This window comes from Roseinatronobacter ekhonensis (assembly GCF_900499075.1).
Taxonomy (GTDB): domain Bacteria; phylum Pseudomonadota; class Alphaproteobacteria; order Rhodobacterales; family Rhodobacteraceae; genus Roseinatronobacter; species Roseinatronobacter ekhonensis.
Genome location: NZ_UIHC01000021.1, coordinates 1 through 54373, shown reverse-complemented (window position 1 = coordinate 54373; position 54373 = coordinate 1). Strand labels below are relative to the sequence as shown.

The 54373-nt window shown below is 61.4% G+C and carries 56 protein-coding genes and 2 tRNA genes; 33 read left to right on the top strand and 25 right to left on the bottom strand.

What is annotated here, in order from left to right; genetic code table 11:
* On the top strand, nt 1–556 hold a 556-nt coding region (locus ROE7235_RS20130), incomplete at its 5' end, for a hypothetical protein (RefSeq protein ID WP_220669560.1).
* 202 nt (nt 557–758) lie between these two features.
* Here ROE7235_RS20130 and ROE7235_RS11140 read toward each other — a convergent pair.
* The 6 genes from ROE7235_RS11140 to ROE7235_RS11115 form a co-directional block, all read right to left on the bottom strand.
* Nucleotides 759–834: transfer RNA gene (locus ROE7235_RS11140), tRNA-Thr, on the bottom strand.
* A gap of 195 nt (nt 835–1029) precedes the next feature.
* Nucleotides 1030–2739, bottom strand: a complete 1710-nt coding sequence (locus ROE7235_RS11135) for an acyl-CoA synthetase (RefSeq protein ID WP_121095614.1) — start codon at nt 2737–2739, stop codon at nt 1030–1032.
* Nucleotides 2740–2741: 2 nt separating this feature from the next.
* Complete coding sequence (locus ROE7235_RS11130) at nt 2742–3545, bottom strand: enoyl-CoA hydratase (protein WP_121095612.1); 804 nt, start codon at nt 3543–3545, stop codon at nt 2742–2744.
* Between the two features lie 24 nt (nt 3546–3569).
* Complete coding sequence (locus ROE7235_RS11125; RefSeq protein WP_121095610.1) at nt 3570–4019, bottom strand: OsmC family protein; 450 nt, start codon at nt 4017–4019, stop codon at nt 3570–3572.
* Between the two features lie 11 nt (nt 4020–4030).
* A complete protein-coding gene (locus ROE7235_RS11120; RefSeq protein WP_121095635.1) occupies nt 4031–5203 on the bottom strand; it encodes a glycine cleavage T C-terminal barrel domain-containing protein in 1173 nt (390 codons plus the stop codon).
* A gap of 187 nt (nt 5204–5390) precedes the next feature.
* A complete protein-coding gene (locus ROE7235_RS11115; protein WP_121095608.1) occupies nt 5391–5885 on the bottom strand; it encodes an Lrp/AsnC family transcriptional regulator in 495 nt (164 codons plus the stop codon).
* A 257-nt stretch (nt 5886–6142) separates the two neighbouring features.
* On the opposite strand from ROE7235_RS11115, the gene ROE7235_RS11110 reads away from it, so the two are divergent.
* Nucleotides 6143–6508, top strand: coding sequence for a hypothetical protein (locus ROE7235_RS11110; protein ID WP_121095606.1), 366 nt, complete (start codon nt 6143–6145; stop codon nt 6506–6508).
* Between the two features lie 90 nt (nt 6509–6598).
* Here ROE7235_RS11110 and ROE7235_RS11105 read toward each other — a convergent pair whose 3' ends face one another.
* A complete protein-coding gene (locus tag ROE7235_RS11105) occupies nt 6599–7726 on the bottom strand; it encodes an S-(hydroxymethyl)glutathione dehydrogenase/class III alcohol dehydrogenase (protein WP_121095604.1) in 1128 nt (375 codons plus the stop codon).
* An 89-nt stretch (nt 7727–7815) separates the two neighbouring features.
* On the opposite strand from ROE7235_RS11105, the gene ROE7235_RS11100 reads away from it, so the two are divergent.
* From ROE7235_RS11100 to ROE7235_RS11090, 3 genes are all read left to right on the top strand, one after another.
* Entirely contained in the window at nt 7816–8574 is a 759-nt protein-coding gene (locus ROE7235_RS11100; RefSeq protein WP_121095602.1) for an IclR family transcriptional regulator, read from the top strand.
* A gap of 82 nt (nt 8575–8656) precedes the next feature.
* Entirely contained in the window at nt 8657–10057 is a 1401-nt protein-coding gene (locus tag ROE7235_RS11095) for a selenium-binding protein SBP56-related protein (protein WP_121095600.1), read from the top strand.
* Complete coding sequence (locus ROE7235_RS11090; RefSeq protein ID WP_121095598.1) at nt 10058–10729, top strand: hypothetical protein; 672 nt, start codon at nt 10058–10060, stop codon at nt 10727–10729.
* 94 nt (nt 10730–10823) lie between these two features.
* Here ROE7235_RS11090 and ROE7235_RS11085 read toward each other — a convergent pair whose 3' ends face one another.
* On the bottom strand, nt 10824–12269 hold the full coding sequence (locus ROE7235_RS11085) for an aldehyde dehydrogenase family protein (protein ID WP_121095596.1): 1446 nt from the start codon (nt 12267–12269) through the stop codon (nt 10824–10826).
* Between the two features lie 161 nt (nt 12270–12430).
* Between ROE7235_RS11085 and ROE7235_RS11080 the strand changes: the two genes are divergently transcribed.
* Nucleotides 12431–13087 carry a redoxin domain-containing protein gene (locus ROE7235_RS11080; protein WP_121095595.1) on the top strand — a complete coding sequence of 219 codons (657 nt, stop codon included), beginning with the start codon at nt 12431–12433 and terminating at the stop codon, nt 13085–13087.
* Between the two features lie 9 nt (nt 13088–13096).
* Here ROE7235_RS11080 and ROE7235_RS11075 read toward each other — a convergent pair whose 3' ends face one another.
* Both ROE7235_RS11075 and ROE7235_RS11070 read right to left on the bottom strand, forming a co-directional pair.
* Complete coding sequence (locus ROE7235_RS11075) at nt 13097–13801, bottom strand: winged helix-turn-helix domain-containing protein (RefSeq protein WP_121095593.1); 705 nt, start codon at nt 13799–13801, stop codon at nt 13097–13099.
* On the bottom strand, nt 13773–14066 hold the full coding sequence (locus tag ROE7235_RS11070) for a hypothetical protein (RefSeq protein WP_147434203.1): 294 nt from the start codon (nt 14064–14066) through the stop codon (nt 13773–13775). Before ROE7235_RS11070 ends, ROE7235_RS11075 begins: the two co-directional genes overlap by 29 nt.
* A gap of 145 nt (nt 14067–14211) precedes the next feature.
* Between ROE7235_RS11070 and ROE7235_RS11065 the strand changes: the two genes are divergently transcribed.
* The 3 genes from ROE7235_RS11065 (at nt 14212) to ROE7235_RS11055 (ending at nt 16495) form a co-directional block, all read left to right on the top strand.
* Entirely contained in the window at nt 14212–14610 is a 399-nt protein-coding gene (locus ROE7235_RS11065; RefSeq protein ID WP_121095589.1) for a hypothetical protein, read from the top strand.
* 39 nt (nt 14611–14649) lie between these two features.
* Nucleotides 14650–15285 carry a ribonuclease HII gene (gene rnhB / locus ROE7235_RS11060; RefSeq protein WP_121095587.1) on the top strand — a complete coding sequence of 212 codons (636 nt, stop codon included), beginning with the start codon at nt 14650–14652 and terminating at the stop codon, nt 15283–15285.
* Nucleotides 15286–15391: 106 nt separating this feature from the next.
* On the top strand, nt 15392–16495 hold the full coding sequence (locus ROE7235_RS11055; RefSeq protein WP_121095633.1) for a site-specific DNA-methyltransferase: 1104 nt from the start codon (nt 15392–15394) through the stop codon (nt 16493–16495).
* Between the two features lie 142 nt (nt 16496–16637).
* Here the strand turns inward: ROE7235_RS11055 and ROE7235_RS11050 are convergent, their stop codons facing one another.
* The 3 genes from ROE7235_RS11050 to ROE7235_RS11040 form a co-directional block, all read right to left on the bottom strand.
* Nucleotides 16638–16976 carry a carboxymuconolactone decarboxylase family protein gene (locus ROE7235_RS11050; RefSeq protein WP_121095585.1) on the bottom strand — a complete coding sequence of 113 codons (339 nt, stop codon included), beginning with the start codon at nt 16974–16976 and terminating at the stop codon, nt 16638–16640.
* A 68-nt stretch (nt 16977–17044) separates the two neighbouring features.
* A complete protein-coding gene (locus tag ROE7235_RS11045) occupies nt 17045–17683 on the bottom strand; it encodes a ChrR family anti-sigma-E factor (protein ID WP_121095583.1) in 639 nt (212 codons plus the stop codon).
* Nucleotides 17684–17696: 13 nt separating this feature from the next.
* Nucleotides 17697–18248 carry a sigma-70 family RNA polymerase sigma factor gene (locus ROE7235_RS11040; protein ID WP_370743656.1) on the bottom strand — a complete coding sequence of 184 codons (552 nt, stop codon included), beginning with the start codon at nt 18246–18248 and terminating at the stop codon, nt 17697–17699.
* A 246-nt stretch (nt 18249–18494) separates the two neighbouring features.
* Here ROE7235_RS11040 and ROE7235_RS11035 point away from each other — a divergent pair, with 246 nt between their 5' ends.
* The 8 genes from ROE7235_RS11035 (at nt 18495) to ROE7235_RS11000 (ending at nt 27989) form a co-directional block, all read left to right on the top strand.
* Complete coding sequence (locus tag ROE7235_RS11035) at nt 18495–19796, top strand: NAD(P)/FAD-dependent oxidoreductase (RefSeq protein ID WP_121095581.1); 1302 nt, start codon at nt 18495–18497, stop codon at nt 19794–19796.
* Nucleotides 19793–20563: a DUF1365 domain-containing protein gene (locus tag ROE7235_RS11030; protein ID WP_121095580.1), complete on the top strand. Its 771-nt coding sequence runs from the start codon at nt 19793–19795 to the stop codon at nt 20561–20563. The genes ROE7235_RS11035 and ROE7235_RS11030 overlap by 4 nt, the downstream gene beginning before the upstream one ends.
* 68 nt (nt 20564–20631) lie before the next feature.
* On the top strand, nt 20632–21813 hold the full coding sequence (locus ROE7235_RS11025) for an MFS transporter (protein ID WP_183073481.1): 1182 nt from the start codon (nt 20632–20634) through the stop codon (nt 21811–21813).
* Nucleotides 21814–21815: 2 nt separating this feature from the next.
* A complete protein-coding gene (locus ROE7235_RS11020; protein ID WP_121095627.1) occupies nt 21816–22376 on the top strand; it encodes a DUF3833 domain-containing protein in 561 nt (186 codons plus the stop codon).
* The gene (locus ROE7235_RS11015) at nt 22373–23107 is read left to right on the top strand and encodes an SDR family NAD(P)-dependent oxidoreductase (protein ID WP_121095578.1); all 735 of its coding nucleotides are present in this window, start codon (nt 22373–22375) and stop codon (nt 23105–23107) included. The genes ROE7235_RS11020 and ROE7235_RS11015 overlap by 4 nt, the downstream gene beginning before the upstream one ends.
* A gap of 107 nt (nt 23108–23214) precedes the next feature.
* Entirely contained in the window at nt 23215–25194 is a 1980-nt protein-coding gene (locus ROE7235_RS11010; RefSeq protein ID WP_121095576.1) for an ethylmalonyl-CoA mutase, read from the top strand.
* Between the two features lie 58 nt (nt 25195–25252).
* The gene (gene xth / locus ROE7235_RS11005; RefSeq protein ID WP_121095574.1) at nt 25253–26062 is read left to right on the top strand and encodes an exodeoxyribonuclease III; all 810 of its coding nucleotides are present in this window, start codon (nt 25253–25255) and stop codon (nt 26060–26062) included.
* A 106-nt stretch (nt 26063–26168) separates the two neighbouring features.
* The gene (locus tag ROE7235_RS11000; protein ID WP_121095572.1) at nt 26169–27989 is read left to right on the top strand and encodes an autotransporter outer membrane beta-barrel domain-containing protein; all 1821 of its coding nucleotides are present in this window, start codon (nt 26169–26171) and stop codon (nt 27987–27989) included.
* Nucleotides 27990–28092: 103 nt separating this feature from the next.
* Here ROE7235_RS11000 and ROE7235_RS10995 read toward each other — a convergent pair whose 3' ends face one another.
* Nucleotides 28093–29349, bottom strand: coding sequence for a surface lipoprotein assembly modifier (locus ROE7235_RS10995; RefSeq protein ID WP_147434202.1), 1257 nt, complete (start codon nt 29347–29349; stop codon nt 28093–28095).
* Between the two features lie 159 nt (nt 29350–29508).
* Between ROE7235_RS10995 and ROE7235_RS10990 the strand changes: the two genes are divergently transcribed.
* Nucleotides 29509–29838: a PilZ domain-containing protein gene (locus tag ROE7235_RS10990; protein WP_183073477.1), complete on the top strand. Its 330-nt coding sequence runs from the start codon at nt 29509–29511 to the stop codon at nt 29836–29838.
* Here ROE7235_RS10990 and ROE7235_RS10985 read toward each other — a convergent pair.
* Nucleotides 29814–30743 carry a LysR family transcriptional regulator gene (locus ROE7235_RS10985; RefSeq protein ID WP_121095625.1) on the bottom strand — a complete coding sequence of 310 codons (930 nt, stop codon included), beginning with the start codon at nt 30741–30743 and terminating at the stop codon, nt 29814–29816. The two genes, ROE7235_RS10990 and ROE7235_RS10985, sit on opposite strands and share 25 nt — an antisense overlap.
* 104 nt (nt 30744–30847) lie before the next feature.
* Here ROE7235_RS10985 and ROE7235_RS10980 point away from each other — a divergent pair, with 104 nt between their 5' ends.
* Nucleotides 30848–32347 carry a CoA-acylating methylmalonate-semialdehyde dehydrogenase gene (locus ROE7235_RS10980; RefSeq protein ID WP_121095623.1) on the top strand — a complete coding sequence of 500 codons (1500 nt, stop codon included), beginning with the start codon at nt 30848–30850 and terminating at the stop codon, nt 32345–32347.
* A 66-nt stretch (nt 32348–32413) separates the two neighbouring features.
* On the opposite strand, the gene ROE7235_RS10975 is transcribed toward ROE7235_RS10980, so the two are convergent.
* A complete protein-coding gene (locus ROE7235_RS10975; protein WP_121095566.1) occupies nt 32414–33058 on the bottom strand; it encodes an alternative oxidase in 645 nt (214 codons plus the stop codon).
* A 92-nt stretch (nt 33059–33150) separates the two neighbouring features.
* Here ROE7235_RS10975 and ROE7235_RS10970 point away from each other — a divergent pair, with 92 nt between their 5' ends.
* From ROE7235_RS10970 to ROE7235_RS10950, 5 genes are all read left to right on the top strand, one after another.
* A complete protein-coding gene (locus ROE7235_RS10970) occupies nt 33151–34200 on the top strand; it encodes an enoyl-CoA hydratase/isomerase family protein (protein WP_121095564.1) in 1050 nt (349 codons plus the stop codon).
* A complete protein-coding gene (mmsB, locus tag ROE7235_RS10965; protein ID WP_121095562.1) occupies nt 34197–35069 on the top strand; it encodes a 3-hydroxyisobutyrate dehydrogenase in 873 nt (290 codons plus the stop codon). Before ROE7235_RS10970 ends, mmsB begins: the two co-directional genes overlap by 4 nt.
* Complete coding sequence (locus ROE7235_RS10960; protein WP_121095560.1) at nt 35069–35704, top strand: Crp/Fnr family transcriptional regulator; 636 nt, start codon at nt 35069–35071, stop codon at nt 35702–35704. The genes mmsB and ROE7235_RS10960 overlap by 1 nt, the downstream gene beginning before the upstream one ends.
* Before the next feature lie 72 nt (nt 35705–35776).
* The gene (locus tag ROE7235_RS10955) at nt 35777–35980 is read left to right on the top strand and encodes a YgaP family membrane protein (RefSeq protein WP_121095558.1); all 204 of its coding nucleotides are present in this window, start codon (nt 35777–35779) and stop codon (nt 35978–35980) included.
* 97 nt (nt 35981–36077) lie between these two features.
* Nucleotides 36078–36152: transfer RNA gene (locus tag ROE7235_RS10950), tRNA-Gln, on the top strand.
* A 118-nt stretch (nt 36153–36270) separates the two neighbouring features.
* Here the strand turns inward: ROE7235_RS10950 and ROE7235_RS20940 are convergent.
* Together ROE7235_RS20940 and ROE7235_RS10940 are read right to left on the bottom strand one after the other, a co-directional pair.
* Nucleotides 36271–36408, bottom strand: a complete 138-nt coding sequence (locus ROE7235_RS20940) for an HNH endonuclease (protein WP_121095621.1) — start codon at nt 36406–36408, stop codon at nt 36271–36273.
* A gap of 192 nt (nt 36409–36600) precedes the next feature.
* Nucleotides 36601–37224, bottom strand: a complete 624-nt coding sequence (locus tag ROE7235_RS10940; protein WP_121095556.1) for a class I SAM-dependent methyltransferase — start codon at nt 37222–37224, stop codon at nt 36601–36603.
* 959 nt (nt 37225–38183) lie between these two features.
* Between ROE7235_RS10940 and ROE7235_RS10930 the strand changes: the two genes are divergently transcribed.
* The 6 genes from ROE7235_RS10930 to ROE7235_RS10905 all read left to right on the top strand — a co-directional run bounded on the left by ROE7235_RS10930 (nt 38184) and on the right by ROE7235_RS10905 (nt 44312).
* Nucleotides 38184–38786 carry an SAM-dependent methyltransferase gene (locus ROE7235_RS10930; protein ID WP_121095619.1) on the top strand — a complete coding sequence of 201 codons (603 nt, stop codon included), beginning with the start codon at nt 38184–38186 and terminating at the stop codon, nt 38784–38786.
* Between the two features lie 67 nt (nt 38787–38853).
* Nucleotides 38854–40287, top strand: a complete 1434-nt coding sequence (locus ROE7235_RS10925; RefSeq protein WP_121095554.1) for an FAD-linked oxidase C-terminal domain-containing protein — start codon at nt 38854–38856, stop codon at nt 40285–40287.
* 94 nt (nt 40288–40381) lie between these two features.
* Nucleotides 40382–41482, top strand: a complete 1101-nt coding sequence (locus ROE7235_RS10920) for an FAD-binding protein (protein WP_121095552.1) — start codon at nt 40382–40384, stop codon at nt 41480–41482.
* Nucleotides 41483–41488: 6 nt separating this feature from the next.
* A complete protein-coding gene (gene glcF / locus ROE7235_RS10915) occupies nt 41489–42778 on the top strand; it encodes a glycolate oxidase subunit GlcF (protein WP_121095550.1) in 1290 nt (429 codons plus the stop codon).
* A 70-nt stretch (nt 42779–42848) separates the two neighbouring features.
* A complete protein-coding gene (locus ROE7235_RS10910; protein WP_121095548.1) occupies nt 42849–43685 on the top strand; it encodes a trypsin-like serine peptidase in 837 nt (278 codons plus the stop codon).
* Nucleotides 43686–43838: 153 nt separating this feature from the next.
* Nucleotides 43839–44312: an Hsp20 family protein gene (locus tag ROE7235_RS10905; RefSeq protein ID WP_121095617.1), complete on the top strand. Its 474-nt coding sequence runs from the start codon at nt 43839–43841 to the stop codon at nt 44310–44312.
* Between the two features lie 76 nt (nt 44313–44388).
* Here the strand turns inward: ROE7235_RS10905 and gap are convergent, their stop codons facing one another.
* The 7 genes from gap to ROE7235_RS10870 form a co-directional block, all read right to left on the bottom strand.
* Entirely contained in the window at nt 44389–45390 is a 1002-nt protein-coding gene (gene gap, locus ROE7235_RS10900) for a type I glyceraldehyde-3-phosphate dehydrogenase (RefSeq protein WP_121095546.1), read from the bottom strand.
* A gap of 78 nt (nt 45391–45468) precedes the next feature.
* Nucleotides 45469–45888 carry a rhodanese-like domain-containing protein gene (locus ROE7235_RS10895; protein WP_183073475.1) on the bottom strand — a complete coding sequence of 140 codons (420 nt, stop codon included), beginning with the start codon at nt 45886–45888 and terminating at the stop codon, nt 45469–45471.
* A gap of 13 nt (nt 45889–45901) precedes the next feature.
* The gene (locus ROE7235_RS10890; protein WP_121095542.1) at nt 45902–46843 is read right to left on the bottom strand and encodes an alpha/beta fold hydrolase; all 942 of its coding nucleotides are present in this window, start codon (nt 46841–46843) and stop codon (nt 45902–45904) included.
* Complete coding sequence (gene metA, locus ROE7235_RS10885; RefSeq protein WP_121095540.1) at nt 46818–47735, bottom strand: homoserine O-acetyltransferase MetA; 918 nt, start codon at nt 47733–47735, stop codon at nt 46818–46820. Before metA ends, ROE7235_RS10890 begins: the two co-directional genes overlap by 26 nt.
* A gap of 5 nt (nt 47736–47740) precedes the next feature.
* Nucleotides 47741–48595 carry an ATPase gene (locus ROE7235_RS10880; RefSeq protein WP_121095538.1) on the bottom strand — a complete coding sequence of 285 codons (855 nt, stop codon included), beginning with the start codon at nt 48593–48595 and terminating at the stop codon, nt 47741–47743.
* A gap of 126 nt (nt 48596–48721) precedes the next feature.
* Nucleotides 48722–49810, bottom strand: coding sequence for an OmpP1/FadL family transporter (locus tag ROE7235_RS10875; RefSeq protein ID WP_121095536.1), 1089 nt, complete (start codon nt 49808–49810; stop codon nt 48722–48724).
* Between the two features lie 189 nt (nt 49811–49999).
* Complete coding sequence (locus ROE7235_RS10870; protein ID WP_121095616.1) at nt 50000–52456, bottom strand: penicillin acylase family protein; 2457 nt, start codon at nt 52454–52456, stop codon at nt 50000–50002.
* Between the two features lie 104 nt (nt 52457–52560).
* Here ROE7235_RS10870 and ROE7235_RS10865 point away from each other — a divergent pair, with 104 nt between their 5' ends.
* The 3 genes from ROE7235_RS10865 to ROE7235_RS10855 are packed head-to-tail and all read left to right on the top strand — an operon-like array spanning nt 52561 to nt 54258.
* Nucleotides 52561–53439, top strand: a complete 879-nt coding sequence (locus ROE7235_RS10865) for an NAD(P)-dependent oxidoreductase (protein WP_121095534.1) — start codon at nt 52561–52563, stop codon at nt 53437–53439.
* Nucleotides 53439–53966 carry a gamma carbonic anhydrase family protein gene (locus tag ROE7235_RS10860; RefSeq protein ID WP_121095532.1) on the top strand — a complete coding sequence of 176 codons (528 nt, stop codon included), beginning with the start codon at nt 53439–53441 and terminating at the stop codon, nt 53964–53966. Before ROE7235_RS10865 ends, ROE7235_RS10860 begins: the two co-directional genes overlap by 1 nt.
* A 37-nt stretch (nt 53967–54003) precedes the next feature.
* On the top strand, nt 54004–54258 hold the full coding sequence (locus ROE7235_RS10855) for a hypothetical protein (RefSeq protein ID WP_147434201.1): 255 nt from the start codon (nt 54004–54006) through the stop codon (nt 54256–54258).
* Nucleotides 54259–54373: the final 115 nt, after the last annotated feature.

The window sequence follows — 54373 nt, the reverse complement described above, 5'->3', positions numbered from 1 at the left end:
CTGCGGCCTGCGCGCCTTGGCACACGTCAGCTATCTGGAGAGCACCCGCGCCAAGGCGCAGCTAAACCGCGACCAAGCTGATCAATTTTACACCGGGAACTTGGCCAATTTTGCTCCGGGATTGACATTCGACCATGCTGCCAGCTTCGTGGCGCCGGGTGGGTTTCTGTTTGTGGGGCTTTATCATTCCTATGGTCGTCGTCCCTTTTTGCAAATGTACCGTGAGCTCGTCGCACGCGACGGGGAAGAGGCTGCCTTTGCAGAGTTCCGGCGCTGTGCCGAGTTGCTTGATGATCCGACGCACAGCTTGTCATGGTTCCGCGATCAGGTTTTGCACCCTCATGAAACACAGCACAGCCTGGCAGAGGTCTGGACTTGGTTGGATGCCGCCGGATTGTCGCTCGTATCCACAAGCCTCAACACATATGGCGACATATCTGATCGCGCGGCACTGGTTCGGCAAGAGCAAGGACAAGAAGCCCTGTCATGGCAACGCAACCGCGATGAACGGAGTTATTTCCCGGGCTTTTTTACCGTGCTGGCCTGCCGCGCGTAGCTTTGGCGATATGCCGGCGACATTCAGCAACATAAATTGACGGCTTGCACGGATCTTGGTTGCTCAACGCGTTGCGACCGCCGCCTTGATGGGGTGCGGTAAGTGAACCCCAGCAATGCACGAATCCCGCGGTCAGGCAATCGCCAAACGGGCACCGCTCGGGTTTGAAACAAGCCACAAACTCAGGTGGATCATTGGGTTTTGGTGCCTCAAGAGGGACTCGAACCCCCGACCTTGTCCTTACGAAGGACCTGCTCTACCAGCTGAGCTATTGAGGCACTCGAGCGGTCGTTTATACGCAACTGCCGGGTCCTTCAAGACAGATTCAGAACGGAATGTTGCACTCTGAGCCCTATGGGCCGAGTTTGCTTTGATCTATCACAGAGTCGGTGTTGTGGTTTGCGGTGTCGTGCGGCTCTGAACCCCGATCATGCCTTCGGCGCAGGGCCGCGCGGTGCAAGATTGCCATACAGTCATCCGCGCTTTGCTGCGCCATCAGGGTTTGGCCGACTGGTCGTTTTCGCGCTGTTGCCCAAGACCGGCGGCTCTTGGCAGGGTTCCGACACCCGTGCGCGCAACAGGAACTTCTGGATTTTTCCGGTCGAGGTGCGGGGGATTTCGCCAAAGATGATCCTGCCGGGCACTTTATAGGGCGCAAGATGCTCTCTGCACCATGTTCGTAGTTGGTGCTCATCCACTGTTTGGCCGCTGTTCAATTCCACAAAGGCGCAGGGCGTTTCACCCCATTTTTCATGCGGCATGGCAACCACAGCGGCCACGGCCACCGAGGGGTGGCGATACAGTGCTTCCTCCACTTCGATGGAGGAAATATTCTCTCCGCCCGAGATGATGATGTCTTTCGACCGGTCCTTGAGCTGGATGTAGCCATCGGGATGCACGACGCCCAGATCGCCCGAATGAAACCACCCACCGGCCAGTGCTTTTTGCGTGGCGCTCGGGTTGCGGAAATACCCTTTCATGACCACGTTGCCGCGGAACATGACCTCGCCCATGGTTTGCCCGTCGCGCGGGACAGGCTGCATTGTGTCGGGGTCCAGCACGGATAGGTCTTCCAGCGGCAGATAGCGCACGCCTTGTCGGGCCTTCAGCCGGGCCTGTTCGTTGCTGGGCAGGTCGCACCAGTCCTCATGCCATTCATTGACGACGGCCGGGCCATAGGTTTCGGTCAGCCCATACAGATGGGTGACGTCGAAACCGGCGGCATCCATGCTGGCCAACAGGCTTTCGGGCGGTGGGGCGGCGGCGGTAAAAAACTGCACCCGCCGGTTCAAGGCGCGTTTTTCGACCTCGGGCGCGGATTGTATCAGGGACATCACGATGGGCGCACCGCACAGATGGGTCACGCCTTCTTCTGCCAACGCGTGCCAGATCGGCCCGGAGCGCACCTGACGCAGGCAGACATGGGTTCCCACGATCGCCGACAGCGTCCACGGAAAGCACCAGCCATTGCAATGAAACATGGGCAGGGTCCACAGATACACACTGTGCTTTGCCATAGAGGTGGTCAGCGCATTGCCCTGTGCCAGCAAATACGCCCCGCGATGGTGCGAAACCACGCCTTTGGGGTCACCGGTGGTGCCCGAGGTGTAGTTGATAGAGATTGCGTCCCATTCATCCCGCGGCATGTGCCACGCAAACGCCGCGTCGCCTGTTGCAAGAAGTGCCTCGTAGTCTTCGGCCCCGTCAATGGCACCTGGCCCGTCATATTCGGGATCATCATACAGGATGACCAAGGGCGTTACCGTGGCCAGCGACAGTGCTTCGGCCATCAAAGGTGCGAATTCACGGTCCACGACGACCAGTTTCGACATGGCGTGATCAAGCTGAAACGCGATGACCGCCGCATCCAGCCGGGTGTTGATGGAATGCAGCACAGCGCCGCACATGGGCACACCGTAGTGACATTCCAGCATGGCGGGGGTGTTGGCGAGCATAACCGAGACGGTATCCCCGCGCCCCATGCCGCGGTCTGCAAGCGCAGAGGCCAATTGCCGCGCGCGGGCGTAGAAATCGGCATAGCTGCGGCGCAAGGCCCCGTGCACGATGGCAACATGATCGGGAAAGACGCTCGCCGCGCGTTCCAGAAAACCCAGTGGCGTCAGAGGTTGGTAATTTGCCGGTGTCCGGTCCAGACCTTGATCGTAGGGGGTGTCGTTGCCCACGGCTATCTGTCCTGCCAGTTTGGCGCACGTTTTGCGATAAACGCGCCGATGCCTTCTTCCGCGTCATGGGCCAGCATATTGTCAACCATGATTTGGCTGGCGTAGTCATACGCGTCGCCAAGGGGCATCTCGCGCTGGGCATAATAGGCGCGTTTTCCCGTGGCCAGGGTCATGCTGGATTTGGACGCGATCTTGCGGGCCATGGCCATGGTGGTTTCTGTCAGCGCGTCCTCTGGGACCGCGTAGTTCACAAGCGCCATTTCGGCGGCCCGCGCGGCAGGAACCATATCGCCGGTCAGCAGCATTTCCATGGCATGCTTGTCGGCGGTATTGCGCGAGAGCGCGACCATCGGTGTAGAGCAGAACAGCCCGATATGCACGCCGGGTGTGCTGAATTTGGCGGTTTCCGCCGCAAGCGCCAGATCGCAACTGGCCACCAACTGGCAACCCGCAGCCGTGGCGATGCCCGTGACCTCGGCAATCACCGGTTTGGGGCAGGTCACGATGCCCTGCATCAGTCCCGAACATTGCGCCATGACCTTGGTGAAATAGCCGTGCCCGCGATCAGGGGCCGCGCGCCCGGCGGTCATTTCCTTCAGGTCATGGCCGGCGCAGAACGCAGGGCCGTTGGCGGCCAGCACGATCACCCGCACCGATGTGTCAGTGCCCGCCGCGGCAATGGCGCCGCCCAGTTCGGACATCATCGCCTCCGACAGTGCATTGCGGCGGGCGACGTCATTCAGGGTCAGACGCAATACCCCGTCTTCTGACAAATCGCGCAGAAGGATGGATGTGTCGGTGCTCATGGCGGGCTGCTCCTTTTTAGGGGCCTAATTGACATTGATCTCCACGCTATCCGCCAGCGTGTTTGCGATAAAGCAATAGCGGTGCGCGCGGTGCTGCATTTCTGCCAGCGCGCTATCCGCGACGGCAAAGCCCGTATCGAAACGCACCACCGGGTTCAGGTCAATGCGCGTCACCGACATCTGGCCCTTCGCGTTCTTGCCCAAGCGGGCTTCGGCGTAGTCGTGATAGCTGGCCACCGGCCAGCCCGCCTTGGCACATAGCGCAAGAAAGGTCATCATGTGGCAACTCGAAAGCGCCGCTGCGAGCGCCTGCTCGGGGTTGGTATGCGCGGGGTTGCCGCCCCAATCGGGGGCGGCGTCCACCTGCATCTCGTGGGTGCTGTTATAGTGCACGGCATGCGCGTTCGAGTAGGTCCCGGTTTCCAAAGCCGGTTCTGCCCTTTGCCAGTGCAACTCGATCGCGAGGTCGGACATTGCGCTTGATCCTATGCTCTGAATTGGGCAGTTTGCGGCGCGCTGGCAGCGGCGAGGCTTTTGCGCGGATCAAAGAACGGACGCTCGACCACGGTTGCGACGGTCTCGCCCGTTTGCATCAGAACTTGCAACTCAGTCCCAAGCTCGGCAGCGTCGACCGAGACCATAGCCAAAGCGATGTTCTTCTTCAGGCGCGGCGAATAGACCGCCGATGTTACCTTGCCGACCGCCTCGCCATTGTGGTGCACGGTCCAGAACGCGGTGTTCGGCCCCTGCATGGGTTCGCCGTCTATGATCAGACCAACCTGCTTGCGCGCCACGCCGTTGTCACGGATGCGTTGCAGCGCGAACTTGCCGATAAACTCGGCCTCCATGTCCAAGTTCACCAGACGGCCCAGCCCCAGCTCGAACGGGTTGGTGTGGATGTCGGCATCGGCATGATAGGACAGCATACCCCCTTCAATCCGGCGGATCGTCGAGGTATGTCCGGGCTTCAGCCCCATCGGCAGGCCCACGGCCATGATCCGTTCCCATAGCGCGTCGCCATAGGCTGCATCGCGCAGGTAGATTTCATAGCCCAACTCGCTCGACCATCCGGTGCGCGACACGATCAGCGGAATGCCGTCCAGTTCCATCTCGCGGAACCAGTAGTAGCGCAGGTCCATGATCTCTTCGCCGAACAGCGCCCGCATGATCTCGCCCGATTTCGGCCCTTGCAGTTGAAGCGGCGAAACATCGGGTTCGGAAATCGACACCTGCATCCCGGAATGCACCGCGACCCCTTGCGCCCAAAGCAGGATATCGCTGTCCGCCAGCGACAACCAAAAATGGTTCTCGCCCAGTTTCAGCAGGATGGGATCATTCAGGATACCGCCCTCTGCATTGGTGATCAGGACGTATTTGCACTGGCCCACGGACATCTTTGACAGATCGCGCGGTGTCAGCATTTGGGTGAAGCGCGCGGCATCGGGGCCGGTGATCTCGACCTGACGCTCGACGCCCACGTCGCACAGGATCGCGTCGTTCGTAAGGTTCCAGAAATTCTGTTCCGGGTCGCCGAAATCGCGCGGGATATACATGTGGTTGTACACCGAAAACCCCTGCGCCCCCCAACGCAATGTGGCTTCGAAATACGGCGATTTGCGAATCTGGGTGCCAAAGCCAAAGTCCTGAGACTGCATCATAACGTCCTCCCTGTTTCGCGCCTCGGGGGTCGCCCCGTGGAGCGTGTCGATGATCGGGAAATAATGCGTTTGCGCTGTCTGCGTGGTCCGAATTCTGGCCTGCCGACAGACCATTTGGGCTTATATTTCAAGTTTTTACGCCCACACGGGCCCGTTTTCCCAATAGCGACACGGGGGTGTCGCAAACCTACCGTCGGCTTTGCGCGGCCAGCTTGGCAAGGTTGGGTTGCTCGGCTTTGATCAGTCGGGTCGCAAAATAGGTCATGTAGCGATCTATCGACAGGTCTGCCGCCAGAAGATCGTCCATCAGGGCCTGAAATGCCGAAAGTCCGGGCGTGACAACGGTCATGATGTAGTCAATCCCGCCGCCGGTGGACACGCAGTTAATGATCTCGTCGACAGTCTTGATATGATTTTCGAACCGGTCGAAATCTGCCTTGCGGTGATGGGTCAGCGATATTGTGACGACGACGCGGGTCGCGTCTATGACACGCTCCAGCGCGATATCGGCATGGTAGCCACGAATATAGCCGGCCGCGCGCAGACGGGTCAGACGCGCCCAGCAGGGCGTTGCAGACAGGTTGACCAGCTCCGCCAAGCGGGCCTTGCTAAGCTGCCCATGCTTTTGAACGGCGCTGAGGATGCGGATATCTGTCGCATCAAGCCCTGCTCGTTCTCGCATATCCTACCGCTCCGTCGAGTGACCGATACGCGTGTCGCTTGAAAAGGACGAAGTGCGTTCGGGGCAAAGATTATGTCAGCATATGGTGGGCGCAAGTCGGGTTTGCGACGCATTGAGGTGTGTCAGCGTCAAAACCGGCAACCGGTCGCAGGCAATGCGCGTCGACACGCCCGCTCCCAACGGGCTAGCCACGTTGCCCGCAGGTTGGCTGGACGTCGATGTTGCGACTCGGAGCGCAGAGATGTTAGCCGCACTGAATGGCGAAAAACTCTGACGATAACGACCTCATGCTCCTTGTCGCAACAGGCGCGGCGCTGGTCGCGACGGGCACGGCGCTAGCGTCGCTGCGCCCCGTGTTCGGGTTGGCGCTGATCCTTGTGGCAGTGGGACTTTTGCTATTTACCGTCATGCGCTTGGCACAACGTCAAAAGGGGCGACAGGAAGCGGATCAGGACATGACGACCGGTCTGTGGCTGGCCGCTGTCTTGATCGGAATGATGCTGTCTGGGGGCGGTGCGGCGCTGTCTGTCGTGCAATTCCCCATGATTGGGCTGGGCATTGCAATCGCGGGCGGTTTGCTCTGCGGGGTGTCGGCTTGGCGGCTTATCGTTGCTCAGCGTTGAGCGATACCAAGTCGCTCAGGCCCTTGATATTGCACACCACGCTGCTGTCGGCGTTGTTGGCGGGGCGTATGTGGGCCCGGCCTTTTGCGCTCAAAACTCCACCACCGCGCGGATGGATTTGCCTTGGTGCATCAGCTCGAACCCCTCGTTGATCTGGTCGAGCGTCAGTTTATGCGTGATCATCGGGTCGATCTCGATCTTGCCCGACATGTACCAGTCGACGAATTTCGGCACGTCCGACCGCCCCTTGGCCCCGCCGAACGCCGTGCCTTTCCAGACGCGGCCCGTGACAAGCTGGAAGGGGCGGGTGCTGATTTCGGCGCCGGCGGGGGCCACCCCGATGATGACGGACACGCCCCAGCCGCGGTGCGAGCATTCCAGCGCGTCGCGCATCACGCCGACATTGCCGGTCGCGTCGAAGCTGTAATCCACGCCGCCGATCGCGTCGTCGCCGCGCTGCGTCAGCCGCGTGATCTCGGCGGTCACGCTCTCGACCTTGGACGGGTTGACGAAATGCGTCATCCCGAATTTGCGCGCCATGTCCTCTTTGCCGTCATTCAGGTCGACCCCGATGATCATGTCCGCGCCTGCCATGCGCAGTCCCTGGATGACGTTCAGGCCAATGCCGCCCAGCCCGAACACCGCCGCCGTCGACCCAATTTCCACGCCCGCCGTGTTGATGACCGCGCCAATGCCGGTGGTCACGCCGCAGCCAATGTAGCAAATCTTGTCGAAGGGCGCGTCGTCGCGCACGCGGGCCAGCGCGATTTCCGGCAAAACCGTGTGGTTGGCAAAGGTCGAGCAGCCCATGTAATGGTAAATCGGCGTGCCATCGAGCATGGAAAACCGCGTCGTGCCATCGGGCATCAGCCCCTTGCCCTGGGTGCCGCGAATGGCGGTGCACAGGTTGGTTTTGCCCGACCGGCAGGAATAGCACTCGCGGCATTCGGGCGTGTAAAGCGGGATGACATGGTCGCCCGGTTTCAGCGTGGTCACACCGGCGCCCACCTCCAACACAATGCCCGCCCCCTCATGGCCCAGAATGCTTGGAAACAGCCCCTCGGGGTCCGCGCCAGAGCGCGTGAATTCATCCGTGTGACAAATGCCCGTGGCCTTGATCTCGACCAACACCTCGCCGGCCTTGGGCCCGTCAAGGTTCACCTCCATGATTTCCAACGGCTTTCCGGCCTCTAGGGCAACTGCGGCGCGCGTGCGCATGGGGAATCCTCCAAGTTAAATCTTGCGTTCTGCGTTTACCGTATCATATTTCAAGACACAGTCTCATAAATCAAGCCGATTCGGTTGACATGCACCTCGAACGACTCATCACCGTCATGGAGATTATCGCCGTTGCCGGGCGTCCCGTCTCTGCGGTCGAGGTGCAAAAGGCGACCGGACTGCCGAAACCAACCTGCTACCGATTGCTTCAGACGCTTCAGGACCAAGGGTTGGTCGAAGCGCCGTCCGGCGACGGTCGTGTGGTCATCGGCGAGCGGTTGATCCGGATCGCGCTCTTGGGCAAATCCGATGTCGATGTGCGCCGCGCCGCAGCCCCGCTTTTGAAGGCTGCCGCGGTGCAATTCAATGAAACCGTATTCCTGTCGCGGTTCCGCAATTCTCAGGTGGAGATCATCCATGTCGAGACGCCTGATGATCCGGCCCGCGCCTATATCCATCCTGGTCTGGGCGTGCGGCCGATGCATGCCTGTTCCTGTTCAAAGGCCATTGCCGCCTTTGCCGAGCCAGAGTTTCAGGCCTGTATCATCGGCGGCACGCTGAAAGCCTATACCGAACATACCAAGACAACAGAGGCCGACCTGCGTGCGGATTTCAAACGGATCGTTGCGCGCGGCTTTGCCGATTGCGACCAGGAAATCGACCTTGGCATCGCCAGCGTGGCTGCGCCCGTGTCCATAGGCAATATCGGCGCGACATTCAGCGTCGGGGCGGTCGGACCGATCCGACGTTTCGGACAGGACCAGCGCCAAGCGATTGGCGGAAAACTGATAGAACTGGCAACCCGCGTCAGCGGCGCCATTCAACTGTGCAACGTGGCCGAGGTTTGAGGAGGCAGCGGCCACACTGCGAGGGAAGGAACGACACGCGGCTGGGTCCGTGAAGGGCCATTTCATTCAAGGGAGGACGACAATGACGTTAAGACCAGATCCGACATTTCATGCCACCGCGCAGCTTGCCATGCAGGCGCCGGTGGAAAACTATGGCTTCGTGGTCATGCTAAGCCCCGATGCGTCGCAGCCCGATGGGATTGCCGTTGTGGACCTGAACCCGAAATCCGACGGCTATGGCACGATTGTTCACCAGCTTCTGATGCCCAACACGGGCGACGAATTCCACCATTTCGGCTGGAATGCCTGTTCGTCGTCGTTGTCTCCGCTGACGGGCCACGCGTTTCTGGAACGGCGCTATCTGATTGTGCCCGGCATCCGGTCGTCGCGGATATATGTGATCGACACCAAAGACCCGCTGGACCTGAAGATCCACAAGACAATCGAACCCGAAGAGGTGTTTGCCAAGACAGGCTATTCGCGCCCCCATACCATTCACTGCGGGCCGGAAGGGATCTACGTCTCGACCCTTGGGGGCGGTGGCGAAGATGGGACCGATGGCCCTCCCGGCATCTTCATCATGGATTGCGAGACGTTCGAGATTATCGGCCAGTATGAGATGGATCGCGGCAAGCAGGACAAGCATTACGATTTCTGGTGGAACCTGCCGCAGGATTACATGGTCAGTTCCGAATGGGGCCTGCCGCCGCAATATGAGAACGGGGTTGTGCCCGAAGACCTGCTGTCGAACAAATACGGCCACTCCATCCATTTCTGGGATTTGCGCCGCCGGAAGAACATCCAGACCATGGATTTCGGTGAAAACTACCAGATGGCGCTGGAAATCCGGCCCGCGCATGATCCCAAGAAATCCTACGGGTTCTGCGGTGTGGTGGTGGACACGACCAATCTGCAAGGCGCGATCTTTACATGGTGGCGCGGCGAGGATGGGACGTGGCAATCAAAGAAAACCATCACCATCGACCCGCGCCCAGAAGACCCCGAAAACCTGCCGCCGCTGTTGCAGGGCTTTGGGGCCGTCCCACCGCTGGTGACGGATATCGACCTGAGCCTTGACGACAAATACCTGTATGTTGCCTGCTGGGGCTTGGGTGAGATGCACCAGTATGACGTGTCCGACCCGATGAACCCCAAGCTGACCGGCAAGGTCGAGTTGGGCGGTATCGCGCGCGGCACGAAACACCCCGGCGGCGGCGATTTCGCCTTCGGGCCCCAGATGGTCGAGATCAGCCGCGACGGCAAACGCGTCTACTGGACCAACTCGCTTTATTCCACGTGGGACACGCAGTTCTACCCCGGACAGGATGGCGGGCAGATGGTCATGGCGCATGTGGGTGAAAATGGCGGGCTGACGCTGGACCGCGATTTCTACATCGATTTCCCAAAAGGCCACCGCGCGCACCAGATCCGGCTGGAAGGGGGCGACTGCTCGACCGACAGCTTCTGCTATCCCAACGTCTGAATGGAACTGGATGCAAACACGCTGGCGGCCCTTTGGGGGGCCGTCATCTTTTCGGGTGTCTATCATGGTGTGAATCCCGGAATGGGTTGGCCGCTGGCAGTGTCGGCCGGCCTGATGGAGGGGCGGCACCGTGCGATGGCCAAGGCGATCGCCGCGCTCGCGCTCGGGCACCTATTGGCGATGCTGGCGATCCTGTTGCCATTCTCCATGATGACAGCCCTGATCCGCTGGGAAACCGAATTGCGGATCGGCGCGGGCCTGCTCGTGGTTGCGGCCGGTGTCTATCTGGTGATCAACCGCAGGCACCCGCGCTTTCTGGCGCGTGTGGCACCATCCCGGCTGGTGCTGTGGTCATTTCTGGCAGCTATGGCACATGGCGCAGGGCTCATGCTGGTGCCGATCTATCTGGGCATTTGCGATGCCGATCTTGCCGATGCCGGACACGAGGCAGCGCGCGATCTTATGGGGCAGAACATCACGGTGGCCTTCGCCGTCGCCCTTGCGCATACGTTGGCAATGACAGTTGCGGGCGGGGCAATCGCCGCAGTCATCTATTTCTATGTCGGGCTGAAATTCCTGTCGCGGACATGGTTCAACCTTGATCTGGTATGGGCTCTTAGCCTGATCATTGTCGGAGCGTTCGGGATATATATGGCGTTATACGGCCATTGACCGCGCCGCCGCAGGGCAGCGCGGATATTGGCAAAGATCAGACAGCCCGTAAACATGACCATGAGGCGCAGGTTTTAGGGGAAAATGGTTGGGTTTACGGTTGCCCGACATCCCAGCCAGAGACCGCCTTGACCTCTAGAAAATCCTCTATCCCCCAGATGCCGCCTTCGCGCCCGTTGCCCGACTGCTTCATGCCGCCGAATGGCGCGCCCGCACCGCGTGACTTTCCGTTCATTTCTACCATGCCGGAGCGCAGGCGCCGCGCTATACGGTTGCGCCGCGCGCCATCAGAGCTTTGCACATAGTTGGTCAGGCCATAAGGCGTGTCATTGGCCAGCGCGATGGCCTCGTCCTCACCCTCGAAGGGCATGATGGACAAAACAGGGCCAAAGATTTCCTCGCGGGCGATGGTCATGTCGGGGGTGACATCGCAAAAAACGGTGGGCCGGGTGAAATAGCCCCGGTTCATACCGTCGGGCCGACCCAGCCCGCCGGCGACCAGCCGTGCACCTTCCTGAAGGCCGGTTTCGATCAACCCCTGCACCTTGTCGAACTGCGCCGCACTGACCAACGGCCCGATATGGCGGCCCGCTTGGCTGGCTGGGCCGACCTGCGTGGCCTGCGCAAGGGCCGTTGCCTGTTCGACGGTCTGCTCGTAAATGCTGCGTTCCACCAGCATCCGTGTCGGTGCGTTGCACGATTGGCCGGTGTTTTGAAAGCAATGCAGCACACCGCGCTTGACCGCTTTTTCATCGGCATCGGCAAAGACGATATTCGCACCTTTGCCGCCCAGTTCCAGATGCACACGTTTCAGGGTCTCTGCCGCGTTTTTGGAAATAGCAATGCCCGCGCGGGTAGAGCCCGTGAAGCTAACCATATCCACATCCGCATGGCTTGAGAGCTGCGTGCCCACGCCCGGCCCGTCGCCATGCACCATGTTGAACACGCCTTCGGGCAGGTGGGCGGCGTCCATGATTTCCGCCCAGATATGCGCTGAAAGCGGTGCGATTTCTGACGGTTTCAACACCATCGTGCAGCCCGCCAGCAATGCCGGAATAACCTTGAGCGTGATCTGGTTCATCGGCCAGTTCCACGGCGTAATCAGCGCGCAAACGCCCACGGCTTCACGAATGATGCGTGTGTCGGGGGCATGGTCGCCCAAGGGTGCGTCGAATTCGACCTGTTCGAACGCGCGGATGAAATTGCGGATATGGAACTCGCCCGCGCCATATTGCGAGCTGCGTGCAAGGTCGATGGGCGCGCCCATCTCAAGGCTCATGGCTTGGGCCAGATCGTCGGCGCGCGCCTGATATTGCGCAAGGACACGCTTTACCGCTTCCAGCCGAGCGGCCGGGTCTGCGTGCATCCAGCCGGGCAGGGCGCGTTTCGCAGCGGCCACGGCGGCATCAGTATCCGCTTGCGCGCCAAGTGTGATGATGCCGCAAACCTCTTCGGACGACGGGTCGATCACCTCCATCTCGGTGTCCGATTCAGGGGCGACCCATGCGCCGCCGATATAGAATTGTCGTTTGTCCTGCATCCGATCCTCCTGTAGGTGCGGGCACTGTCGCATCAAGGCTCTGCACTCGCAAGGGCAGGGCGAAATGTCGCATTCAAAATGCGATGTTTGAATGTGATAGTTGGAATCGTTCTAAATGGGGCGAGATGGCTCGCCACGCCCTCAACCACACCGGAGATCATATGTCCCTGCGTATCAACGATACCGTCCCGAATTTCACCGCAGACAGCACCGAAGGCACGCTGACCTTCCATGACTGGATCGGTGACAGCTATGCGATCCTGTTCAGCCATCCAAAAGACTTCACCCCGGTCTGCACGACCGAATTTGGCGAAGCCGCCGCGATGGCGGGCGAGTTCGCCAAGCGCAACTGCAAGATCGCGGGTGTTTCCATCGATCCGGTTGAAGAACACTTGCAGTGGAAGGCCGATGTCGAAAAAGTATCAGGAAACCCGCTGAACTTTCCCATCTTTGCCGATGAAAAGTTGGAAATTGCCAAGCTATTCGACATGCTGCCCGCCGACGCCTACCTGCCCGACGGTCGCACTGCCGCCGATACCGCGACGGTGCGCACGACGTTCATCATCGGGCCGGACAAGAAACTGGAACTGGCGCTGATTTACCCCATGTCGGTTGGTCGCAACTTTGCCGAGATCCTGCGCGCGCTGGATGCGATTATCGCGACCAAGGGCCAGCCGTTGGCTACCCCTGCCAACTGGGAAGCAGGCGACGACATGATCGTCGGTCTGGGGCTGGATACAGACGCCGCGCGCGAAAAATTCGGCGAGGTCGAGGTCGTCCTGCCCTATCTGCGCAAGGTGAAAGCGCCGGCGAACTAGGCTGTCTGCCTAACGCAGATCAATCACGCGCGCGTCAATGGCTAGCATATAGCCTTGACGCGCGACATTCTTCACCAGAACCTCGCTGACCAACTGGTTGCCAAGGCTGTCGCGTAGCCGCTTTATGCGGGTCGCCCCGGCTGCCTCGTCGCAGTCGGCCTCGGACCGGCCAGAAATGACGGCTTCTATCGCGGACCCGGTCAGCATGTCGTCATCCAGCCGCGCTTCGGCCAGCACGGCGAGCGTTTCGACCGCCGCCGGGGTCAGGCGAAATTCCATGTCGTTTATGCCCACGGTATTGGTGGCGCGGTCGATCAACAGCGAAGATACCTGCAACCCCTGCTTTTCCACCGTTGCCAGGCGCCGGTTCAGCACCACCAACGTCACCACCATGAACAGCGATGTCACCAAAAGCCCCGTGGCGAAAACCAGCAGCACGAAAATCACGATCCGGTAGCTGACCAGTGTTTCGGAAAACGCGGTGCCCGACTGCGCCAGAATTTCCAGTAGCTTGATCTCTGCCCCCGTGGTCAGGTCGGCGTTTTCCACAAAGACCCGTTCCACCCGCGCATTGAAGGCATTGGCATCGGGCAGGTTCAGAAACAGCAGCACCGCCGTCAGCGCCAGCACGCCCACAATCGCCCCGATCCCAAGGATGAGGGCACGGCTGCCGCGCCGCGTCAGGTCAGCGGCGGAGATGGATGGCCCCGGCATTGGCACTCCTCGCATCGAACTGGGCTTGGGTCAGGAAGGATTCTATCTGCAACAAGGTCCAGCCGGACCGTGCAATGACCGGTGCCGCGTAGCGTGTTGCCGCGCCGATGGAGCCGCAGGCCGACGCGGGCAATTCGATCAGCCCGTATTGCAGTCGCAACGGGTTGTCCTGCTTGGCCTTGTAGTCCGCGAAGCACTGCGCAGAGGCTTGCGTCGCAAGCGCCATAGCAATCAGGAACGCGGTGTGTGCAAGAATGTGTTTCATGTCAGAAACGCTGACACCAAGCGCTTCGATATGCAATATCCCACAGGGTCTGGGCCGATGTCATCGGATAACACGGCCCGGTTATTGCTTGTCCAAGCATGCACAGCCCAGGGTTTGTCATGGAAATCTTGAAAGGAACCCTGCCATGACCCTGCCAACACGTCTTACCTCTGTCTTTGCGGCTTTGGTGCTTGCCATGGGGCTGTTCGCGACCACTGCTGCGCCGGCCCGTGCCTCTGACGATGCGGCAAAGCTTTTGTTCGGCGCCGCCGCACTCGCCATCATCGCCGGGGCGGTGCATGCCGAGCGGGACGGTCGCAGGCATTACGACCCACGCCCCAAACGGACACACCGCGCCACGGTCCTGCCGCATCGCTGCCAGATCACGGTTCGTGCAAACGGACACCTGCGCAACGCATATCAGGGCCGTTGCCTGCACCGTGCAGGGCTGCGCGGCCTGCCGCAGCGTTGCGTGGTCGGAGAGTGGAAAGGCGCGGTCTATGGCGCACGCTGCCTGCGCCGGAGCGGCTATATCACGGGCTGAGCGCTTGCTTTCGGACCGGTCGCGCGCGCATGATGCCGTATGTCGATACGGCCAACTATCCCCGATTTCAGCTATGAGCGTCTTGCCATCGGGCAAGGCGCTTGCCGCGTTGTGGGGGTGGACGAGGTCGGACGCGGCCCGCTGTGTGGCCCTGTCACAGCGGCGGCGGTCTGGCTGGACCCGGACCATCTGCCCGCCGGTTTGCGCGACTCCAAGAAGCTGAGCGCAAAGGCCCGACTTGTCTTTTCCGAACATATCCAGACCCATGCCGATATAGGGATAGGCCACGCGAGCCCTGCGGAGATAGACAAACTCAATATTCTGCAAGCGACCTTCCTTGCGATGCATCGGGCGGTTTCTGCCCTTCGGGTCGCGCCGGACCATTTGTTGATCGACGGGAACCGATTGCCCAAAAACCTTGCTTGCCCCGCGCAAGCCGTGGTCAAAGGCGACGGGCGCAGCATGTCGGTTGCGGCCGCTTCCATTATTGCCAAGACCGCGCGCGATGCGATCATGGCCGAACTGGCGCAGCACTACCCCGGCTATGGCTGGGAACGGAACGCCGGTTATCCGACCAAGTGTCACCTAAATGCCATAGCCAACCTTGGCCCAACCCCTGAGCATAGACGATCATTCAAGCCGATACGCAAAATCTTGTGTCCTGAATCTACTTGAAGAAAGTTTTTTAAAGCCCTGATTCAAATAGAAATTGACGAAACGGCCAGCATGACTCATGTTCGCTCTCAACAACACGCGCCAAAGCGTGGGAGCAGAGGCAAAGATGGCAGTCAAAGACGCGGCAAAGGGTGCGACCATGCTCCCAATAGACCATATACTGGACGGCGATTGCATAGAGGTGATGAACGGCCTGCCCGAGGCAAGTGTCGATCTCATCTTTGCGGACCCACCCTATAACCTGCAATTGCGCGGTGATCTGCACCGCCCGGATAACAGTCGCGTCGATGCGGTTGATGATGCATGGGACCAGTTCGACAGCTTCAAGGCCTATGACCAGTTCACGCGCCAATGGCTGGCCGCTGCACGCCGACTGCTCAAACCCAACGGCGCGATCTGGGTTATCGGATCCTATCACAATATTTTCAGGGTCGGCGCAGCGCTCCAGGATCAGGGCTATTGGCTGCTGAACGACGTGGTCTGGCGCAAATCCAACCCCATGCCCAATTTTCGCGGCAAACGTCTGACCAACGCGCATGAGACGATGATCTGGGCCTCGAAATCCGAGGGTGCGAAATATACCTTCAACTATGAGGCGCTCAAGGAACTGAACGAAGGCGTGCAGATGCGGTCGGACTGGGTGCTGCCGATTTGTTCGGGCCATGAACGCCTGAAAGACGACAACGGCGAGAAGGCCCATCCCACGCAAAAGCCCGAATCCTTGCTGCACCGCGTGCTGGTCGGCACGACCAATCCCGGCGATGTGGTGTTGGACCCGTTCTTTGGCACGGGCACCACGGGTGCCGTCGCCAAGCTGCTGGGCCGCCGCTATATCGGGATAGAGCGCGAAGAAAGTTATCGGAAGGTCGCTGCCAAACGGTTGGGCCAGGTGCGCCCGCTGGATGGTGCGGCGCTTGTGACCACGCTGTCCAAACGGGCGCAGCCGCGGGTGGCCTTTGGCCAGCTTGTCGAACGCGGCCTGTTGCGTCCCGGCGAGGTCTTGGTAAATTCACGCGGGCAGGCGGCCAAGTTGCGCGTCGACGGCTCGCTGGTCAGTGCCGAACATCGCGGGTCTATCCATCAGGTCGGTGCCGCGCTTGAAGGCGCGCCATCCTGTAACGGCTGGACCTATTGGCAGTTCAAGCGTGACGGCAAACTTATTCCAATCGACATCTTGCGCCAGCAAATCCGGGCCGAGATGCACGATTGACCCCAGTTACCGCCGGTGCCCTGTGTTACCCGCCGGGGCGCCCACTTACCCCGCCAGAAATGGCGGGGTTTTTTTTGTGTGAACCGGGTCAACAATTTGTCGGGCACCGGCGCAGCACACGGCGCTGGGTCACACGGTCTGGTCAGGCTGCGGTCAATTGGTCCCAACATTCCAGCGCCTTGCCTGCATACATCACAGCCGGGCCGCCGCCCATCTGGATGCACATTGCCAACACATCGCCCAGTTCCTCGCGGGTTGCACCCGCCTTCATCAGGGCTTCGACATGAAAGGCGATGCAAGGTTCGCAGCGCACGGCGACGGCAATGCCAAGCGCGACGAATTCTTTTTCCTTCACACCAATCGCAGGGCTTTCCTTTGCGGCATTCGACAGCGCGCCAAAGCCTTTCATCGTGTCGGGAATGGTCTTGAACAACGCACGGCTCTGATCGCGCGTTGCGTCGATGAAATCGGGGTAATTCATGGGGCAATCCTGTGTTGAGTGTCGCCCCAATCCTTACAGTGTGAACCTTGGTCCGGCCTTGACCTGCGTCAAATCCGCAGGAAGGGTTGCGCCAGTCGCGGCAGTATCGCGCGGAATTTCAGCGGCGCGTCTGTCGCAGCAAGGCAGATGCAATCCGCCCCCGGCTCCGCGATCGGCGTGTGCTGGGTATCTTGTGTCGCGATCTCGACATCTCCGCGTGCGAAGCGGGCCTCTTCGTCGCGAAACGCGCCTTGCAGCACAAGCGTCAATTCCAGCCCTTGGTGTCCGTGATCGGGCACTGCCGCGCCAGCGGGAATATGCAACAAGCGCGCGCTTGCCTTGTCAGATGTGCGCAGGATCGCCTGCCGCACGCCGCCTCCCACGGGGCGCCATTGCACGGCGTCCAGCCCGCCGCCTATCGCGTCAACCAGTGGCGATGGCAGGACCGGGTCGCGCGGTTTTGGTGCCGGTTTCGCCGTTGCCGCGCCAGATTTGATCCGCGCCATCACGTTGGCAAGCGAGTCTTCGGCAAGGTCGGCCTCGTCGTCTTCCATCAATGCGCCGCCCAAAGCATCGAACCCGGCCAGCCGCGCCCGGCAGTCATCACAAACCGAGATATGTGTCGCAACCACAAGGTTGAACGCCTCCGGCAGCGAACCTGCCGAATAGGCCATCAACAAATTGTCGTTCAGGTGGTGGGTAATCATCGTCGTTGCTTTCTTAACTCAAGGAGTGGCGCAGCCTTTCCAGCGCCAATCTGATCCGCGATTTTATTGTGCCAAGGGGCAAACCTGTCGCATCCGCAATTTCGCTATGCGACAGGTCGTTGAAATAGGCCCGTTCGATCATGCTGCGCTGCGCTTCGGGAAGCTCGCGCAGCGCATTGGCAAGCTTTTCCGTTTCCTGTTGCAACGAGAGCGCGTCTTCCTGATCGGGTTCCGCTTCGGGCCCCCATGGCAGGTCTTCGGGGTCGGGCCGGTTGTCGCGACGCAGCATGTCGATGCGCCGGTTCCGCGCGATGGTGAATATCCATGTCGCGGCAGAGGCCCGCGCCGGGTTGAACTGGCCGGCCTTGCGCCAGACCGTGACCATCACATCTTGTGTGCATTCTTCCGCACTGGCAGCATCCGCCCCCGATTTCATCAGATAGGCTTTAACGCGGGGACCGAAATGGCCGAACAGCTCCGCGAAAGCGTCGCGATCTTGCGCATCGGCAACGCGGCGTAGCGCGGCACCCCAATCTTTGTCTTTGTCGCTGCTCACACGTTTCAGCCCCTGTCGCACGGCCCAAGCGAACCGCTTTTGCCGCATCATATGGGGCAAGGCGGGCGCGTGTCGAGGCACCGTGAGAGGCTGGAAACTGTCAAACATACCTGACATACGGTATTGGCGCACAGCCGGATCAAAAAATATGCACAGATATGAGATGTTTTTCCCTTTGATCCGGCAGTTCATACCCCGCGTAAAACACACAATGCCCACATCGCGGCTTTCAGACTGTCAAGTAACGGAGACACTATGCCCTTTGAAATGATTGACATGCCCGCGCGGCGGATTGCGATAATCGGCGGGGGCATTTCGGGGCTGGCGGGCGCCTACCTTATGTCGCAGCGCCATCGCGTTACGTTGTTCGAAGCTGAACCCCGCTTGGGCGGCCATGCGCGCACAGTGATTGCCGGAAAGCGCGGCGATCAGCCGGTGGATACCGGATTTATCGTATTCAACCATGTGAATTATCCCAACCTGACCGCGCTGTTCGAAAAGCTTGATGTGCCGACCGCGCCGTCAAATATGAGCTTTTGCGCGTCGTTCGATGCCGGACGTTACGAATACGGGCTTGGCTCTCTGGATCAGGTGTTCGCCACCCGCCGTGCGGCACTGGACCCGCGCCACCTGCGCATGGTGCGCGATATTCTGCATTTCAACAAGAATGGCCATCGCGTGGCTTTGGCCAATCCCGGCCTGACCATCGGCGGATTGCTGGACAAGCTCGGCACAAGCGCGTGGTTCCGCGACCGCTATATCCTGCCGTTTTCTGGCGCGATCTGGTCAACACCGACCGTGAAGATCCTAGATTTCCCCGCCACCGCAATGATGGAGTTCTTCCGCAACCATGCGCTGCTAAGTGCCAATGGCCAGCACCAATGGCACACGGTGCGCGGCGGTTCGATTGAATATGTTTCCCGGTTGAGTGCTTATCTGGAGCGCGCAGGCGTCAACCTGCGGGCGGGCACCCCCGTCGAGCAGGTCACGCGCGGTGTCGATGGCGTGCAGATAAAGGCGCGGGGGGCAGAGGCCGAACGTTTTGACGAGGTGATCTTTGCCACCCATTCCGACATCACCTTGCGCCTACTGGCGGACCCGACAGAGGCCGAGCGCCGCGCACTGGGCGCCGTGCGCTACCAGACAAATGACGCCGTGTTGCATTGCGATGCCGATTTCATGCCCAAGCGGCGCAAGACATGGTCAAGCTGGGCCTATACCGAACGCGGGCCGGAAGATCGCGCGCGCATCTCGCTCAGTTACTGGATGAACTCGCTTCAGCCCATCCCGCAGGATGACCCGATTTTCGTGACACTTAACGCCAACCATCCGGTCCGAGAGGAGTGCATTTACGACACTTACAGCTTTGACCACCCGGTCTACGACGCCGCCGCGCTGGACGCGCAAGGCGCCGTGCGCGACATGAACGGACGCAACCGCACATGGTTCACCGGGGCGTGGTTGCATAGTGGTTTTCACGAGGACGGGTTCAAAAGCGCGGTCGATGTGGCCCGCGCGATGGAAGCGCGCGCGCGTAAACTGGCGGCTGTGGCATGAGCACGGTCGAGCATATCGCAGGCCAGACCTTTCACGGGCGGCGTGGGCCGGTAAACAACCGGTTTACCTACGCGGTCGATTACGTGCTGTTTGACGCAGAGGCCAAATTACAAACGCCCCGTCTGCTGTCACGCGACAAGCGCAACATTGCCAGCCTGTCGGACCGTGATCATGGCGGTATGCCGGGGCAGGGGCGCGGGGCTGTTTGGGTGCGCGAGGTGCTGGCCGAACACCAGTTAGAGGGCGTGACCGATGGCCGCCTGATGCTGCTGACCCAACCGCGCGTCTTGGGGCATTTGTTCAACCCCGTCAGTTTTTGGCTATGCCATGACAAAGCGGGAGCGTTGCGCGCCATGGTGGCAGAGGTGAACAACACTTACGGCGACCGCCATTCCTACCTGTGCGTGAAACCCGACCGCTCGGCGATTTTGCCCAGCGATGAATTGCAGGCGCGCAAGATATTCTATGTCTCACCCTTCCAGCCGGTCGAAGGCGATTACAGCTTCCACGTAGAGATGACGCCGGACAAGGTGAACATCCGCATCGGCTACCGTCAGGATACAGAGGCCGAGAATGCGGGGCTGGTCGCCACGCTGACCGGCGCGCGTAAACCCTTGGGCAACGCCGCGATCCTGCGTGCGATGGTCGCGCGCATGGGGTCACGCCGCGTGCTGGCGCTGATCCACTGGCAGGCACTGAAACTGTGGTGGAAAGGCGCGCGCTTTCGCAACCGCCCCGTGCCGCCGGTGGAAGAGGTTAGCCAGTGAGCGATGCCGCCGCGATAGCACAAGCCCCCCGTTTGTGGGGATACTCGCTTTATGGCGGGTTGCTGGCGATGGCGGGGCTGCCGATCTATATTCACGCCCCCTATTTCTACGTCGATGAATACGCGGTCTCTTTGGCGGCGCTGGGCACCGTTTTGTTCGTGCTGCGCGGGTTGGACTTCGTGCAAGATCCGGCGCTCGGGTGGCTGGCGGCGCGGCTTGGGGCATGGCGCGGGCAGGCGACGGCAACGGCAGTGGTTGCGCTGTCGGGCGCGATGGTCATGCTGTTCGCGGTCGAGCCCATGTTCTGGCCGCTGGCATGGTTTGCGATTGCGATCACAGTGCTGTTCACCGCCTATTCCTTTCTGACCATCTGTTTTTACGCCACAGGTGCCGCGCGCGGCGCTGGCATGGGGCAGGGCGGGCATGTCCGGCTGGCCGCATGGCGTGAAAGCGGGGCGCTGGCGGGCGTGTGCGTTGCCGCAGCCGCGCCGGTCGCGCTGGAAAACATCCTCCCCGCGCCGTTCACCGGGTTTGCCTTCGGCTTTGTGGTCGTGGCCCTTGTCGCGGCGCTGGCCATGCGCGCCGAATGGCCGCGCTTTCGCCCCGACCTGTCGGCGGTTGGCCCCACTGTCCGCGACGTGTTGAAAGATGCCACCGCCCGCCGCCTGCTGACGATTGCGCTGGTGAACGCTACACCCGTGGCCATCACCTCGACCCTGTTTCTGTTTTACGCCGAAGCCGTGCTGCGCACCGACGGGGCAGAGGGGCCGCTGTTGGTGCTGCTGTTTCTGGCCGCCGCCGCAAGCGCGCCGGTCTGGGCGCAGGTCGCCAAACGCTTCGGCGCAAAAACTGCGCTCTTGATCGGGATGGCGCTGGCCATGGCCAGTTTCGCGTTTGTGCTGACGCTGGGGCCGGGCGACCTGACGGCCTTCGCCGTTATCTGTATTCTGTCGGGCTTTGGCATGGGGGCGGATCTGACGCTTCTGCCCGCCATTTTCTCACGCCGCATGGCAGAGCTGTCGCCAGAGGCCGCGCAGGGTTTTGGCCTATGGGCGTTTGTGACCAAGGCCACGCTGGCGCTTGCGGCGCTGATCGTGTTCCCGACGCTGGACATGGCGGGATTCGAGCAGGGCACCGACAATTCCGACACCGCGCTGACGGCGCTGGTACTGCTATACGCGGCATTGCCTACAGCGCTGAAGGCCTGCGCCTTCGCGCTGCTGGCGCTGACCCCTTTGAAGGAGAGTTGATGATGACCACATTCCTGACCCTGCTGGCCGGTATGGCGCTGATGCTGGCGCTGGTAGCGGCGGTGCAGCGGTTCATGCGCTTTCCCGCCCAGACACCGCAGGATTATGCCGCGATGGAACCCGCATTCGACATCCGCAAGCATCTGTCGGGACCAATGACCTGCGAGGGTGTGATCTACGGACCGATGGGGCGCGTGTCATCGCGGTTTACCGCAGATATGCACGGCACATGGGACGGCGACAGCGGCACGCTGGCCGAACATTTCCGCTATGACAGCGGCACCGAGCAGGACCGCGAATGGCGGCTGACACTGCTAAGCGGCGGGCGTATCCGGGCAGAGGCCGACGATCTGGTCGGCCGTGGCGAGGGCACGCAAAAGGGCGCCGCCGTGCAGTTGTGCTACACGATCCGGCTGCCCGAAAGCGCGGGAGGGCACGCGCTGGATGTCACCGACTGGCTGTATCTGATAGACGAGACCACGATCGTGAACCGCAGCCAGTTTCGCAAATACGGGATCAAGGTCGCGGAATTGGTGGCGACAATGCGAAAGGTGGACGCATGAGAAAGCTATCGGGCAAGACCTATTGGCTGGTCGGGGCCTCTGAAGGGTTGGGGCGTGCGCTGGCTGAAAAGCTGTCGAAAGCAGGTGTCGAACTGGTTTTGAGCGCGCGCGGCACCGACGCGCTGCAAGCCTTGGCAGACAGCCTGCCCGGTCCGGCCCGCGTGGTGGCCTGCGACGTGTCGGACCGCGCGTCTGTTGTGGCGGCGGCAGACCAGGTCGGCGCGGTCGACGGATTGGTCTTTCTGGCCGGTGTCTACTGGCCCTTTCCGGCGCAAGACTGGAACCCGGAACAGGCAGAGGCAATGTTCGACGTGAACCTGACCGGTGCCGTCCGCGTGCTGGGGCAGGTTGTGCCCGCCATGGTCGCGCGCGGGGCGGGGCATGTGGTGATTACAGGCTCGCTCTCGGGCTACCGGGGCTTGCCCGGTGCGATTGGCTATGCGTCGTCCAAGGCGGGGCTGATGCATCTGGCGGAGTCCATGCATTGCGATCTGCGCCGCACGGGGGTGGATGTGCAACTGGCGGTGCCGGGGTTCATCCGCACCCGGCTGACAGAGAAGAACGATTTCGCCATGCCGTTCATCATGGAACCAGAGGCGGCGGCGGATGAAATGATGATGCTCATGCGCTCGGAAAAGTTCCAGCGCGCGTTCCCCAAGCTGTTCTCACTGGTGTTCCGCGGCGGCAATTTCCTGCCCGATTGGCTGTATTACCGGGTGTTCGGGCGATAAGCCGCCTGCGCGCATTGCCGCAATGCAGCGATTAGCGCTTGACATTATCTTGCGTCTTTTGCAGGTGTTTAGGCAAAAAAGTTTCGCACGCATTGCCGGAGGCCCGCATGACCGACACAAAAGCCACGCCGCAAAAGGATAAGCCCTGGCTGTTTCGGACCTATGCCGGGCATTCGACGGCGCGCGCGTCGAACGCGCTCTACCGCAACAACCTGTCCAAGGGGCAGACAGGCTTGTCTGTCGCCTTCGATCTGCCCACGCAGACGGGCTATGACAGCGACCACGAATTGTCGAAGGGCGAGGTCGGCAAGGTCGGCGTGCCGGTCAGCCATCTGGGCGATATGCGGCTTTTGTTCGACGCGATCCCGCTGGAGCAGATGAACACCTCGATGACCATCAACGCGACGGCGCCATGGTTGCTGGCGCTGTATATCGCGGTGGCCGAAGAGCAGGGCGCGGATGTGTCCAAGCTGAGCGGCACGGTGCAGAATGACCTGATCAAGGAATACCTGTCGCGCGGAACGTATATCTGCCCGCCCGAACCGTCGATGCGGATGATCACCGATGTCGCGGCCTATACGCGCGAACACCTACCCAAATGGAACCCGATGAACGTGTGTTCTTACCACCTGCAAGAGGCGGGGGCCACGCCACAGCAGGAACTTGCCTTTGCGCTGGCGACCGCCTGCGCGGTGCTGGATGACCTGAAAACCAAGGTTCCGGCAGAACATTTCCCGCAGATGGTGGGGCGCATTTCGTTCTTTGTGAACGCAGGTATCCGCTTCGTGACCGAGATGTGCAAGATGCGCGCCTTCGTGGACCTGTGGGATGAGATATGCCGCGACCGCTACGGCATAGACGACCCGAAATACCGCCGGTTCCGGTATGGGGTGCAGGTGAACAGCCTTGGCCTGACCGAACAGCAACCGGAAAATAACGTCTACCGCATTCTGATCGAAGCGCTGGCGGTGACACTGTCGAAAAAGGCCCGTTGCCGCGCGTTGCAACTGCCCGCGTGGAACGAGGCGCTGGGCCTGCCGCGCCCGTGGGATCAGCAATGGTCGCTGCGCTTGCAACAGGTTCTGGCCTATGAAACCGACCTGTTGGAATATGACGATCTGTTCGACAACAACCCTGCGATTGACCGCAAGGTGGCCGAACTGGCCCAAGGCGCGCGCGAGGAATTGGCCCGCATCGACGAGATGGGCGGCGCGGTCAAAGCCATCGAGTATATGAAATCGCGTCTGGTCGAGGCGAATGCAGAGCGCATTGCCGGTATTGAAACCGGTGAAACCGTCGTGGTCGGGGTGAACAAGTTCACCACAACCGAACCATCGCCCCTGACCACCGGCGAGGACGCGATCATGGTGTCCGACCCAGAGGCAGAGGCCGACCAGATCGGTCGCCTGAACGACTGGCGCGCCACCCGCGACGAGGCGGCGGTCAAGGCGGCGCTGGCAGACCTGCGCGCCGCCGCGCGCGACGGGCGCAACGTGATGGCCCCGTCGATTGCGGCGGCGAAAGCGGGTGCCACGACCGGCGAATGGGGCGAAACCGTGCGCGCGGCCTTTGGCCTTTATCGCGGCCCGACGGGGGTAGCGCGCGCGCCGTCCAACCGTACCGAGGGGCTGGAGGATGTGCGCGAAGCCGTCGATGCCGTCAGCACCAAGCTGGGCCGCAAGCTGAAATTCGTGGTCGGCAAGCCGGGGCTGGACGGGCATTCCAACGGGGCCGAACAGATCGCGGCGCGTGCCCGCGACTGCGGGATGGAAATTGCCTATGAGGGTATTCGCCTGACACCTGCCGAAATCGTCGCCGCCGTGCGCGACGAGGACGCGCATGTCGTTGGCCTGTCGATCCTGTCGGGCAGCCATATGCCGCTTATGGCTGACCTGATGGCGCAGTTGCGCGCAGAGGGTCTGGCGCATGTGCCGGTCATTGTCGGCGGGATCATCCCCGAAGATGACGCCGCCCGCCTGCGTGCCATGGGTGTGGCGCAGGTCTACACCCCCAAGGATTTCAAACTGAACCAGATCATGATGGATATCGTCGCGCTGGTCGACCAGACACCGGTCGCGGCAGAGTAACCCCTTGCCCTGCCTGCAAGGGCGGGGCAACTATGGCCCCGACAGGCAGGGGGCATCTATGAAACTGGTCAGCTTCAACATCAACGGCATCAAGGCGCGTGGTCCCGCGCTGACCCGCTGGCTGGATGCGTTTCAGCCCGATGTGCTGGTGATGCAGGAAATCAAATCGGTGGATGACGGCTTCCCGCGCGAGATATTCGAAGATCGCGGCTACCAACTGGAAACCCACGGTCAAAAGGGCTTTAACGGGGTCGCGATTGCCAGCAAGCTTCCGCTGTCGGATGTAACCCGCGGGCTGCCCGGAAATGATGACGATGCGCAGGCCCGGTATATTGAAGCCACCGTGAAGGGTGCAGCGCATGACCTGCGGGTTTGCGGTTTGTATCTGCCCAATGGCAACCCGGTGGAATTGGACGATGCGGGCGAACCCGTGCCGGGCGGCAAATACGCCTATAAGCTGGCATGGATGGACCGGCTGCGCGCGCGGGCCGAAGCGCTTCTGACGGATGAGACCCCGTTTGTCATGCTGGGTGATTACAATATCATCCCGCAGCCAGAGGATGCCGCGCGCCCCAAAGCGTGGGAGCATGACGCGCTCTACCGCCTGCCCTCGCGCGCGGCGTTCCGGCGGCTGGTCAATCTTGGCCTGACAGATGCACTGCGCGCCCGCATGCAGGCCCCCGAAAGCTATACCTTCTGGGATTATCAGGCGGGTGCGTGGGACCGCAATGACGGCATTCGCATCGACCATATCCTGCTCTGCCCCTATGCCGCCGACTGGTTGCAGGATTGCGGCATAGACCGCGCGGTGCGGGGGGAAGAGAAGCCGTCGGACCATGTGCCGATCTGGGCCGAGATGGCGGTCTAATCGGGCGCGGGCGGCACCAATCACACCACTTCCCGCATTGGTCACGAGAGCGTTACAAACCGGCGCTACCCCTTTGGCAAACAATATGACGCCCGAGGGATATTCAATGCTGAACCGCCCGCTGACCTCTATTTCGGTAATTGCCATCTGCGCCGCGTTCGGCGCACCTGTTGTCGCACAGCAGACCTGCACCCCAGCCGCGCCAAGCGACGGTGATGTGATTGCGTGCGCCGGCACCGGGATCGGTATTGTCGATGACGGTCTGGATGACGCGACGCTCACCGTTCAGACCGGTGCGGTCATCACCGGCGCGGATCAGGCCTTTGAATTCGACGACGACAACAATTTCACCAATTTCGGCACTCTGACCGGGCAGAATGACCACGGCGTGCAAGGCGATAACGGCAATACCGTCATAAACCACGGCACCATCACGGGCCTTGATGGCGATGGCGTCAATATCGACAATGATGGAGTTGTCGAGAATTACGGCACGATCCGGGGCACGGATGATGGCGTCCAGCTGGAAGACAACGCGACGGTCATCAACCATGCGACCGGCGAGATCTACGCCGATGATGAAGGTGTCAACATCAACACTGATGATGCGACCCTGACGAATGCAGGCCTGATCGAAGCCGGTGACGATGCGGTAAATGCCGCACGCAATGCGACGATCACCAATAGCGGCATCATTCGGTCCATCGGCGGGGATCAGGATGGCATTGACCTAGACAGTGGCACAATCGTCAATTCCGGCACGATCCTCGCTGTCGGCACGCAAGACGCGATCGACTTTGACCCGTCGTCTGACGCCTCGACCATAACCAATAGCGGGCTGATCGAAGGAAATATCGGTATCAACACGGACCCCGCCGATACGGGCGCACAGACCGTGTTCAATTCCGGCACCATTACCGGGCGCGGTGGCCTTGCACTGGACCTTGGCGCAGGCGACGACTCGCTTGAAATCGCAGGCGGCACCATCAACGGTGCGGTCGAGCTGGGCGCGGGCACCGATAGCTTGATCGTCAGCGAGGTGAATACAGGCGTGGTGCAGTTCCTCAGCGATCCGGAAATCCTCGATTTCCGTATCGACAGCGTGTTGTACGACGGCGGGGCGCTGGTCATGTTGGACCCCGCGCTGATCGGGCAAGTTGATCTTTTGAGCGCCGAATTAGGCTACTCGATGGGGATGAGTGCCTTGTCAGCGTCTGGCGGCACCGGCTCTTGGCTGGCCAATGGCGTGTCCGGCGGCTCTGACCTGAAAACAGGACAGATCGCAGGCGGCCATGATTTCGGGTCGGTTGGCGTGTTTGCGGTCTATTCCGGCGGCGATGTCGATGGCGGGGGGCAGCCTTTTCAACGACAACTCGCCGTCGGGCTGCGCAGCGGGTATGACCTGTCCGAGAGCACACGGTTGGACATGGCGGCATATCTTGGCATGACCCGTCTGGACATGGGAACGATGATCGGCGCCGAAGCGGATGGCCAGTTGGTCGGCTTGACAGCGAGGTTGAAGCATCACGGCGAAACGGGTTTGCGGCTGACGGCGCAAGCGGGTGTGACCGCTTATCGGTTCAGTAGCGTTGGCGCGGCCGCGCTGGCCGGTGCGACGATTGGCAGCCGCAACATCGTGACGGGGTTTGTCGATCTGGAACTGGGCCAACGCATACAAATGGGCGCTACCACGGTCACGCCCTATGTGGGCCTGACCGGGATTGCCGCAAGCGGCGGTGACGTGACCATGACGCTGGGGGCCGCATCTGCAAGCTTTGCCCCCTCTGGCAAAAGCAGCGTCGGGTATCTGCGCGTGGGCGCGGATTTCGAATTCGGCAGCTCAAACCCATGGGTATTGCGCACCGAATTGCGCCTGGACGATTCCGGCGCGGCCTCTGCATCTGTCGGGGGCGCGCTGCGCTTCTGACCCTAGGCCTTGCTATAGCGACCTGACCGCGATGCAGGCTAGACCCTGCGTCGCACGCCGCCACCGCGTCCTACCATAGCCAGCATCACCGCGGCGCGCAGCCTCAGAAATTCCGCGTCGCCCCTAGGCTGACTTTGATGTTGTCATAGTTGCGCATCGGCACATTGCTCTTGTTGTGCTCTAGGCCCATTTGCAGCACAGGCGCAAAGCCATAAACCGAATAGTCGCGGTGCATGAGGGTCGCGGTGAGTTGCGCACTCCAGTCGCGTTGGGGCCCGTGTTGCGCCAAAAGCGGGTTCGCTTCGGCAAAACGGGTATGTCCAAGGCTTGCTTCCAACCCTGTCACCAGCCCGCCGCCAAAGCTGTATTCCGTGCCCGCACTCAGAACCGCGTCGGTACGGCGGTGGAACAACGCCTGCGTGTGATGGTGCGACAGGCTGAGCGAACCTGTCAGCTTCATCTGCGGCGACAATATGTGCTGCAATCCCAGCGATAGCGTGGCCCGCGGCCCGTTAAACTGCGGCGCGCCGACAAAGCGCAATTCGTCGTAATTGGCAGAGATGGACATCTGCGTCCTGCGCCCGAAACGACGTTGGAACGCGCCGTAGATGCCCGCACCTTTCATGATCAGCCCGTCGCGTCCGGCTGCGCCCTGCACGGTTACACCAAGGCCGAATTGTTGCCCGTGATCGCCAAAATGGACAAAGCCGAACTCGCCCCGCAGATGGCCACGTGCAAAGCTGCTGTCTTTGAACATCTGCCCGGTCGCTACGACATGCGCGCGCGCATGCAGGTCTTGTCGCAAGCGCGGCAGCCATGTCGCGCCAAGCGCCAGTTCGATCCCGACTGCACGTTCCACTGGTGGCAACGGCAGCAGCAAAACACCTCCGATATCCACGAATGGCTGGCCCGAGCGTTGCCACGGGTTGGTTTGCGGCACCACGGCGATCCGCGCCTGCCCGCGCCAGCTTTTGCGGGTGTCCATGGCGGTCAGGTAGTCTTGCACAGCCTTGATCTCGCCAAGGCTCAATTCGCCCGCGAGCGCGTATTCGAAATGATACCGTGCCCGCTCGTCATCTTCGATCAGATAAAGCGCGCGGGCCAGTTCCAGCCGGAACCGCGCTACGGCCGGGAAATTCGTGACCAGCCGTTCAAGGATGGGCAGCGCTGCGCGTGGCGCGCCCGTGCGCATGTGTTCAAGCGCACGCCGCCAGGTTGCGCGGACCTGCTGGTCCGGCGCATCCGCCGCAATCTGCATCGCGCGCGACTGCGGTTGCTCTGGTGCCTGCGCGTGGACGGCCACACCGCCCAACACCAGCGCAAGGCCAGAGGCCCGCAACATCTGTCTTACCTTGGTCAAATTCTGCTCAATCTGCCATGCGCTCTAGCGGCGCTTTTATGCCAAGATGCGAGAGATTAACCGTGAAGTCAATCTGTTGGCCCTGAATGGCCCTGCCTTAACGAGTTTTGAACCCTTTGGATGCCAGCCTTGTTGCTGTTGTGGCACAGGAGGGTGACAATGGTTCGCAGGTTCGAGCGCGTGCGCAGCACCGCAATGGTTGGGATTATTCATGACGGTCGGCGCAACACGGCCTACTTGCGCGATTTCTCGGCAGATGGCGTCTGTCTGGACGGTGTGCGGCAGGTTATGGCCGGGGATCGCCTGCGCTTGCACTGCAAGGGCGCCGTCATCACCGCCGAGGTGCGCTGGGTGCGCGGCCCACGCGCGGGCTTATGCTTTGTGCCGGATTGCCCGCCGTCAGAGAAAGCGCGCTTTCTGTCCGCCGTGTCGCGGGGGCTGAAACCGGCCAGTGCCGCGCGCATCTACGGGTTTTCCGAAATGGCCTGAGCGGGGAGTTCCGCTTGCAGGACCGCCCCTTCAAGTTGCCTGACTTGGGCACACATGCCGCGTCTTAGTGCATCGGCAAACTGCCCCAACCGGGTATTGCGGCGGTCGTCGGCATGGCGGATCAGATAAAACGCGCGGGTCAGGCTGAACGCCTTGACCAGCACGCGCTGCAATTCCGGCGCATGTGGCAGTGCGAAATCATGAACCACGCCCAGACCCCCGCCTTGACGCAAAAGGTTCAGTTGCACCGGAACCGAATTCGAGGTCATTTGCGCTGCGGGCAGGTCCAAACGCGCAAGATAGTCCAACTCGCTGTCAAAGATCATGTCTGGAATATACCCAACCAGTTGATGCCCACGCAGATCCGCGACGCGGGTGATCGGGTCGTGACGGTCCAGATAGTCGCGCGCGGCTGCGAAGTGCAGATGATACTCGGTGATTTTCTGCACGCTCAATCGCCCGGCCTGCGGCGCAGACACGCCTATGGCCATATCCGCTTCGCGCCGCGACAGGTTGAACACGCGCGGCAATGCCACGATCTGGACCTCCAACGCGGGATGTTCGGCGCAGATATTCGCGATGACCTGCGGCAGCAGGTAGTTGGCGCAGCCATCGGGCGCGCCCAGCCGGATTTGACCGCTCAGTCCGCTCCCGCTGTCGCTTGGCGTCTCTGCCGCGCGCAGATGCGCTTGCGCGGCTTCGACATGTGGCAAAAGGCGCAAGCCGTCCTCGGTCAGTGCATAGCCCTGATGCGAGCGCTGGAACAGGCGTTGGCCCAGCCGCGCTTCCAACCGGGCAATACGGCGGCCGACTGTCGCCGGGTCCATCTTCAAAACCTGCCCCGCGCGGCCAAGGCTGGCCGCCCGTGCAAGCGTCAGGAAAACGCGCATATCATCCCAGTCCATCACGACCCAACCCTTGCAAAAATGCAATGCCCCTTTGCCATATTGCGTCTTCCCAAGGCGAAAACGCAAGGCTACCGTGCAGCCAAACGGAAATGGAGGGCGATATGGAAGACCTATCTCATTGGATTGACGGCAAGCGCGTGGCGGGCCAGTCGGGACGCTTTGCTGATGTCTACAACCCTGCCACGGGCGAGGTTCAGGCCCGCGTGCCGCTGGCCAGTAAGGCCGAGCTGGACGATGCCGTCGCGCGCGCCGCAAAAGCGCAGATCGCATGGGGGGCCACCAACCCGCAAAAACGTGCCCGTGTGATGATGGCCGCCGTGGGCCTGATCAACCGGGATATGGACAAGCTGGCCGAGAAACTGTCATCCGAGCATGGCAAGACCTTTGTCGACGCCAAGGGCGATGTGCAGCGCGGGCTGGAAGTGATCGAATATTGCATCGGTGCGCCGCAACTGCTGAAGGGCGAATACACCGACAGCGCCGGCCCGGGCATAGACATGTATTCGATGAAACAGCCTTTGGGCGTGGTCGCGGGCATCACACCGTTCAACTTTCCCGCCATGATCCCCTTGTGGAAAATGGGGCCCGCGCTGGCCTGCGGCAACGCGATGATCCTGAAACCGTCCGAACGTGACCCTAGCGTGCCGCTGATGCTGGCCGAGATTTTCAAGGAAGCGGGGCTGCCCGACGGCGTGTTGCAAGTGGTGAACGGCGACAAGGACGCGGTGGACGCGATCTTGGACAACGACACCGTGCAGGCCGTGGGCTTTGTCGGGTCCACCCCCATCGCGCATTACATCTACTCGCGTGGTTGTGCGAATGGCAAGCGCGTGCAGTGCTTTGGCGGCGCGAAGAACCACATGATCATCATGCCCGACGCTGATCTGGACCAGGCCGCCGACGCGCTGATCGGCGCGGGCTACGGCGCGGCGGGCGAACGGTGCATGGCAATTTCGGTCGCTGTGCCCGTGGGCGACGGCACGGCAGACGCCCTGCGCGAACGCCTTGTGCCCAAGATCGAGGCGCTGAAGGTCGGCCCTTGGACGGCAGGCGATGATGTCGATTATGGCCCCGTCGTGACGGCGGCGGCGAAAGAGAACATCGAGCGGCTGGTGCAGACAGGCATTGACCAAGGGGCCGAACTGGCCGTCGACGGGCGAGATTTCAAACTGCAAGGTTATGAAAACGGCTTTTTCGTCGGGCCGCATCTGTTCGACCACGTGACGACCGACATGGACATCTACCGGCAGGAAATATTCGGCCCGGTCCTGTCGATGGTGCGCGCCAAGACCTATGACGAGGCGATTGGCATGGCCATGGACCACGAATACGGCAACGGCACCGCGATCTTCACCCGCGACGGCGATACGGCGCGCGATTTCGCGCACCGTATCAATATCGGGATGGTCGGAATCAACGTGCCGATCCCGGTGCCGCTGGCCTATCACACGTTTGGCGGCTGGAAAAAATCCGGGTTCGGCGATCTGAACCAGCACGGGCCGGATGCGTTCAAGTTCTACACGCGCACCAAGACCGTGACCTCGCGTTGGCCGTCGGGCATCAAGGAAGGGGCGGCGTTCAACTTCAAGGCGATGGACTGACGGACAGGGCGGGGGGGTTTGCACCCCCCGCACCCCCCGCAGGATATTTGGGCAAGGATGAAAGGATCAGTCGTGCTGCCCGTCGCGGATGGCATTGGCGTAGCCGTGGTTATGGTCACGATGGGCGGCCTCGTCGGCGCGCACGGCGATGATCAACTCGCGCAGGCGGGCATCGGGCGCAAGCTTCCAATAGTCGATCGCCAGTTGCGGGGCGGGGACGTTCTCGACACTACCCGCATCAACCTGTTCCAGATACTGCGTGTAGCTGATGACGGCCTCTTCCTCTAGATACCCCACGACACGATGCGCGGTCTTGGGTGCGACAAGGTAGAGCAGAAAATACAGGTTGAAGAACACGCCCTGCGCCAGCAGGATAATTGCACGTTCCAGCCAAGTTGGCTGCGCGATCTTGATAAAGGCCATCAGATGCATGCGCTCGTTTTCCGCTTCGTCCAGAAGCTCGCGAATCCAGCCCTGATCGTCGCGGATGCGGCGGATCGCCTTGAGATGTTGCAGCATGCCGCCCACCATGCCGGGCACGGCGGCCACGGTTTCCAGCACCACGGCGCGGTGGCCGTAGCGCTTGGCAAAGAACGCATCGGCGAAAAGCCGCATGAATTTGACCACTCGGAGCGCAACACGGTCGGACGCGTCGCGTGGGGCGTGGTGTTGAGTAAGGTTGAGGTCTTTGTTCTGGTCAAAATCGAACATGTGATACTCCTTTTTAAACAAGAAATGGGAGTGGCCACAGAGTGGGCAAGAGGATGCGACGCCATGCCCCATATGGCCGCAGGGGCGACGGGATGACCGATTTGCATATCCGCCGCGAAGGTCGCGCGGGCCGCATAACACTGGATCGGCCGCAGGCGCTGAACGCGCTGAGCTACGAGATGTGCCGCGAGATTGACGCCGCCCTGCGGCGCTGGGCCAGCGACGATGCCGTGGCCCTGGTCATCATGGATGCGACCGGCGACAAGGCGTTCTGCGCGGGCGGTGATCTGGCAGAGATGTATGCCACGGGGCGCGCGGGCGATCACGGGTATGGTCGCCGCTTCTGGGCAGATGAATACCGGATGAATGCGCGGATTGCCGAGTATGTGAAACCCGTGGTGACCCTGATGCAGGGGTTTACGCTGGGCGGCGGTGTCGGGTTGGGATGCCATGCAAGCCACCGTATTCTGTGCGAAACAAGCTGTATTGCCATGCCAGAATGCGCCGTGGGAATCGTTCCGGATGTCGGCGGGTCGCGCCTGCTGGCGCGGGCGCCAGGACGTGCGGGGGCCTATCTGGCACTGACAGGCGCGCGGATGGGGCCGGGATGTGCCATCTGGGCTGGTTTCGCGGATTGCTTTGTGCCACGGGCGGACTGGGCAGATTTGGTCGCCGGGCTTGTGACAACCGGCGATCTGTCCTGCCTCCCCAAGCACCCGGCGCCGGAAAGCTCATTGGCGGCGCGGGCCGGGGCAATTGACCGGCTGTTCCGCGACCACACTGGCGCCGCGATTTGCGCAGCCCTCGATACCGATGGCAGTGATTTCGCGAAAGAGGCGCAAGCGGGCATCGCGCGAGGCTCGCCGCTTGCGCAGGCCTGCGCGTTGGAGAGTTTGCGCCGCCTTGGGCCTGCACCGGATATCCAAACGGCGTTGGAGATGGAATACCGCTTCACCTATCGCGCAACAGAGGCCTCTGATTTTCTGGAAGGCATTCGTGCAGCGATCATCGACAAGGACCGGGCCCCGCGCTGGAAACACGCAAGCCTTGCAGAGGTGACACAGGCAGACGTGGCGGCGATGCTGGCCCCGCTGGGGGCGCGGACATTGACATTCGACGGAGCAGAGGGAGAGAGGCTATGAAGATCGGGTTTATCGGCTTGGGCAATATGGGCGCGCCCATGGCGGCCAACCTGGCGCAGGCGGGGCATAAAGTGGCGGGGTTCGACCTGACAGCTTCCTGTCCCGAGGGCGTGACCGCTGCACAGAGCGCAGAGGCGGCGGTGGCAGGCGCGGATGTGGTCCTGACCATGTTGCCCAATGGCGCGATCCTGCGCGAGGTCGCGGGCACGATCATTCCGGCCATGGCTGCGGGTGCGGTACTTTGCGACTGCTCTACCGTGGATGTCGAGAGCGCCCGTGCGGTGGCCGAACAGGCCGAAGCCGCGGGCCTTGGCGCGTTGGATGCGCCGGTATCGGGGGGCGTGGGCGGCGCGGGCGCGGGCACACTGACCTTTATGGTCGGCGGCTCCGATGCCGCTTTTGCCACGGTGCAGCCCTTGTTTGCGATCATGGGCCAGAAAGCGGTGCATTGTGGTAGCGCAGGGGCAGGGCAGGCCGCCAAGATCTGCAACAACATGATCCTTGGCGCGACGATGGCGGTCACATGCGAAGCTTTTGCACTGGCCGACAAACTGGGGCTGGACCGTGCGCGGATGTTCGACGTGGTTAGCACATCCTCTGGGTATAGCTGGTCGATGAATGCTTACTGCCCCGCGCCGGGCATTGGCCCGCAAAGCCCGTCCGACAATGACTATAGACCGGGGTTCGCGGCAGAGTTGATGCTGAAGGACCTGCGCCTGTCGCAAATTGCTGCCGAAGCCGTGGATGCCGATACACCGATGGGCGCGCGAGCCTTGGCGCTGTACACCGCGTTTGTAGAGGATGAGGACGGGCGCGGGCGGGACTTTTCAGCGTTGTTGCCTCGGTTTTCATCGCGCGGGCGTGGCTGATGGCATGGGCGGGTGCGCTGCTGCCGGGGCTGGACGCGGACATTGCTGCGCGGCTGGACGCGCTGCCCTGCATGGAGGTGCCGACCGGTCGGTCCCTGTTTCGCGCCGGCGACAGCGCACAGGGCTTTGCCATGGTGCTTGACGGACGGGTAGAGGTGACGCTGACCGCCGCCTCTGGCCGGGAAATTCTGCTATACGCGATAGAACCCGGACAAAGCTGCATCCAGACCACCTTGGCGTTGATGGGGGATGTGGCCTATACCGGCGACGCGACGACGGTTACGCCAGCGCGGATCGTGATGATTCCGGCGGCGGAATTCGCACGGCTGATGGACGGCTCTGCCATTTTCAGGGCCTTTGTTTTCAGGGCTTTTGCCGCGCGTATGGCAGAGTTGACATCGTTGCTGGAAACCGTCGCCTTCACCCGGATAGAGGCGCGCTTGGCGCGTGCATTGCTGGATCTGGCCACTGATGCACAGGTGCACGCAACCCATGCCGAGCTTGCCGCACGCATCGGCAGTGCCCGCGAGGTGGTGTCGCGACAGTTGGAGCGATGGGCAACCCAAAAGCTGATCGCCACACAGCGCGGGCAGATCACAATTCTGGATCGCGCCGGGCTTGCGCGCATTGCCTGAGTGACGATGTCACAGACAGGATACGCCTGCGCTGTATGTTGGGGTCATCAAATCAAGAAAGGAGCCATCACCATGCTGGCAAAAAACGTAGGCGGGATTGACCGTATTCTTCGAATCGTCGTGGGCGCGGCGCTGATCCTTGGATTCTTTTTGAACATGGGAGCCGCCTATAGCTGGTTGTATCTGATTGGGATCGTGCCGCTGGCGACCGGTCTTATGCAGTCCTGCCCGGTTTATTCGATATTCGGGATGAACACCTGTTCCCTGAAGAAGTAAGATTTCGGCCGTTCGTGCGGCCGTGATTTTCTTGGAAGTTTGGGCGCAGATTGGGCTTGCAGCCAATCTGCGCCTTGTCTAAAAAGCCGCTCACGGTTGGGGTGTAGCCAAGCGGTAAGGCATCGGTTTTTGGTACCGTGTATCGTAGGTTCGAATCCTACCACCCCAGCCAGTTCGTTTCAGGCCAGACTTGAAACAGCAGATTGCTCCCACGCCTCTCTGAAATGCCCCAGATTCTGCCCCTCCCGGGTGGACCGGGTAGGGACCTTTAATGTTGGGCTGAGACGCGGTCACAGGATCCAGAAGTCGACGCCATTGGCCGAGTAGTCCCAGTCATCGCGTTTATTGTCCGCCTTTGAGCCCAGCGTCAGATGTTCCGGGTTAATACAGCGCCTGTTGTGACACCGATGCCGGACCACCTCATCCATCGCAGCCGGTGTCTTGCTGCCCGCGCACAGGGGTTCCGGGACCGGGACCACTACTGGCAGACATTGGCTGACTACGTGATCACCAAGCGACTAACATGACCCCTGGTCCTCCGGCGTGGCTTCGGCTGCGTCGGGGGTAACCTTCTATGTCTTTTTTTGGCCATGTTTCAGCCCTGTCGTAATCAGGTCATCTCAGGTTGGTTTTCGGAAAATGACGATGCGCCGAGGGCGCTTGGCTTCGAACGTCAGGATCGCCTCCTTCGTCAGTGTTGAGTTGACCGAAACGAGATCAACCAACCCTTCAAGCGTAACTCCAAAGGGATCCAGCGCATTTACTGCACCCGGCTCGTGGCGGCTGGTGTGCTCTAACGCCATAATTCCACCCGGAGCAACACACGAAGACCAGGCCTTGAAAAGCTTTTCCGGATCAAAGCTGTGATCCCAGCTGTTTGAATAAAGGATGTCGAAAGCATTGATCCATTCGTCCTTTAGGTCGTGAAAGTCCCACTGGATCGTATCTGGGAATTGGGTAGCGGTTTCCGAAATTTCTGTGCCGATCACGTCTACTCCGGGAATTGCCCCTTTGAAAAATCCCTGCTCAGCGGCGTTGCGCGTGCCGTGGCATAGAACCCTACGCACGACACCGCTACTGCGTGCATGATCGGCAATGCCGTGGATCACCTCTTCCAGCACAAAGACAGAGTTGAGTTTCCGCTTGTTCCCGGCCTCTTGTACTCTCCGATAGGCTTCATAGTCGAACTGGCCATCTTTTTCGTAGGAAACCAACTTGTACCCCGAAAACGACTGGACCTTCACGTCACCTATCGTCTGCCTGTAAATATCTTGCTCGACCCTGCGAGAAAAAAGTTTCTTTATCTTTTCCAGTATACTCCGAGTCCTGCAGAAGCAATTCGCCGACGCCATCCTTGCATTCATGCGTGAGACCATCCCGCAGGAATGGAAGAAATTCCGCGACAAGGTGTCAGATAACTTCCGCGTCATAACACACGAGAACTTTCGGGTTTTGGAGTAGAAGAAGTATAGCTTCATTTGTTTTTTCCCAAGTTTATCGTTCGGTCTGACGACCGCCTATCGTTGGCAGAAAAGTGGCGCTTGTTCCCGGACGGTCGAGACTGCCGTGGACATGTCTAGCATCGGATCATTGCCAGCGCCCAAGGTAAATTCAGTTACACGTGCATCCAGGGGGATCAAGTGCTGGCATCTCGAACAGGCCCTTCATTCTCTGCACTGCCTAAAACACGGCAACTCGGACCGAGGAACTCTGATTTGCGATATGAGATAGGATGCCCGTCAGGACAGGCGCGCGCATTATTTGACCACTCACCCCCTAGCACCCTCCGGCGGCAACGCTGGGGGACTTTCTTTCCCTTTGCTTTTTTCAGAGGAGCACCAGGAGGCCACAGGTCGGTGATGGGCATGGCTTCCCCCGTCTAACCGCCCAGCGTCTGCCTGTGGGTCTCTCTAGGGCGAGGGTGAGGCTCGCGGGAAAGTCTGGCTTCGCGGCCAAACTGGTCGAACGACTCTGAAATCGCCCCAAGAACTGCCCCAGTTGCCAAGGCCAGAGGAGAAAACTGTTAAGGTTCATCAGCAGTCAAGGGCTCCTACCACCCCAGCCAATATTACCCACAAAACTGACTTCATGACGGATAGCGGCATCGGTCGGCATGACGGTGTGTTGCTGACTAAGCCAGCGCGGTTGCTTTGTGGTGGCAATTTGGCATGATGCGGGCTTTGTTTCAGGAGCCATGTGCATCATGTGGGAAGAGCGTTTCGCAACGCCGGATTATGTCTTCGGCACCGACCCCGCGGCAGCCTTACGCGATCATGCTGACTGGTTGGTGCAAGGACAAAAGGCCTTGGCCGTCGCAGATGGAGAGGGGCGCAATTCTGTCTTCATGGCCGAGTGCGGATTGTCCGTGACCGCGGCCGATTACGCACCCTCGGGCTTGCGCAAGGCCAAGACGCTGGCGGAATCGCGCGGTGTTGAGGTCGATTTCGTGCAGGCTGATTTGCTGGCCGACTGGCCGAGCGAGTGGGCCGGTGCGTTCGATCTGGTTGCCGGTATTTTTATTCAATTCACCGGGCCGGATGCCCGGACGGCGATGTTTGAACGCATGGCCGCCAGCCTGCGCCCCGGCGGCGTGCTGTTCCTGCATGGCTACCGCCCCGAACAGCTGGCCTATGGCACGGGCGGGCCGCGGGCGGTCGAAAACCTGTATACCGAGGACATGCTACGCGCGGCGTTTCCAGGCTGGCAGGTAGAGCTCTGCCGCGCCTATGACCGCGATATCCGCGAAGGTGCAGGCCACGCGGGCATGTCCGCCCTGATAGACTTCATTGCGCGCAAACCTGAATAGCAGGTTTTGCTTGATTTTTGAAAAATTGGTAATATTATTTTACCAATACCGGCTGGGAGGACCGAGAATGGACATGCCTATCCCCAATGCAGCGATTATGTCGAAACGCGATCGCGTCATCGCGCGGCTCGCGGATCTGCTGCCGTCCGAGGCGCTGATCTCTGACGAAGCCGAGCGCCGCGCCTATGAATGCGACGCGCTGACCGCTTATCGGTGTTTGCCGTTGGCCGTCGTGCTGCCCGACAGCACCGAACAGGTCGCAGCGATCATGAAGGTTTGTCATGAGGAAGCCGTGCCGGTCGTGCCGCGCGGGTCTGGCACGTCGCTGGCGGGCGGCGCTTTGCCGACCGAGGATTCGATCATTCTTGGCGTTGCGCGCCTGCGTGAGGTCATGGAGGTCAGCTACCCAAACCGAACCATTCGTGTGCAGAGCGGTATCACCAATCTGGCGGTCACGGGCGAGGTCGAGGGGGACGGATTTTTCTACGCGCCCGACCCGTCCAGCCAGTTGGCTTGCGCGATCGCAGGCAATATCGCGATGAATTCGGGTGGCGCGCATTGTCTGAAATACGGCGTGACCACCAACAACCTGCTGGGCGTGACGCTGGTTACGATGGACGGCACGGTGTTGGAAATCGGCGGCACCCATCTGGACGCGGCAGGCTATGACCTGCTGGCCCTGATCTGCGGATCGGAGGGGCAGTTGGGTATCGTCACCGAAGCGACCCTGCGCATCCTGCCCAAGCCCGAGGGCGCGCGCCCGGTGCTGATGGGGTTCGACAGCAACGAGGTGGCAGGGGCTTGCGTGTCCGACATTATCAAGGCGGGTGTGCTTCCCGTGGCGATCGAATTCATGGACCGTCCCTGCATCCGCGCGACAGAAGATTTCGCCCATGCCGGCTACCCCGATTGCGAGGCATTATTGATTGTCGAGGTCGAAGGTTCTGACGCGGAAATCGACGAACAGCTTGGTCTGATCAAACAAATCGCGCATCGGCACAACCCGGTTGAACTGCGCGAAAGCCAGTCGGACGAGGAAAGCAAGAAAATCTGGCTGGGCCGCAAATCGGCCTTTGGCGCGATGGGGCAGATTGCCGACTACATGTGTCTGGACGGCACGATCCCGGTGTCGAGCCTGCCCTATGTTCTGAAACGCATCGGCGAAATGTCGGAAGAATTCGGGCTGGGCGTTGCCAATGTCTTCCACGCGGGCGATGGAAACATGCACCCGCTGATCCTGTACGATGCGAACAAACCCGGCGATCTGGAACTGTGCGAGGCGTTCGGCGCGGAAATCCTGAAGCTGTGCGTCGAGGTCGGCGGCTGCCTGACCGGCGAACATGGCGTGGGGATCGAAAAGCGCGATCTGATGAACGTGCAATTCGCGCCCGATGATCTGGATGCCCAAATGGCTGTCAAGGATGTGTTCGACCCGCAATGGCTGTTGAACCCTGCCAAGGTCTTTCCGCTGGAAGCCAGCGCCGCGCGCCGCGCGGCGTAAGGGGCTTTGCCCCCTCTGGGCGCTGGCGCGCCCATTCACCCCCAGGATATTTGGGGCAAGGATGAATTGATGACAGAACAGAGGAGGGCCACCGATGCGCCCCACGACTGAGGCTGACTTATCGGACATGGTGCGCGCGGCCTCTGGTCCCTTGCGCATCCGCGGGGGCGGCACGCGTAATCTGGGCATGCCCGGCACTGCCGAGGTGCTGGAGACCACGGGATTGCAGGGCATTTCGCTGTATGAGCCGGGTGCGCTGACGCTTGTAGCGGCAGCAGGCACGCCGCTGGGCGATGTCGAGTCTGCGCTTGCCGCCGAGAACCAGCGCTTGCCATTCGAGCCTATGGACATGCGTGCGCTACTGGGGACCGAGGGCACGCCGACCGTGGGCGGCATGGTCGCCGCGAATGCCTCCGGCCCGCGCAGGGTGATTGTCGGGGCCTGCCGCGACAGCCTGATCGGGGTGCGTTTTGTGGACGGGCAGGGCCGCATTGTGAAGAATGGCGGACGCGTGATGAAGAACGTCACCGGCTATGATCTGGTCAAGCTGATGGCCGGGTCATGGGGCACGCTGGGGGTGCTGTCGGAATGCAGTTTCAAGCTGCTGCCCGTGCCAGAGGTACAGGCCACGCTTGTCAGCGCCGAGATGACGCCGGACGCAGCCGTGGCCTGCATGTCTGCCGCCTTGGGGACACCTTATGAAGTGAATGCCGCCGCGCGCGACACGGCCGGGCGGGTGTGTCTGCGCATTGAGGGGTTTGCCGAGCAGATCGCCCACCGCAGAGCCGCATTGGCGGAGGTGCTGGGCGGTGACTGGGAGGTCCTCGAAGGCGACGAAAGTGCTGCGCTGTGGCGCAGTATCCGTGATGTTACGGCGTTCGCGGGGCAGTCTGGTGATGTCTGGCGTCTATCTGTAGCGCCCTCGGAGGCGCCTGAGCTGGTGGCCAAGATCGGCGGGCCTGTCCAGATGGATTGGGGCGGCGGCCTGATCTGGGCGCTTGTGCCGGACAGCACCGACTTGCGCGCGCAAGTCGGCCCGATTTCGGGCCATGCCACCCTGATCCGCGGGAGCGAGGCCACCCGCGCGCGCCTGCCCGTATTCCAGCCAGAGAGTGGCCCGATCGCCGCCCTGTCGCAGGGCTTGCGCGCCAAGTTTGATCCGCGCGGGGTGCTGAACCCTGGCCTGATGGGATAATCCACCATGCAAACGACCTTTACCCCCGACCAGTTGAAAGACCCGGCGATCCAACGCTCTAACGAGGTGTTGCGCAACTGCGTGCATTGCGGGTTTTGCACGGCAACCTGCCCGACCTATGCCGTGTTGGGCGATGAATTGGACAGCCCGCGCGGGCGGATTTACCTGATCAAGGACATGCTGGAAAAAGGCCGCCCGGCGGATGAAAAAACCGTCAAGCATGTTGACCGCTGCCTGTCCTGTCTGGCCTGTATGACGACATGCCCGTCCGGTGTGCACTATATGCACCTGGTGGACCATGCGCGCGAGTATATCGAGCAGACCTACAAGCGCCCGCTTTTTGAACGTATGCTCCGCTGGGTGCTGTCGAAAATCCTGCCCTATCCGGGGCGGTTCCGTCTGGCGCTGCTGGGAGCCAAGATCGGTCGGCCGTTCCGCGGGCTGCTGCCAGACCCGCGTTTGCGCGCCATGCTGGAAATGGCGCCAAAGGTTATCCCGCCGGTCAGCCGGAATGACGACCCACAGGTCTTTGCCCCACATGGCACCAAGAAAATGCGCGTGGCGCTGATGACCGGTTGCGCCCAACGCGCGCTGAACACCGACATCAACGACGCCACGATCCGCCTGCTGCGCCGCTTGGGGGCAGAGGTCGTGATCGCGGACGGGCAGGGCTGTTGCGGAGCGCTGACGCACCATATGGGCAAGACACAGGAAAGCCACGCCACCGCCGCCAAGAACATCCGTGCGTGGCATGGCGAAATGCAAACTGGCGGGCTGGATGCGATTGTCATCAACACAAGCGGCTGTGGTACGACCGTCAAAGATTACGGTCATATGTTCCGCAATGAGCCTTTGGCGGCAGAGGCGAAGGCCGTGAGCGAAATTGCCATGGATGTCAGCGAAGTGTTGATGAAGCTGGATCTGCCGAAAGGCGAAAAGCAGGACATGAAAGTGGCCTATCACGCTGCCTGTTCTTTGCAGCACGGCCAGCAGATAAAGACCTTCCCCAAGGATTTGCTGAAACGCGCAGGGTTCACGGTGACGGAACCGAAAGACAGTCACCTGTGTTGCGGGTCTGCCGGCACCTATAACCTGATGCAGCCAGAGATCTCGAAGCAACTGAAGGCGCGCAAAGTCGAAACACTGGAGGCCAAGCAGCCCGATATCATCGCCGCAGGCAATATCGGGTGCATGATGCAGATCGGCGGCGGCACCGAAATCCCAGTGGTGCACACGGTCGAATTGCTGGACTGGGCGACGGGCGGGCCGCGCCCGCGTGCGCTGACGCAAAGCTGACACGGTTTCGCCGCAAGCGCGCCTTGGGGGCGCGCTAAGGCTTGGCAAAGCCAGTTGTGTCGGAGAGATCATGCCAGTTTTGCGTGCCCTGTTGGTGCTTGTCTTTTGCCTGTCGAACATGGCGCAGGCGCAAGACAAGCCGTTGACCCTGCTGGAAACAGGTCTGACCGCGCAAGGCTGGGAAGCGGTCGGGCGCATCGACATCGCCGGGCACGGCTTTTGTACCGGCGCCCTGATTTCGCAGCGGCTGGTGCTGACAGCAGCGCATTGCCTGTTCGACCGCGATACCGGCAAACGCTACGATGACGAGGATTTCCTGTTCCGCGCAGGTTGGCGCAACGGGCATGCCGTGGCCGAAGGGCGCGTGCTGCGTTCTGTCGTGCACCCCGGCTACCGCGTTGCGCGCTATGCGACGCCGGACACAGTGATCAATGATCTGGCGTTGCTGGAGCTTGTCCATCCAATTACAAATCGCGGCGTGGTGCCCTTCGCAGTGCAGGACCGACCGCAGCGCGGTGACACGGTGGGTGTTGTGTCATATGCGCGTGGTCGGTTGGAAGCACCATCGCTGCAAGACCGTTGCCGCGTTCTGGACAGTGTCGCGCAGGGGGTGGTCTATATGACCTGCGCGGTCGATTTCGGGGCCTCGGGCTCGCCTGTCTTTTCCTTCGAGAGTGGACGCGCTGAAATCGTGTCGGTCATCTCTGCCAAAGGCGTCTCTGAGGCGGGGGAGTATGTCGGCGACATTTCTTTCGGGGTGGCACTTGGTCCCAAGCTGGACACCTTGCGCGCGGCGTTGAGCCAGCGTGACCGCCGGTTCATTCAGGCACCGGCCAGCACCTCGGTCACACAAACTGCGCCTCGGAGTATGACCAGCGAGGGCGGTGCACGGTTCTTGCGCCCCTGAGCAGGCGTTCTCCCACTGTTGATCCCTCTTGAATCGCTGAAACGGGCATCCCACATCTGATGGGTCCGGGAGCCAAATATGGGCCCGGACGCCTGAACAGCGCCTGTCCAGACGGAAGGCGTGCAACTCATCGCTTCAGATAGGAGGATGCTTATGCGTCGTTTTGATCCCACCCCACTTTACCGTGCCAGTGTCGGCTTCGACCAGATGGCAGAAATGCTGGACCGCGTCATGTCCAGCGACCTACAGGCACCCAGTTACCCGCCTTACAATATTGAAAAGACGGGCGAAAACGGCTATCGGATTTCGCTTGCCGTGGCCGGGTTCCGCGCCGATGACCTGAGTGTCGAGGTCAAGGAAAACGCGCTTTTGGTCACGGCCCGCACCGCAGAGGACGACAGCGCCGCCCGCGAATACCTGCACCGCGGCATCGCGACCCGTGCGTTCGAGCGCCGGTTCCATCTGGCCGACCATGTGCGCGTGACCGGTGCCAGCCATGCTGACGGCATGCTGCATATCGACTTGCAGCGCGAACTGCCCGAAGCATTGAAACCGCGCCGGATCGACATCGCGCGCGAGCCGCTTGGCCACCAGACAGAGAAGCTCGTGCAGGAACGTGCTGCCTGACAGGCGAAACTCGGTCGTTACCTCGAACGCGAAAACCCGGCCATTCGGCCGGGTTTTTTGTCGAGTGATGGGGCCGTCAGCCCGCCCGCGCCATTGCCGCAGCGGTATCAAGCATCCGGTTCGAAAACCCCCATTCATTGTCATACCATGACAGAACGCGCACCATGCGCCCTTCCAGAACCTTGGTCTGGTCCAGATGGAAAATGCTGGAGCGCGGGTCATGGTTAAAATCCATCGACACGTTGGGTTGGTCGGTCACACCAAGGATGCCCTTGAGAGGTCCATCACCAGCCGCCGCGACCACCGCGGCGTTGATCTCTTCGGCGGTCACGTCGCGCGCCGCTTCAAAGGTCAGGTCCACCACCGACACATTGGGCGTGGGCACGCGGATCGCCACACCGTCCAGCTTGCCCGCCAGTTCCGGCAGCACAAGCCCAACCGCCTTGGCGGCACCGGTCGAGGTGGGGATCATGCTCATCCCGGCGGCGCGGGCGCGGTACATGTCTTTATGCATCGCATCCAACGTCGGTTGGTCGCCCGTATAGCTGTGTATGGTGGTCATGAAGCCGCGCGAAATGCCGACCGCGTCATTCAGCACCTTGGCAACCGGCGACAGGCAATTGGTGGTGCACGACCCGTTCGATACGATCTTGTCACCAGCCGTCAGGCTATCATGGTTCACACCATAAACGATGGTTTTGTCAGCGCCTTTCGACGGGGCCGAAACCAGCACTTTGCCGGCCTTGCCCAGATGGATCTTGGCCTTGTCGGCATCCGCGAATATGCCGGTGCATTCCAGCACGATGTCGATATCGTCCCACGGCAGGTTGGCGGGATCACGCTCTGCCGTGACCTTGATGGGGCCGCGCCCAACGTCGATATTGCCATCGGTGACTGTTACCTCTGTCGGAAACCGTCCGTGCACGCTGTCGAAGCGCAGCAGATGGGCGATGCTCTCGACCGGGCCAAGATCGTTGATGGCAACGATCTTGATATCGTCGCGGTTCTGTTCGACCAGCGCGCGCAGCACCAGTCGGCCGATCCGGCCAAAGCCGTTGATTGCAAGACGTGTGGTCATGATATTCCCTCCACTCAATTTCGCGTTTGCGCTAACACGAAAGCATAGCGAAAATCAAGCGCGCATACGGGCGGCGAGTCAGCAGGTGGTGCAGCCTTGGGCGCGGGTGGGGGCACTGGGTTGATAGCCGTCGCGCATCAGCCGGGTGATGCCGCCCTGAATGTCGATCACGGGCTGGTCCAATAACCCTGCCAAGGCGCGGGCGGCCGTGTTGGTGCGGTTGCCTGTGCGGCAGATCAGCGCCACGGGGCGGCCGTCCAACTGCGGGGCAAGGGCTGCCAGAAACGCCTCTGGCGTGTCGAAATGCTCGTATGTCAGCAAATGCGCGTTCGGCAGCACGCCGGTTTGCGCCCATTCTTCGGGGCGGCGGATATCCACCAACAGCACATCGGCGCTTTGCAATTCGGTGGCCGAAGGTTGCGCAACGTAGTGCTGTTGCGCGACGGCTGGGCTTCCCAGACCAAACAGAGCGACAAAGGCGAGGGTCAGGAAGCGCATGATCTCTCCGGGGTTAATTTGCGGTTGCGCGCGCATGCGTGCGGCGGATCGCTTTTGCCACATCCTCGGGCCTTGCGTGATGCGGCATATGGCCCACACCGGGCAGGATGGTCAGGTTCGCATTGTCCAACGTATCGGCCATGCGCTCCGAGTGGAATGACAGGCCAACGGTCGTGTCCGCATCGCCATGGACAATCTCTATCGGCATGTCCAGCGCCGGATAGCCGCCCGACATCGCCTCGACATACCCCTTCAGGCTGTCCACCTGCCGTGCGTTCAGGCTGAGCTGGCTGGCGCGCAAGGTCAGGTCAAACCCCAAATGGTCCAGATATCCCTCTGGCACGGGGTTCGGCGCGAACACGCCTTCCAGACTACGTTCGACCGCCGCACGCGGGGCCAGCCCTGCCACCAAGGGCAACACAAGGTTCTGCCCCAGCCAAGACGATGAAAGCTGATACCAAAGCCCCAATTCACCCGGCCACGGGTAGACGGCGGGGGCCAGCAGCGTCAGCCCCGCCACATCATCGGGCGCCTGCAAGGCCCATGCCATTGCGACCGCCCCGCCATAGGAATGGCCAAGCACCAAGGGGCGTTCAACCCCCAACTGATCCACCGCCGCGCGCAGAATCGTGGCTTGGTCCAGCGGGCTTTCGGGGCCGCCAAACGCGTCGGAGTGGCCAAAGCCGGGACGATCCAGCGCGATCACGCGGAAATCCTGCGCCATCCGGCCCACCAGATCGAAGGTGAAATCGCGCGCATTGCCGTTCGCGCCGTGGATCAGCACCAGATCCGGCCCTTCGCCTTGCACCACGGCATGCACGCGCCCACCGTCCAGCGCGATATAAGCCCCCTCGGGCGGGTCGTCAGTGGTGCTGGCCGCGCGTGCGCAGGCCACGGTGGTGGCCGCGACAAGCGAAAAGAGTGCCAGCTTAGCGGCCGATCTGTGCAAGGTCATAGGGTGTTGTCTGATATATCTGGTTGATCCAGTTACCATATAGAAGATGCGCGTGGCTGCGCCACCTGTTCATGGGCATGCGCGCGGGATTGTCATCCGGGTAGTAGTTGCGCGGCACCGCAATGGGTTTGCCGCCTTCGATATCGCGGTCGTATTCTTCTTTCAGGGTGGTGCTGTCATATTCGAAATGGTTCAGCATCATCAGGGCCCGGTGCGCAGCGTCTTCAATAAGCGCGGGCCCCACCTCGTCAGAGGCGATCAGCGTGTTCAGCCCTGCAACGCCGTCGATCTCGGACTGGCGCAATTCTGTCCAGCGGCTGACTGGGATCAGAACATCATCGGAAAACCCGCGCAGATAGGGCGAGGCGGGCGCCATGTTGCGATGGCGAAAGCAGCCGAACGCCTTTTCGGCCAGCATGTGCTTGGGCACGCCGTGGAAATGTGCCAGCATCGCCATGCCGCCCCAGCACACCCCGAAGGTGTGGTGCACATGGGTTTGTGTCCAGTCGAACACCTCTGTCAGCTCGTCCCAATAGGTGACATCGGGGTAGTCCAGATGCTCGATCGGCGCGCCTGTAATGATAAGACCGTCGAATTTCTCGTTCTTCACGTCTGCGAAGGGGCGGTAGAATTCTTCCATATGGGCGGCGGCGGTGGTCTTGGTTTCATGCTCTGTCATGCGGATCAGCGACAGTTCTATCTGCAACGGCGTCGCGCCGATCAGCCGGGCAAACTGGTTTTCTGTCTGGATCTTCTTGGGCATCAGGTTCAACAGCCCAATGCGCAAAGGCCGGATATCCTGCGTAGAGGCCGCGCTTTCGGACATGACCATCACGCCTTCGCGCGACAGCACGTCATAGGCGGGCAGGGTTTCGGGCAGTTTGATGGGCATCGGGCTCAGTCCAGCTTGGTGGTGATCAGGGCGTTGAAACTATCGCAATCGGTGACGCGTGCCACCTCCTCGGCGCTGACGGTCACGCCCCAGTTTTCGGCCATGGCACGGTAGCGCGGCGCGCGATGTGCCAATGCGCGCGCATAGGTCCAGCGCACAAAGGCGTCGGGGTCAACCGCGTCTTCGGTCTTGCCGGTTTGCGTCAGGTAGTCGGCCCATGCGGCGGTCAGGAATTCGGGTTGGTAATACATCGGCTTGGGCGCGCGATCAAAACGGCGCACCAATTCAGCCGTATGCGCGTCGGACCCTTCTATCCAGACCGGCAACACATGCGCGGTCAATTCGCTCATCAGGGTGTCATCCGGGTCGAACGGGTCGATCACCTCGCAGATGGAGCCGCCGGTGTCGCAGACAAAATTGCGGTAGCCGTAAAGGTCTTCGGCCCGCGCGATAAACGGAACGGTGTCGCGCAGCGCGGCGATTTCGGCGGCGCGGTGCTGGTCCTGACGGCGCATGTATTCGTCAAAGGGCAGCCCGCCTTTGTCGGGGTCGCCCGGTTTGCCCAGATAGGTGGACAAGGGGGCAAGATTGTCGAACGTTATGTTGGACGAGATGTAGACCGAGTCGGTCAGCAACAACTCGCGCAGCAGCGGCACGCGCATCGCCTCGCGCTTGAAATTGTCGGCGATGTATTCGCCCATGTAGCGTGTGCCGATCCGGTAATCGACCGAATAGTGAAACCAGTCACCGCCATCGCGCAACAGCTTGGCCAGATGGGTTTTGCCCAGTCCCGACATGCCAAACAGCATGACGCGGCGCTCGGACGCGGCGGTCCAGTCTTGGGCAGTTGGCAGGGGCATGGCGGCTTATCCTGTTGCAGGGTGCGGCCTTGCTAGCCCGTGGCCTGTGGCAGGTCAATCAAGCGCGCAGCGAAAAGCCCTGCCCGCTGTTGGCGGACAGGGCCGTTTTGACACAACAGGTCGCACTCAGAATCTGAAACCGATCCGCATGCCCGCGCCAATGGCCGAATTGTCGTCAAAGGTGCTGCCAAGCGTGGTCGTTGCCGCGCCGATGCGCGAGTATTGCAGTCCGGCGCTGATGGTCATCGCATCGCGGGTATAGGACACACCGACGCCGATGGAATTGCGCTTGCCGACAGGGCCAAGATTGCTGGTCGGATTGCCGGTGCCCGTGTCATGCGACACGCTGATAGAGCCGGACCAGTTTTCGTTGAACTTGCGGCCCACGCCCAGCGTGTAGGTGACAGAGTTTTCCGGGTAGCTGACGATATTGACGCCAAGCGCGGGGGCCGGGATGACGAAGTCTTTCCAGTTCACCCAACGGATGGACCCGAAGACCAATGTGTCCTTGGCCACCCCGCTGCGGACATCGAGCGTAAGCGAATCCGGGATTGTGGTGGTAAACCCGGTTGCGGGCAGCGGCGCGCCGCCAAAGCTTTCTTGCGCGGTAAAGCCGTGCTTGACCTCTGACTGGTAGGTCAGCGCGACACGCAGCGCGATTTCGGGTTTTTCATAGGCCACGCCGACCAGATAGCCAAAGGCCTGATCGGTGTTGCTGGTCATGACGTAATCCGCCGCAGGGCCACCCAGCGCGTTTACAACCGCCGCAGGAATGGACACAGCACCGCTGGTCCAGACAGACCGCACCCCGGCATAGGCCGAAACGCCGCCGCCGAATTTGTAGCGCAGAACCCCTGTCAGCGCGGTGCTCTTGATCTCGCCACTTAACGTGGCCAGCGCAGACCCGGCCGGATAGACAACATCGGCCCCGATGGGCTGGTCGAGGATGATCGCGTAAGACAGCTTTTCGTTGATATCGGCCTTGTAGCCGAGAGAACCGGAAAAATAGCTGTTGGCGATATTGCCGGTGGCGGTGCCGCCAAATCTGGCGGCCAGATTGCCGGTCAGGCTGGGACGACCGTAGGTCAGGCCGCCTTCCAGATAGCGCCCCTCCTCGAAAAGAATCGACATGGGCTGGCTGGACCGTTCGACACCACCCGCGAAAGCGGGCGCGGCCACGGCGCAAGCCAGTGCGGATATCACACCAATACGCATCTTAATCTCCTCCCGAGCGATCGGCGCGAATCCCTCCCACGCCGCGAAACATGACATTTCGGTGAAAGTTGGCACTATGACGGTTCACTTGTCATTTTTGACTTCGGGTCAACTTTTAAGCGACCTTGCGTCAAGTTGCCTAAAAGTGACGCAAACCTTGCTTGGAAGGGCTGTGACCCGTGCAGACCGCTATCGCGGCGACAGGGTGATCACGCCAATCGTTCCCGCACGGGCCAGATCGGGGTCAAGTGTCATGGGAATATATTCTCCCCGCCGCCACAGATCGCCCAGATCGTCATAATGTCGTGACAATGGGTGGCCCGATTGCCCCGTCGATGTGATGAAGACAGAGCTTTCCGGGTCTGCGAAATCATACACCCCGCGATAGACCGGCCCCATAACATGGGCGAACGGGTCTTCGGGGTCGCCTGAAACACGCCCAAGGTTCAGCGTGTGATCGCCGCCGGAGGTGGATTGCCGGATATTGACGACATAGCGCAACAGCGCAGCATCGCGCAGCACCGGATGGTCATGGCGCGCCGTATGTGCATCGCCCCAGCGCCAGCTTTCCAGACTGGGTCCAAACCGCCCTTCCAGTTGCACAAGCGCGTCATCCAGCGCCAGCAGGGCCATGTCGTCGCAGGTTTCCGTCACGCTGGACTGGATGATATCGCACCACGCGTCCGCCCCGCGCCGGCCTTGGAACACCTGCTCTATGAAGGCCGGATCGACATGGGTAAAGCTGTCTGTCAGCGGACCCAATTCATCCTGTATCAGCCGTTGCTGAAGCGCGCTCATCCAAGCGGCATAGATCAGCGGTTCCGGCAGATGTTCGTTCATCTCGCCATTCCAGTCGGCAAGCAGGCGCAAGGCGCGCTGCCGCGTGTGCGCGCGTGTTCCCTCTGCCGCAGCATCGCCGGAAAACCAAAGATTGGCGGCAACCAGTGGCAACAAGCGTCGCGCCGCAGGGCTGACGGTGTCCAACTGCGCCTCTATCAGGCTGTCGCGCGTGTGCACGCTGCGCGCGCCGACCAGATGCATCAGGCGGTCGATCCGCTGGGTATCGCCCCAGTCATGCGACACATGCAACGGAAAGGGACGGTCCAGCAGTTTGTTGTTGGTGTTGCCCAGAACGCCGTTGTCGGGGTCTATAAAGCTGGGGTTGGCGGAATAGGGCAGGGTGCCCAGCCAGCGGTTTTCGCGGAGCCATCCGGGCGTCGGCATACGGCCTTTGGTTTGCGCCTCGGCGCTGCGGCGGGGCATCCGCCCGATGGTCTGCAAGGCAATGCGTTCATCCGTCGCCAGCATCAGGTTCTGCGCGGGCGCGACGAATAACGCGCCAGCCTCCAGCGCCTCATCCAGGGTTTGTGCCTGCATCAGCCGCATTGCCGCCGTCATAGACGTGTCGTTCGCGCTCAGCACGGTCGCGCCCAGCGTCACAACGTGGCCGGGGGGGGTGATATTGCCCAGCCCCAGCAAACCGCCCGACAGGACCGGACCATTCTGCGACCAACGTAGTGTCAAGGTGACCGGATCGGCATCTTTGATGCGGATGATGGAACCGCGGCTGTCAAACTCTGCCCAGCCGTCGGGCGTGCGGTATTGGGTGGGGGCTTCGGGGTTCAGTTCTTCCAGAAACAGATCGGAATCATCCAGATATGCGGGCCCGACCCCCCATCCAAGCGCAGGCGAGCGGCCCGACAATACAAAGGGCAGGCCCGGAACGGTCGCCCCGATCACGCCGCCGCTGCTCAGGTCCAGCCTTGCCAGATACACCATCGACGGCGCCGACAGACGCATCTGCGGGCTGTTGGCCAGAAGCGCCCCATCGGCGGCAGCGCGGCTTGGCGCGGCGGCAACGCTGCTTGCGGCCCCTGTCAGTTCGGGCGTGTCCAGCCACAGGAACGGCAGCGCGCCACTTGCGGGGTTGCTGCCCTGTGGTGCGGTTGGGAAAAGCTGGCTGAAATCGGGAAGCGCGCCGTCCTCTGCGGGGGTCACATCCGGCAGCACCGCCCCCAGCCCCGTGCCCTCCAGCGCCAAGGACAGCCGCGCGCGCCGCACTTCGCGGGCAATCTGGGTGTTTTGCTGCACGGCCATCAGTTTCAGAATGGCAATACTGTCCGCAGGTTGCCACAACGGCATTTCTGCATCGAACAGGAAGAACTCTGGCGCGCCGCGCCCCTGCGCGCCCTCGTTGACCTGCATAAGCCATGCATTGATCCCGTCGGAATATGCCTCCAGCGCGGCACGGGTCGGGGCGTCTTGGGCGTCAACCGCCGCGCGCGACAGGCTGTATAGGTCCAGCCGCCGCATCAACTCGTCGGTGCGCAAGGTGCTGGTCCCGAACATTTCCGACAGACGCCCTTGCGCCATGCGCCGCGACATCTGCATTTGCCACAGCCGGTCCTGTGCATGCGCATAGCCCAGCCCGAAGAACACATCCGGATCCGTTTCCCCGAAAATATGCGGCACCGCATGGGTGTTGCGCACAATCTCGACCGGCGCGGAAATGCCATCTACCGTGCGCTGCCCGGCATAATCGGGCACCGAGCGCGAGGCGAAATAAGACACGCCGACCACGGCCAGAAGCACGATCAGCGCCAGGCCCAGAAACAGCCTGACAAGCCAGCGAAACAAGGTGAATATGGGCACGGGGCAGATTGGCTTTACATTTGGCGTTGCGTTGGGGCTGATAGCTATGCCTCATGCGCGCGATGCGCAATCACAAGAATTCGAGAGGGAGAGAGACTATGGCAAAACTGGCATTCCTGGGCCTGGGCGTGATGGGTGCCCCGATGGCGGGGCACTTGGCGAAAGCGGGCCATGACGTGACCGTCTATAACCGCACCACCGCCAAGGCCGAAGCTTGGGTCGCCACCCATGGCGGCGCGTCTGCAGCGACGCCTGCGAAAGCGGCAGAGGGCGCAGAGTTCGTCATGGCCTGCGTTGGCAATGATGACGACCTGCGCGGCGTCTGCACCGGGCCGGATGGCGCCTTCGCGGGCATGACCAAAGGCGCTGTTTTTGTCGACCACACCACGGTCTCCGCCCAAGTCACCAGCGAGATGTCGCAGGCCGCCGCCGACCTTGGCCTCGGCTTTGTCGACGCACCCGTTTCCGGCGGGCAGGCCGGCGCGGAAAACGGTGCGCTGTCGATCATGTGTGGGGGCTCCCAAGCCGAATACGACTGCGCCGAACCCGTCATGGCCGCCTATGCCCGCACCTGCAAACGCATGGGCGACAGCGGCGCAGGCCAGATGGCCAAGATGATGAACCAGATCTGCATTGCCGGGTTGGTGCAGGGCTTGTCCGAAGCGCTGCATTTCGGCGAAAAAGCCGGCATGGATGGTCGCGCGGTGATCGAGGTTATCTCTCAGGGCGCCGCCGGATCATGGCAAATGGCCAACCGCCACGGCACCATGCTGGACGGCGAGTTCAACCACGGATTCGCGGTGGATTGGATGCGCAAGGATCTCGCCATCTGCCTTGCCGCTGCCGATGAGGTGGGCGCGTCCCTGCCCGTGACCGCCCTCGTTGATCAATTTTACAAGGATGTGCAGCAAATGGGCGGCGGGCGCTGGGACACGTCCAGCCTGATCGAGCGGCTGCGCAAGCTGGGGGCGGGGTGATGCTCTACGCGCTTGGCGACCGCCGCCCGACCTTGCCAGAGGATGGCGACTATTGGGTCGCGCCGGGGTGCCACTTGATCGGCGATATCGTGCTGCACCCCGGCGCGTCGGTGTGGTTCAACTGCACCCTGCGCGGCGATAACGAGGCTATCACCGTCGGCCCCGGCAGCAACATTCAGGAAAATTGCGTGCTGCACACCGATATGGGCTACCCGCTGGTGATTGGGGCCAATTGCACCATCGGGCACAAGGCGATGCTGCATGGCTGTATCATCGGCGACGGCTCGCTCATCGGCATGGGCGCGACGGTGCTGAACGGCGCGCGCATCGGACGCGGCTGCCTAATCGGGGCGGGCGCGCTGGTGACAGAGGGGAAAGAGATTCCCGACGGCTCGCTTGTCATGGGCGCGCCGGGTCGTGTCGTGCGGCAGTTGGACGAGGCCGCGCAGGCCAAGCTGCTAAACTCCGCCGAAGGCTACCGCGCCAACATGGCCCGCTTCAAGGCGGGGCTGGTGGCTTTGGAGTAGGCGGGTGCGGGCGGAGGACATCAAGGACGCCGAGAGCTTGCAGGCATGGCTGGAAAGCCTGCCGCATGAGACGGAGGCAGAGCGCGAAACCGCCCGCCGCTGGGCGGTGACCATTGCGCATCGCGCAGCGATGCGGGAACTTCCAAACCGTTTGGTAGACGATCTTAAGTACAATCAAAACGCAAAGGACGAAATGACAGCGGCGCTGTGGCCATTATTGGCAAGTTGCGTGGCTGCCTCTGGACGAAAAGTTGATTGGTCCAAACATGCTGATTTAAACCTAGTGTTCTGAGTCTGACACTTCCTACCTGTTTCCGCGAATTTCATCGAGCGCGTTCAGAGCGCGGCGTTCCCGGGTGAGGATGTCCTCGGCGGTTTTGGTCCATTTGAAGGGTTTGGGCTTGTCG

Excerpts from the sequence above, each read along its gene's own strand:
- ROE7235_RS11130 (WP_121095612.1), bottom strand. The coding sequence starts at position 3,545 with ATGAGCACCGACACATCCATCCTTCTGCGCGATTTGTCAGAAGACGGG.
- ROE7235_RS11125 (WP_121095610.1), bottom strand. The coding sequence starts at position 4,019 with ATGTCCGACCTCGCGATCGAGTTGCACTGGCAAAGGGCAGAACCGGCT.
- ROE7235_RS11120 (WP_121095635.1), bottom strand. The coding sequence starts at position 5,203 with ATGATGCAGTCTCAGGACTTTGGCTTTGGCACCCAGATTCGCAAATCG.
- ROE7235_RS11115 (WP_121095608.1), bottom strand. The coding sequence starts at position 5,885 with ATGCGAGAACGAGCAGGGCTTGATGCGACAGATATCCGCATCCTCAGC.
- ROE7235_RS11110 (WP_121095606.1), top strand. The coding sequence starts at position 6,143 with ATGGCGAAAAACTCTGACGATAACGACCTCATGCTCCTTGTCGCAACA.
- ROE7235_RS11105 (WP_121095604.1), bottom strand. The coding sequence starts at position 7,726 with ATGCGCACGCGCGCCGCAGTTGCCCTAGAGGCCGGAAAGCCGTTGGAA.
- ROE7235_RS11100 (WP_121095602.1), top strand. The coding sequence starts at position 7,816 with ATGCACCTCGAACGACTCATCACCGTCATGGAGATTATCGCCGTTGCC.
- ROE7235_RS11095 (WP_121095600.1), top strand. The coding sequence starts at position 8,657 with ATGACGTTAAGACCAGATCCGACATTTCATGCCACCGCGCAGCTTGCC.
- ROE7235_RS11090 (WP_121095598.1), top strand. The coding sequence starts at position 10,058 with ATGGAACTGGATGCAAACACGCTGGCGGCCCTTTGGGGGGCCGTCATC.
- ROE7235_RS11085 (WP_121095596.1), bottom strand. The coding sequence starts at position 12,269 with ATGCAGGACAAACGACAATTCTATATCGGCGGCGCATGGGTCGCCCCT.
- ROE7235_RS11080 (WP_121095595.1), top strand. The coding sequence starts at position 12,431 with ATGTCCCTGCGTATCAACGATACCGTCCCGAATTTCACCGCAGACAGC.
- ROE7235_RS11075 (WP_121095593.1), bottom strand. The coding sequence starts at position 13,801 with ATGCCGGGGCCATCCATCTCCGCCGCTGACCTGACGCGGCGCGGCAGC.
- ROE7235_RS11070 (WP_147434203.1), bottom strand. The coding sequence starts at position 14,066 with ATGAAACACATTCTTGCACACACCGCGTTCCTGATTGCTATGGCGCTT.
- ROE7235_RS11065 (WP_121095589.1), top strand. The coding sequence starts at position 14,212 with ATGACCCTGCCAACACGTCTTACCTCTGTCTTTGCGGCTTTGGTGCTT.
- rnhB (WP_121095587.1), top strand. The coding sequence starts at position 14,650 with ATGTCGATACGGCCAACTATCCCCGATTTCAGCTATGAGCGTCTTGCC.
- ROE7235_RS11055 (WP_121095633.1), top strand. The coding sequence starts at position 15,392 with ATGGCAGTCAAAGACGCGGCAAAGGGTGCGACCATGCTCCCAATAGAC.
- ROE7235_RS11050 (WP_121095585.1), bottom strand. The coding sequence starts at position 16,976 with ATGAATTACCCCGATTTCATCGACGCAACGCGCGATCAGAGCCGTGCG.
- ROE7235_RS11045 (WP_121095583.1), bottom strand. The coding sequence starts at position 17,683 with ATGATTACCCACCACCTGAACGACAATTTGTTGATGGCCTATTCGGCA.
- ROE7235_RS11035 (WP_121095581.1), top strand. The coding sequence starts at position 18,495 with ATGCCCTTTGAAATGATTGACATGCCCGCGCGGCGGATTGCGATAATC.
- ROE7235_RS11030 (WP_121095580.1), top strand. The coding sequence starts at position 19,793 with ATGAGCACGGTCGAGCATATCGCAGGCCAGACCTTTCACGGGCGGCGT.
- ROE7235_RS11025 (WP_183073481.1), top strand. The coding sequence starts at position 20,632 with ATGGCGGGGCTGCCGATCTATATTCACGCCCCCTATTTCTACGTCGAT.
- ROE7235_RS11020 (WP_121095627.1), top strand. The coding sequence starts at position 21,816 with ATGACCACATTCCTGACCCTGCTGGCCGGTATGGCGCTGATGCTGGCG.
- ROE7235_RS11015 (WP_121095578.1), top strand. The coding sequence starts at position 22,373 with ATGAGAAAGCTATCGGGCAAGACCTATTGGCTGGTCGGGGCCTCTGAA.
- ROE7235_RS11010 (WP_121095576.1), top strand. The coding sequence starts at position 23,215 with ATGACCGACACAAAAGCCACGCCGCAAAAGGATAAGCCCTGGCTGTTT.
- xth (WP_121095574.1), top strand. The coding sequence starts at position 25,253 with ATGAAACTGGTCAGCTTCAACATCAACGGCATCAAGGCGCGTGGTCCC.
- ROE7235_RS11000 (WP_121095572.1), top strand. The coding sequence starts at position 26,169 with ATGCTGAACCGCCCGCTGACCTCTATTTCGGTAATTGCCATCTGCGCC.
- ROE7235_RS10990 (WP_183073477.1), top strand. The coding sequence starts at position 29,509 with ATGGTTCGCAGGTTCGAGCGCGTGCGCAGCACCGCAATGGTTGGGATT.
- ROE7235_RS10985 (WP_121095625.1), bottom strand. The coding sequence starts at position 30,743 with ATGGACTGGGATGATATGCGCGTTTTCCTGACGCTTGCACGGGCGGCC.
- ROE7235_RS10980 (WP_121095623.1), top strand. The coding sequence starts at position 30,848 with ATGGAAGACCTATCTCATTGGATTGACGGCAAGCGCGTGGCGGGCCAG.
- ROE7235_RS10975 (WP_121095566.1), bottom strand. The coding sequence starts at position 33,058 with ATGTTCGATTTTGACCAGAACAAAGACCTCAACCTTACTCAACACCAC.
- ROE7235_RS10970 (WP_121095564.1), top strand. The coding sequence starts at position 33,151 with ATGACCGATTTGCATATCCGCCGCGAAGGTCGCGCGGGCCGCATAACA.
- mmsB (WP_121095562.1), top strand. The coding sequence starts at position 34,197 with ATGAAGATCGGGTTTATCGGCTTGGGCAATATGGGCGCGCCCATGGCG.
- ROE7235_RS10960 (WP_121095560.1), top strand. The coding sequence starts at position 35,069 with ATGGCATGGGCGGGTGCGCTGCTGCCGGGGCTGGACGCGGACATTGCT.
- ROE7235_RS10955 (WP_121095558.1), top strand. The coding sequence starts at position 35,777 with ATGCTGGCAAAAAACGTAGGCGGGATTGACCGTATTCTTCGAATCGTC.
- ROE7235_RS20940 (WP_121095621.1), bottom strand. The coding sequence starts at position 36,408 with ATGGATGAGGTGGTCCGGCATCGGTGTCACAACAGGCGCTGTATTAAC.
- ROE7235_RS10930 (WP_121095619.1), top strand. The coding sequence starts at position 38,184 with ATGTGGGAAGAGCGTTTCGCAACGCCGGATTATGTCTTCGGCACCGAC.
- ROE7235_RS10925 (WP_121095554.1), top strand. The coding sequence starts at position 38,854 with ATGGACATGCCTATCCCCAATGCAGCGATTATGTCGAAACGCGATCGC.
- ROE7235_RS10920 (WP_121095552.1), top strand. The coding sequence starts at position 40,382 with ATGCGCCCCACGACTGAGGCTGACTTATCGGACATGGTGCGCGCGGCC.
- glcF (WP_121095550.1), top strand. The coding sequence starts at position 41,489 with ATGCAAACGACCTTTACCCCCGACCAGTTGAAAGACCCGGCGATCCAA.
- ROE7235_RS10910 (WP_121095548.1), top strand. The coding sequence starts at position 42,849 with ATGCCAGTTTTGCGTGCCCTGTTGGTGCTTGTCTTTTGCCTGTCGAAC.
- ROE7235_RS10905 (WP_121095617.1), top strand. The coding sequence starts at position 43,839 with ATGCGTCGTTTTGATCCCACCCCACTTTACCGTGCCAGTGTCGGCTTC.
- gap (WP_121095546.1), bottom strand. The coding sequence starts at position 45,390 with ATGACCACACGTCTTGCAATCAACGGCTTTGGCCGGATCGGCCGACTG.
- ROE7235_RS10895 (WP_183073475.1), bottom strand. The coding sequence starts at position 45,888 with ATGCGCTTCCTGACCCTCGCCTTTGTCGCTCTGTTTGGTCTGGGAAGC.
- ROE7235_RS10890 (WP_121095542.1), bottom strand. The coding sequence starts at position 46,843 with ATGACCTTGCACAGATCGGCCGCTAAGCTGGCACTCTTTTCGCTTGTC.
- metA (WP_121095540.1), bottom strand. The coding sequence starts at position 47,735 with ATGCCCATCAAACTGCCCGAAACCCTGCCCGCCTATGACGTGCTGTCG.
- ROE7235_RS10880 (WP_121095538.1), bottom strand. The coding sequence starts at position 48,595 with ATGCCCCTGCCAACTGCCCAAGACTGGACCGCCGCGTCCGAGCGCCGC.
- ROE7235_RS10875 (WP_121095536.1), bottom strand. The coding sequence starts at position 49,810 with ATGCGTATTGGTGTGATATCCGCACTGGCTTGCGCCGTGGCCGCGCCC.
- ROE7235_RS10865 (WP_121095534.1), top strand. The coding sequence starts at position 52,561 with ATGGCAAAACTGGCATTCCTGGGCCTGGGCGTGATGGGTGCCCCGATG.
- ROE7235_RS10860 (WP_121095532.1), top strand. The coding sequence starts at position 53,439 with ATGCTCTACGCGCTTGGCGACCGCCGCCCGACCTTGCCAGAGGATGGC.